Genomic DNA, 47,876 nt, shown 5'->3' with positions numbered 1-47,876 from the left:
TGCGCGCGCTCGGCGGCAATCCCGCCGCGGCTCGGGCGAACGGCATCCGTGCCGCCTTCATGAACTCGACCCTCTACATCGTCAGCGCGGCCGTCGCGGGGTTGTGCGGTGTGCTGCTCGCCTCACGCGTCGCGACTGCGGATCCTGGCGCGGGCGGAACCGGCTTCACCTTCCAGGTGATCGCGGCGGTCATCATCGGCGGAACCAGTCTCTTCGGCGGCATCGGAACCATCGCGGGCACGGCGCTGGGAGCGCTTCTCTTCGCGGTCATCAACAACTTCTTGGCCCTCACCAACACGAATCCGCAGTGGGGCACGATCGTCACCGGAGCGGTGCTCGCGATCGCGGTGGCGTTCGACCAGCTCCGCCGCTCTCGGCGGTTCCGTGTGGCGGGGGGCTGAGCCGGGCACGGGATAATCGGGCGGTGCCCGCCATCTCCTCCGACACCCTCGTCAGCTATCCCGCGGGGTCGACCTCGTCCCGCGGCACCGTGTTGGCGACGGTCGCCCTCGAACAGGGTCTCGGCGTCGTGCTCGACCGCACCGCGTTCCACCCGGTCGACGCCGGCTGGCCCGACCAGCCCGCCGATCGCGGCACCCTCGCCGGGCACCCCGTGCTCGATGCCGTCGTCGGGGCCACGGACGGCGGTGAGATCTTCGTCGGCCGCGACATCCCGGTGCGCAAGGGCACCGAGGGCTGGTCGTTCGTGGTGGTCCATGTTCTCGCCGCCGATGCGCCGGTGAACGTCGGCGATGACGTGGACGTGACCGTCGACGAGGGTTACCGAAACGGGCTCTCCGCCGGGCACACCGCGTGCCACCTCGCGTCGCTCGCCCTCGACGCGGCTCTGGCGGATGCCTGGACGAAGGAGATCGGCGGCGACGCGCTCGGCAACCCCGACTTCGAATCGAACGCCTGCCAGTCGTCCCGTATCCACGAGCACGGCAGCGTCGACGTCTACCGGGTCGGCAAGTCGCTGCGCAAGAAGGGCTTCGACGTCGCCGCGCTCGACGACCTCGACGGGGTGGCGGCGCGCGCGAACGCGCATCTCGCCGAGTGGGTCGCGTCGGATGCCGGCATCCGCATCGATCGCGACGGGGAAGGTCTCGGCGATCGCCGGAACTGGGTGTGCGAGCTGCCCGGCGGCGACGCGGTCATCCCGTGCGGCGGCACGCACCTGACCTCGCTCGGCGACCTCGGACCCGTGACCGTCGCGTTCGAGCGCGCCGAGGTCGAGGGCGGCGTCGAGATCACCATGCACACGACAGCGGCGTGACGCAGACTGACGTCATGAGCACGAACGTGTACCAGCCCGGCGTCTGCAACATCGGACCCGCGGAGATCCGGCAGCGGCGGATGTCGGGCTACCTCGGCCTCGCGATCGCGGTCGTGTTCCTCGTGCTCGCGTTCGCCTTCGGGTGGCCGGCCTGGGTGCGGCTGTTCGTCGCGCTCCCGGTCGCGATCGCGGCGACCGGGTTCCTGCAGGCCGCGTTCCACTTCTGCGTGCGCTTCGGCGCTCAGGGCCTGTTCAACTTCGGCGAACTCGGCACCCAGGAGGCCGTGCACGAAGCCGAGTACCGGCGCAAGGATCAGCGCAAGGTGCTGCTCATCGTCGGGCTGACCGCGGTCATCTCGGCGGTCGTCGCGATCGCCGCCTTCCTCGTCCCGCTGCCTTAGGCCAGATACACCTTCCGCAGGGTCTCGTGCACGGTCCAGGTCGTGCGCATCCCGTCGGTGAGACGCACGACCGACCCGGGGCCGAGGTCGATTTCCGGGCCATCCTCGAACGACACCGTCGCCCGCCCGGCGAGCACGACGAACACCTCGTCGACCTCGGTGTCGGTGGCGGAGCCCGGGGTCATCTCCCAGACGCCGATCTCGTGCCCATCGCGCTCGTCGAGCACGAGCATCCCGGTCGTCGGTTCTCCCGCCCGCACCTGGTCGGCGGGGAGCGGCTCGTGCTCGAGCGCCACCGCGGCTGCCCGCACGAGCACGCCGGGCTCGAGGGCGGTCACGAGTCGAATCCCAGGCCGAGGGCATCCAGGGTCTTCAGCAGCACGTCGCGCTTCCCGTCGCGGTGGTCGGCGCGGTCGAGCGACCGGCGCGTCAGGTTGATGCCGATCGAGGCCGCCGGCTCGGGTGGGAACGGCAGCGGGCGCTCCCGCACCATCCGCAGCTCGGTGAGTTCGGTCGACGCGCCGTCGAGCTTGTCGAGCATGACGTCGGCGGCGAACCGGGTGGCGGCGACGCCGAGTCCGGTGAACCCGGCGGCGTAGGCGACGCGGCCGCGGCGGGCCGTGCCGAAGAACGCGCAGAACCGGGTGCTCGTGTCGATGACGCCGGCCCAACGGTGGCTGAAGCGGATGCCCTCGAGTTGCGGAAACGTCGTGAGGAAGTGACTCGCGAGGCGGTGGAAGCTCGCGGGACGCTCCTCGTACTCGGGCCGGATGCGGCCTCCCGAGTAGTACACCGCGTCGTAGCCGCCGTAGAGGATCCGGTTGTCCGCGGTCAGCCGGGAGTAGTGGAACTGGTTCGCGAGGTCGGCGAGGCCCTGTCGGTTGCGCCAGCCGATCGACGCGAGCTGCCCCTCGGTGAGCGGCTCGGTCATCAGCACGTAGTCGTAGACCGGGACGGTCATCAAGCGATTGCGCCTCAACAGCGACGGGAACGCGTTGGTCGCGAGCGCCACCCTCGCGGCCCGCACCGTGCCGCGCTCGGTGCGCACGGTCACGGCATCCGCCGAGGAGTCGAGCCGGCGCACGGGGGAGTGCTCGAAGATCTCGACTCCGAGCTCGGCGGCCACGCGGGCCGGCTCGAGGGCGAGCTTGCCCGGGTGAACCAGGGCGGTCGACCTGCGGTCCCAGCGCCCGGCGAGGAAGGTGGGCGAGGCGATCTCCCCGCGGACCGCGGCCTCGTCGAGGAACACGTCGTCGGGGGTGTCGGGGCCCTCGAGCCAGGGGATCTGGTGGGGTTCGACGGCGACGCTCAGGGTGCCCGTGCGCTCGAAGTCGGCGGCGATCCCGTAGCGGCCGACGGCCTCCTCGATCGCGTCGAGGTTGGCGGCGCCGAGGCGGTCGAGCTGCGCGAGTTCCTCGGGCCAGCGTCGCTCGCCGTTCGCCTCCCCGTGGGTCAGGCTCGCCTCGACGAACCCCCCGTTGCGGCCCGACGCCGCGCCGCCGATCCCGCCCGCCTCGAGCAGCACCACGCGGGCATCCGGATCGCGTTCCTTCGCTCGGACGGCGGTCCACAGCCCGGTGTAGCCGCCGCCCACGATCGCCAGGTCGGCGTCGACCGTCGCGTCTAGTGACGGATGCGCGGGACGGGTCACATCGTCGAGCCAGAAGACCGACGGACGGCTGCCGGCGAGCGCGGCGTCGACGAGGGATGCCGCGGGTGCCTGCCGTTCGAAGACCGTGGACCCCATCAGCGCCGAGCCAATCCGTCGACGAGTGCCGAGATCTCGGCGTGCGCGGCTTCGAGCCGAGACAGGGGGCAGCGGAAGGCGAGTCCGCTCACGCTGATCGCGCCGCTCGGGGTGCGGGAACCATCGAGGTGCACCGGCACGGCGAGGCAGTTGACGCCGAGCTCGTTCTCCTGGTCATCGACGCCGTAGCCGCGCTCGCGGGTGCGCCGCAGCTCCTCGACGAAGGCGTCGAGCGACGTGATCGAGTGCGGGGTGCGGGCCTCGATCGCCGTGCCGTCGAGCCAGGCCTCCACGTCGGCGCGCGTCGTCAGACTCCCGGCGAGCAGCACCTTGCCGACAGCCGTGGTGGCGGCGGGATTGCGTCCGCCGACCATCGAGGTGAGCCGCACGGCGCCTTCGGCCGGATCGGTCTTGGCCCGGTAGACCACGTCGCGGCCATCGAGCACCGCGTAGTGCGTGGTCTCTCCGAATCGAGCCGCCAGCTCGCGCAGCAGGGGTTCGATCCGTTCGAGCTCGGGCCGGGCGGCGTGGTGCCGGAAGGCGAGCCGCACGAACTCGTCGCCGAGAACGTATCGGCCCCGGCCGGACTGGTCGGCGAGCCCCGACCGCACGAGAGCGCCGAGGGCTCGGTGGATGGTCGACTTCGTGCCGCCCATCACCGCGGCGAGCTCCTCGAGGGTCGCGCCATGGGGATGCCCGGCGAGTTCGACCAGCAGCGCGAGCACGCGGTCGGCGCCGACCAGTCTCTCGTCGCTCTTCTCGTCGTCCACGAGGGTCACCGCCGCGGATCCACGTGCACTTTGGGCCCGGGCCCGGCATCGGCTCCGCGGGTCCCGTCGAGCCGCGACGGCACCTCGTCGAGCGAGATGACTTCGCTGACGATCGGGTCGGGCACGACGACGCCGCTCGCGAACCCCTCGATCGCGCCCGCGAGGCCGGGCGATGCGGAGAGGATGCCAACCGCGGTGACGTCCTTCAACGCGAGAGCGCGGGTGTCGACCTCGCTCGGGGTCGACGAGAGTCCGATGAAGATCACGCGGCCCGCCGGCTTCACGAGCCGCACGGCGAGCGCGGGGGACGACTCGACGCTCGTGCCATCGATGACGGCGTCGAAGCGGTCGCCCTCGCCGGCGGTCACCTCGTCGACGGTGGCGACGTGTCGCACGCCGAGCTCGCGGGCGAGATCGAGGGACCCCGGCCGCACCCCGGCGAGGTGCACCTCGGCGCCCTCGGCGAGGGCGAATTGCGCGGCGAGCAGACCGATCGTGCCCGACCCGAGGATGAGTACGGTCTTCCCGGGTTCGAGCGCCGCGGCCCGCACCGCCCGCAGCGAGTTGCCGCCGGGTTCGACGAGTGCGGCCGCCGTCACCGACACGTTTTCGGGGATCGGGTAGGCGAACCGGGTCGGCACGAGCACCTGCTCGGCGAGGGCGCCCGGCCAGCCGTCGCGGATGCCCACCTCGAACCGGTCGGGGCAGACGTGGTGCACACCGCGGCGGCAGTAGTCGCATTTCCCGCAGCCGAGCATCGTGTCGCCGGTGACGCGCTTGCCGATCCAGTCGGCGTCGTCGAGGGATCCCGTCGCGGTGACCCGCCCGGTCCACTCGTGGCCGAGCCGGATCGGGAAGTGCGTGTAGCCGTCCTCGATGTACGACATCTCCCCCGTGTAGAGCTCGATGTCGGTGCCGCAGATGCCGACGCGTTCGACCTCGACGAGCAGTTCGCCGGGTCCGGCCACCGGCGCCTCGACCTCGTGCACCGAGGCCTTGCCGGGCGCGGTGACGACGAGCGCGCGCATCCGTCACACCGCCGGGTTCGCGATGACCCGCTGCGTCTGGGTCCCCAACCGCGTACCGCCGAGCGTCAGCGTCTCGCCGCCGTGCAGGTAGCGATTCGGCGACATCCCGAGCCCCACCCCCGGCGGCGTGCCGGTGTTGATGAGGTCGCCGGGCTCCAACGTCATGAACTGGCTCACGTAGTGCACGACGAACGTCGGGCTGAAGACCATCGTCGAGGTCGACCCGTTCTGCACGCGCTGCCCGTCGATCTCGAGCCAGAGGTCGAGGTCGAGCACGTCGCCGATCTCGTCGGGAGTGACCAGGTAGGGCCCGGCCGGGTTGAAGGTGGGGGCGGACTTGCCTTTCACCCACTGTCCGCCGCGCTCGATCTGCCAGGCGCGTTCGCTCACGTCGTTGACCAGCACGTAGCCGGCGATCGCCGCGGCGGCCTCGGTCTCGTCGGCGAGGTAGGACGCCCGCGATCCGATGACGATGCCGAGTTCCACCTCCCAGTCGGTCTTCTGCGAGCCGCGCGGGATGACGAGGTCGTCGTCGGGTCCGACGAGCGTATTGGGGGCCTTGTTGAAGATGATCGGCTCGTGGGGAACGGGTTGCCCGGTCTCGGCGGCGTGGTCGCGGTAGTTGAGTCCGACGCAGAGGATCTGGTGCGGTCGCGCGATCGGCGCGCCGAACCGCCGACCCGCCAGCGGCTCGGCGCGGTCGGCGCGCTCCGCGACGAGGGCGGGCAGGGTCGCGAGCGCGCCGGATCCGAAGAACGCTTCGTCGAAGTCATCCACGACATCGCTGAGGTCGACGAACCGGTCGTCGTCGAGGACGACGCCGGGTGTCTCGGATCCGGCGGCGCCGAGGCGGGCGAGTCTCATGAGGTCTCCTTGGTCGGACGGGTGGAGCCGCTCCAGCGGTGCGGCGGGACGCCGGCGACGCCGACGTCAGCGAGGAACAGCGCGCCGTCGGCCGGCAGCCTCTCCTCGGGGGACAGGTGCTCGATCGCGGAGGTGATGACGAGCCGGTCGCCGACGAATCCGACGCAGGTCGGTTGCTGGGCATCGACGAGCACGCGGCCGATCTCCCGGCCGTCGGGCGCGTACCGTACGACGCAGGACCCGGAGAACTGGGCGACCCACAGCATCCCGTCGGCGTCGACCCGCAGGCCGTCGGGGAACGCGGGGAAGTCGGTGACGACGGGCACCCACGGCTCGTCGCGGTCGAATCCGCCGGGACCGTACGAGTGACTCGAGAGCGTCTTCGTCGGAGTGTCGACGTGGTAGATCGTGGCGCCGTCCGGCGACCAGCCGACCCCGTTGGAGAGCTGGATGCCCTCGCGCAGCGTCTCGACGGAGCCGTCGGCCGAGATGCGCATCAGCGTCTCGGTGCCGACGGGTCCGCTGAGCGAGAGGGTGCCGACGACGAAGCGGCCCTGCGGATCGACGCCGCCGTCGTTGAAGCGCATCGGCCGTTCGTCGGTGAGCAGGTCGGGCCCGAAGGAGAGGTCGCCGTCGGGGGAGATGGTGGCGAGCCGCCGCGCGGCTGCGACGAGGAGTCCGCCGTCGTCGGCGAGGGCGACCGCACCGACGGTCTCGCGGACGCGCACCTCGGACGTGTCGACGAGCCGGTCGCCGTCGAGCCGCGCGGAGAGCACGCGACCCTCACGGATGTCGACGAAGCGCACGAGTCCGGCTCGGTCGTCGAACAGAACGCCCTCGGCGAGGTCGTACCGCTCGGTCGTCGCCTCGATGCCGCGCAGCTCCTGTGCCATAATTCAGCATAGTAACCGCATATTCGAACTAACGGAAAAGCATTCGCCAACGAGGGCCAGGAGTCGACGTGGATGACCTGAGAAGCGCGGACTGGTACGTCGGTGACGACCGGAACGCCTACATCCACCGGGCCTGGATGCGACGGGGCAACCCGGTCGACGCGCTCGACGGCACGAAGCCGCAGATCGCGATCGCGAACACCGCGTCCGACCTCACCCCGTGCAACAAGCACCTGAACGAGGTCGCCGAGAGCGTCAAGAACGGCATCTGGGAGGCGGGCGGCGTGCCGTACAACCTCCCCGTCGTCTCGCTCGGCGAGACCCAGGTGAAGCCCACCGCGATGCTCTGGCGCAACCTGGCGGCGATGGCGATGGAGGAGATGTTCCGCGCCAACCCGATCGACGGCCTCGTGCTGCTCGGCGGCTGCGACAAGACCATCCCGGCGCTGTTGATGGCAGCGGCGTCGGTCGACATCCCGGCGATCGTCGTGCCCGGAGGCCCGATGCTCACCGGCCACTTCCGCGGCGAGGCGCTCGGCTGCGGCACCGACGTCTGGCGGCTGAGCGAAGAGGCCCGCGCGGGTCGCATCACCAATGGCGAGTTCGTCGAATCCGAGCGCTCGATGATCCGCGGCAAGGGCCACTGCAACACGATGGGCACCGCGTCGACGATGGCGGTCGTCGCCGAAGCGCTCGGGATGACGATCCCCGGCTTCGCGGGAACGCCCGCCGCCGACGCGCGGCTGCTCTCGCTTTCGCACGAGACCGGGCGGTTGATCGTCGACCTCGTGGCGGCCGACCGCACACCGAGCGACGTCATGACGAAGCAGTCGTTCCTCAACGCCATCATCGCCGTCGCCGCGGTCGGCGGGTCGACGAACTCGGTCGTGCATCTGCTCGCGATCGCCGGGCGGCTCGGGATCGACCTCACGTTGGAGGACTTCGACGCGGCGGGCGCGGGAGTGCCAGTGCTCGCGAACCTCCAGCCGAGCGGCATGTTCCTGATGGACGACCTGTTCCGCGCCGGCGGCCTGCTCGCGCTGCTGAGTCAGGTGAAGGACCTGTTCCACCCCGAGCCGATCACCGTGACCGGTCGCCCGCTCGTCGACTACCTCGGCACCGAGCGCGAAGTCTTCGACGACACCGTCATCCTGCCGCGCGACGCCCCCCTGATGGCCGACGCGGGCATCGCCGTGCTGCGCGGCAACCTCGCTCCGAACGGCGCGCTCATCAAGCCGTCGGCGGCGACGCCGGAGCTGCTGCAGCACGTCGGCCCGGCGCTCGTGTTCGACTCGATCGAGGACCTGCGCGCCCGCATCGACGACCCCGATCTCGACGTCACCGCCGACACCGTGCTCGTGCTGCGCGGCTGCGGCCCCAAGGGCTACCCGGGCATGCCCGAGGTCGGCAACATGCCCCTCCCACGGAAACTGCTCGAAGCGGGCGTGCGCGACATGGTGCGCATCAGCGACGCCCGGATGAGCGGCACCGCCTACGGCACCGTCATCCTGCACGCCGCGCCCGAGGCCGCCGCCGGCGGGCCGCTCGCGTTCGTGCGCACCGGCGACGTCATCCATGTCGACGTCGCGGGCCGCCGCCTGCACGTCGACGTGAGCGACGAGGAGTTCCAGTCGCGCAGCCAGACCCCCGCGAGCGAAGCCGCCTACGCCGCCCCGACCCGGGGCTGGGAGAAGCTGTACGTCGACCACGTCATGCAGGCCGACACCGGGGCCGACCTCGACTTCCTCGTCGGCGGCAGCGGGTCGAAGGTGTCGCGTGAGTCGCACTGACCACTCGTCGCGGGCCGGCGTCGGCGACCAGGCCGAGCTCGGCCGGGCCATCCGGGCTGCCCTGCCCCGCGACGGGGCGTCGAGCGTGAGCGCGTTCGACCGGGTCGTCGCGGCGGTCGACGCCTCGCACTACCTGCTGACGCCGCGCGCGGTGGTCACCCCCGCCGACGCGGCGGAGGTCGCCGCGCTGTTCGCCTACGCGACCGCCGCGGGTGAAGCCGTCACGTTCCGCTCGGGCGGCACGTCGCTGTCGGGGCAGGCGTCGACCTCCCACATCCTGGTCGACACCCGGGCGAACTTCCGAGGCATCGAGGTGCTCGACGACGGAGCCCGGGTGCGGGTGGGACCCGGCGCGACCGTGCGGCAGGTCAACGCGCGGCTCGTGCGGCACGGGCGGAAACTCGGTCCGGATCCGGCGAGTGAGATCGCCTGCACGATCGGCGGCGTCGTCGCCAACAACTCGAGCGGCATGGCCTGCGGGGTCACCCAGAACACCTACCAGACCCTCGAGTCGGCGATCATCGTGCTGCCGACCGGCACCGTGGTCGACTCGGCGGCGCCCGACGCCGACGCGCGGCTGCAGGTGGCGGAGCCGGCGCTGCACGCGACCCTGCTCCTGCTGCGTGCCCAGGTGCTCGCGGACGAGGCGGCCGCCGCCGAGGTCGCCCGTCAGTTCGCGATCAAGAACACGATGGGCTACTCGCTCAACGCCCTCCTCGACCACGAGACGCCCGTGCAGATGCTCGTGCACCTCCTCGTCGGCAGCGAGGGCACGCTCGGCTTCGTCGCCGAGGCGACCTTCCGCACCGTCCCCCTGCACCGGCACGCCGCGACGACGCTCCTCGTCTTCGCCACCCTCGCCGACGCGACGGCGGCCCTCGTGGGGATCGTCGCGACGGGGGCGGCGACGGTGGAGTTGATGGATGCCGCTTCCCTGCGGGCCGCGCGGCTCGACCCGCAGTCGGCGGGCGTGCTGCCGGCGGTCGAGATCGACGAGCAGTGCGCGCTGCTCGTCGAGTACCAGGCCACGACCGCCGACGCGCTCGCCGCCCTGGTCGCACCCGCCACCGAGCTGTTCGCGACCCTGCCGCTGGCCGCCGCAGCCGTCCTGTCGGGCGACCCCGGCATCCGCGCGTCGCTGTGGCACGTGCGCAAGGGCCTCTACGCGACGATCGCCGGCGCCCGCCCGTCCGGAACGACGGCGTTGCTCGAGGACATCGCGGTGCCGCTGCCCCGGCTCGCCGAGACCTGCGCGGCGCTGACCCGGTTGTTCGAGATCCACGGGTACGGCGATGCCGTCATCTTCGGGCACGCGAAGGACGGCAACATCCACTTCCTGCTCGTCGAAGACTTCGAGGTACCGACGAACGTCGCCCGGTATCGGGCCTTCACCGAGGACATGGTGGAACTCGTGCTCGGCGCCGGCGGCACGCTCAAGGCCGAGCACGGCACCGGCCGGATCATGGCGCCGTTCGTCGCTCGGCAGTACGGGCCGTTCCTCTACGGGCTCATGCGCGACATCAAGCGCGCCTTCGACCCGGCGGGCATCCTCAACCCCGACACGATCCTCACCGACGACGCCGACCTGCACCTGCGTCATCTGAAGTCGACCCCGACCGTCGAGGCGGAGGTCGACCGCTGCGTCGAGTGCGGCTACTGCGAACCGGTCTGCCCGTCGAAAGATCTGACGACGACGCCCCGGCAGCGGATCGTGGTGCGGCGCGCGCTCGCCGACGCCGACGCCCGCGGCGACACCGTCCTCGCGAAGGAGCTCCGGCGCGAACAGGAGTACGCGGTCGTCGACACCTGCGCGGTCGACGGGATGTGCCAGACCGCGTGCCCGGTGCTGATCAACACCGGCGACCTCGTGCGGCGGCTGCGCTCGGAGGCGGTCGGCGCCGTCGAGAGCGCGGCGTGGGGAGTGGCCGGCACGGCGTGGAAGCCCGTCACGAGGGTCGCGTCCGCTGTGCTCTCGGTCGCATCCGTGCTGCCGGCGCCGGTCGTCCAGCTGCCCAACCGCGCGGCCCGGGCGGTGCTCGGCACCGACACCGTCCCACTGTGGAGCCCCGACCTGCCTCGTGGCGGCGCTCCGCGGCGGCCGTCGGGCTCGGCCACCGCGCAGGCCGTGTACTTCCCGGCGTGCGTCGGCACGATGTTCGGTCCGGCCGAGGGCGGGGAGGGCGTCGCATCAGCACTCGTGTCCCTCGCCGCGAAGGCCGGGATCGAACTGCGACAACCCGACGAGATCGGGGGGCTCTGCTGCGGCACCCCGTGGAAGTCGAAGGGGATGTCGGGCGGCTACGCCGCCATGGTCGAGCGCACGATCGGGTCGCTCTGGCGCGCGAGCGACGCCGGGCGCCTGCCGATCGTGAGCGACAACTCGTCGTGCTCGGAAGGCCTCGTGCTCGCGCTCGAGACGGCGATCGAGCACCATCCGGACTACTCGTCGCTGCGCATCCTCGACGCCGTCGACTTCGCCGCGGAGCATCTGCTGCCCCGGGTGGAGGTCGGCGAGCGGCTCGCGAGCATCGTCGTGCACCCGACGTGCTCGAGCACTCGCGCCGGCTCGAACGCCCACCTCGCGCAGCTCGCCGCCGCCGTCGCGACCGAGGTCGTCATCCCCGACGACTGGGGCTGCTGCGCCTTCGCCGGGGACCGCGGGATGCTGCACCCCGAGCTGACCGCGAGCGCGACCGCCCGCGAATCGCACGAGGTCGAGACCCGTGAGTTCGACGCCTACGTGTCATGCAACCGCACGTGCGAGATCGGCATGACCCGGGCCACCGGGCATCCGTATCAGCACGTTCTCGAAGTCCTGGATCGATCGGCAAGGAGTCCCCAATGAAGCGAGCAGACCGTTGAGACGAGCACTGATCACCGGCGGGCAGAGCGGCCTCGGCGCCGCCTGCGCCACCCGCCTGCGGGCCGACGGTGTCGAGGTGCTCACGATCGACCTCGCGCCCGAGGCCGATCTGTCTCTGGACATCACGGATGCCGACGCGGTCGCCGCCGCGATCGAAGGGGTCGGGCCGGTCGACATCCTCATCAACAGCGCGGGCATCGTCGGACCCAACGTGCCGTTCTGGGAGGCGCCGCCCGACAAGTGGCGGCAGACCTTCGACGTCAACGTGCACGGCCTGTTCAACGTGACCCGCGCCGTCATCCCCGGGATGATCGCGTCGGGGTGGGGGCGCATCGTCAACATGGCGAGCATGGCCGGCAAGGACGGCAACCCGAACCTCGCCGCCTACTCCGCCTCGAAGGCCGCGGTGATCGGGTTGACCAAGTCGCTCGGCAAAGAGCTCGCCAAGACCGGTGTCATCGTCAACGCGATCGCCCCCGCCGTCATCGACACCCCGATGAACGCGAAGACCGACCCGGCCGTGCTCGCGCACATCACGTCGCTCATCCCGATGGGACGCGTGGGCCGGGCCGAGGAGGTCGCCGCGCTCGTGGCGTGGCTGGCGTCCGACGAGTGCAGCTTCTCGACGGGTGCGGTCTACGACATCAGCGGCGGCCGGGCCACCTACTAGGAAGGACACGTCCGATGAGCGAATTCGACGGAGCCGTCGCGATCGTCACCGGCGGCGCGAGCGGCCTCGGCGCCGCGACGGCTGCCCTCCTCGCCTCCCGTGGAGCCCGGGTCGCGGTGCTCGACCGGAACGTCGACGGGGTGCCGGCCGAGTACTTCAGCGCGCGGTGCGACGTCACCTCCGCCGAGCAGGTGGATGCGGCGGTCGCCGCCGTCGCCGAACACTTCGGGGGGATCGACATCGTGATCAACAACGCCGGCATCGGCGCCGCGGGCGACGTGTCGGCGAACGACGACGACGAGTGGCACCGGGTGTTCGACGTCAACGTCGTCGGCATCGCCCGGGTCACCCGAGCGGCCCTGCCCCACCTGCGGCAGTCGAAGGTCGCGGCCGTCGTCAACACGAGTTCGGTCGTCGCGCCCGTCGGGGTGCCGAACCGTGCGCTCTACTCGGCGTCGAAGGGCGCCGTGTCGTCGCTCACCAAGGCGATGGCCGCCGACCACGTGCGCGAGGGCATCCGGGTCAACGCGGTCGAGCCGGGCACCGCCGACACCCCGTGGGTCGAGCGGTTGCTCGGCACCGCCGACGATCCGGTCGCGGCGGAGGCATCGCTCAAGGCCCGCCAGCCGATGAAGCGGCTCGTGCGCCCCGACGAGGTCGCGCACGCGATCGCCTATCTCGCGTCGCCGCTCTCGTCGTCGACGACCGGGACGCTGCTGTCGGTCGACGGCGGGATGGCGGGGCTCCAGCTGCCGCACTGAGCCGATCGGCGTCAGCGGGTCTGGATCGCCACCCAGCACACGGGCGGCAGGGTCGCGGTCAGCATCCCGTCGGTCAGCGTCGCGGGTAGCTGCTGCAGGCCGACGCGCTCGCGGTCGTCGAGGGTGTTGCGCGCCATCGGGTCGGCGTCCCAGATCCCCACCGACTCCACGACGGTGCCGCGACCGCGCAGCTCGGCGGCGACGTCGATCGCGGTGTCGGGCGACCGGTTGACGAGGAAGACCGTCGTCGTCTCGTCGTCGACCACCGCGACGGCGTCGACCAGCGGCACCGAGCCGTGCGCCGTCGTGTCGTAGTGCGGCGCGTCCACCATGACCGGCACGGCCCGCGCGTCCGGACCGGTCAGTCGCGCGGTGACCGCGAACGGGAAGAAGCTGGTCTGCCGCCAGGCCGGGCCGCCGGGTTCGGTCATGATCGGCGCGATCACGTTGACCAACTGGGCGAGGCTCGCCGCGCGCACCCGGTCGGCGTGGCGCAGGAGCGACATCAGCAGCCCGCCGACCACGACGGCGTCGGCGACCGTGTACGAGTCCTCGAGCAGGCGCGGAGCGATGGGCCAGTCGTCGATGTCGTGGCGTTTGTCCTGCTGCTCGTAGCGTTCGACGTCCCAGACGTTCCACTCGTCGAACGAGATCCCGATCTTCTTGTCGCTGCGCTTGAGGGCGGCCACGTGGTCGATCGTCGCGGCGACCTCGTCGATGAAGCGGTCCATGTCGACCGGGGAGGCGAGGAACTCCGGGAGGTCGTGGCTCTTGTCGGAGTAGTAGGCGTGGCAGGAGATGTGGTCGATCGCATCCCAGGTGTGCTCGAGCACGGTGCGCTCCCACGCGCCGAAGGTCGGCATCGCACGGAACGAGCTGCCGCAGACGACGAGCTCGAGCCGCTCATCGATCTGGCGCATCGCGCGGGCGGTGCGGCCCGCCAGCACGCCGTAGTCCTCGGCGCTGCGATGCCCGGTCTGCCAGGTGCCGTCCATCTCGTTGCCGAGGCACCACATCCGCACGGCGTGGGGTTCCGGGGTGCCGTTCGCGACGCGGGCATCCGACAGGGTGCTGCCGCCGGGCACGTTCGCGTACTCGAGCAGGTCGAGCGCCTCCTCGATGCCGCGGGTGCCGAGGTTGACGGCGAGCATCAGCTCGACGTTCGCGCGGGTGCACCAGCGGGCGAACTCGTCGAGGCCGATCGTGTTCGGTTCGAGCGAGTGCCACGACGGGTCGAGCCGCCGCGGGCGGGACTCCACCGGGCCGACGCCGTCCTCCCAGCGGTACGACGAGACGAAGTTGCCGCCGGGGTAGCGCACCGTCGTGACTCCGAGCTCGCGCACGAGGTCGAGCACGTCCTGCCGGAATCCGAGGTCGTCGGCGGCCGGGTGGCCGGGTTCGTGGATCCCGGTGTAGATGCCGCGCCCGAGGTGTTCGACGAACGACCCGAACAGGCGACGGTCGATCGGGGCTGAACCGGCCGAGGGGTCGACGACGAATCGGGCTTCGGACACGCGCACTCCTGAGATCTCCGGCGACCGACGGCGATGTGATCGCTCACACCAGGGTACCGATCGACGGGCGGGCCTCCCGAAGCGGCTACTCCCGCAGCGGCTTCGGCCGGGCCCAGCGGGCGGGCAGGTCCGGCCCGTCCCACACCTGGATGACCCCCCAGACCGCCGCCGTGATAGGCACCGCGAGCACGGCTCCGACCACGCCGCCGATGCCGGCACCGACCGTCAACGCGACGAGGATGACGAACGCGTGCAACTTCATCGACCGGCCCATCAGCACCGGCTGCAGGAAGTTGCCCTCCAACTGGTTCACGAGCACCACCACCCCGACGACGATGAGCGCGCTCACCCAGCCGTTGGCGACGAGTGCGACGAGCGCGGCGAAGGTTCCGGCGAGCGTCGCCCCCACGATCGGGATGAAGGCCAGCAGGAAGACGAGCACCGCGAGCGGCACGGCGAGCGGCACCTGGAGGATGAGCAGCCCGATGAGGATGCCGACCGCGTCGACGAGCGCGACCGCGGCCGTGCCGCGCACATACGAGCCGAACACCGACACGGTCTTGTCGCCGATGCGCTGGGCCCGCGCGTAGTCCTCACCGCGGAAGGGACGCAGCAGGAACTCCCACATCCGCGGCCCGTCCTTGAGGAAGAAGAACAGGATCGTGATGAACAGGACGAGGCCGACGACGAAGCTCGCCACCGCGCCGATGCCGGCGATCGCGCCGGACCCGAACTGCGCGCTCGTGAGGAAGTCGGTCGCCTGCGCGATGAGGTCGTCGAGTTCCTCCGACGTCGGGAAGAACGGCAGTTGTTGCGCCCAGTCGGCGAAGGTCGTGAATCCGTCCCGGGCCTGCTCGTACAGCTCCTCCCACTGGTTGCGCACCGCCGTGAAGATCAGCCACCCGATGCCCCCGAGCACGGCCGTGATCGCCAGCAGCGACACGAGGGTCGCGACGACCGAGGGGATGCCGCGCCGCCGCATCCAGGTCATGACCGGCGCCAGCGCGCTCGCGATGATGAGCGCGAGCACGAGGGGGATCGTCACGAGCGTCAGTTCGCGGATCACGACGATGATGCCGGCGAGCACGATGACGACGACGATGATCTGCACGGCCCGGGTGGCGAGGCGTCCGAAGGCATCGGCCCACAGGCTCGCGATCGTGCGCGACGGGCGCGGCGGGTCGGCCTCGACGACGCGGACGGGCTTCGGCTCTCGGCTGCGGAAGATTCTCACGGTTCGACGGTATCCACCTCTTCCCGCCGGTGCGCGGTCTTCCGTCGACGTTCGCATGCGGCTAGGCGATCCGGTCCCGTCGAGCAAGCCCTACCCGATGCGGTGGTCACGGGTGAGAGTGGGCAGATGAACGATCGCGAGACGGGTCCGCAGAACGACGAGACGGCGACCGCGCCCGAGTCGCCTCCTGAGACGACCGACGAGAACGGCACCCCCGTCGACAACCCGTCCGGGTGACTCCGGAGGGTGAGCGCCTAGCCTGAGGCCATGGATCACGTGCAGCTCCGTCGTTTCGTCGCCGCTGCGCGGCACCTGCATTTCGCCCACGCGGCGCGTGAGCTGGGGATTCCGCGCCCCACCCTGATCGTCGCGATCAAGGAGATGGAGGCGCAGCTCGGGCACGAACTGTTCGACAGTTCGGCGCCGACCACGCGGCTCACGCCCGCCGGCGAGGAGTTGCTTGTCGATGCGGAACGGCAGCTCGAGCGTTCGCGGGAGGCCGCGGCAGCGTCGGCGCCCAAGCCTGGCGGCAAGGCGAGGGCAACGAAAGGGGTCGGGCGCGCGCCCGCCGTCAAGGGTGCGCGCACGCCGGGACGGCCGCGCCAAGGACGTTAATTTGCACTATTCGGACTGAAGTGCAATGCTGCACTTTATGTCGCAGAGTGCAACATTGCCGTCGGTCGGTGCCGGGCGCCGTTCGGAGCGCAAGGTTGCGACGGCATCGCGACTCACCGCGCTCGCCCGTCGGCTGACGGCAGAGCGCGGGCTGAACGGCTTCACGATCGAGGAACTGTGCGACGAGGTCGGCGTCTCACGTCGCACGTTCTTCAACTACTTCCCGTCGAAGGAAGAAGCCGTCATCGGCGTCGACGAGTCCGAGCAGGCCGAGCGCTTCGCGAAGACCTTCCTCGATCTCGGCTCGCGCGGATGGGATTCCGTTGTCGACGACCTCGTCGGCATCGCGGTCGCGCACGTCTGCGAGGCAGAGATCGGACCGGCCGACCACGCCGCCTTCATCACCGCTGTCTCGCGGGAGCCCAAACTGCTCGCCCGATTCATGAGCATCACGCGCGCCCGCGACCAGCAGATCACCGAGCTCGTCGCCGAGCGCGAAGGAGTGCCGATCGACGACGCCCGCGCCCGCGCGTCGGTGCAGGTCGTCGCCACCGTCATGCGCTCGGCGAGCGAGCGCATCGTGGGCCCGAACGCCGACACCGACTTCGCCCACGCGATCACCGAATCGTTCGCCGCCCTGCGCGCGGTTCTCATCCCCACCACCACGAAAGAGCCGACATGACCGCCGCCGCCTCCTCGAAGCCCGAGGCCCCCCTGCTGCTCACGAAGCGGCGCATCTGGATCATCTTCGCGGCGCTCATCGCCGGGATGCTGCTCTCCAGCCTCGACCAGACCATCGTGTCGACCGCGATGCCGACGATCGTCGGTCAGCTCGGCGGCGTCGAGCACCAGGTGTGGCTCACGACCGCCTACCTGCTCGCGACCACGATCGTGATGCCCGTGTACGGCAAGTTCGGCGACGTGCTGGGACGCCGCAACCTCTTCCTGATCGCGATCGCGCTGTTCACCGTCGCGAGCATCGGGTGCGCGGTCGCCGGCGACTTCACGCAGCTCATCGTCTGGCGCGCGGTGCAGGGCCTGGGCGGCGGCGGGCTGATGATCCTGTCGCAGGCGATCATCGCCGACATCGTGCCCGCCTCGGAACGCGGCAAGTACCTCGGGCCGCTCGGCGCCGTCTTCGGCCTCTCCGCCGTCGGCGGACCCCTGCTCGGCGGCTTCTTCGTCGATCACCTCACCTGGCAGTGGGCGTTCTACATCAACATCCCGGTCGGGATCGCGGCCTTCGCGATCGCCTGGTTCACGCTCAAGCTGCCGAGCAATAAGGCCACCCAGCCGATCGACATCCTCGGGGTGCTGCTGCTCTCGGCCTTCACGACCTGCCTCATCTTCTTCACCGACTTCGGCGGCGACTCCGCGTACGGCTGGGCGGCGCTCGAGACCTGGGCGTTCGGTGCCGGGATGCTGGCGGCCGCCGCGCTCTTCGTCTTCGTCGAGTCCAAGGCGAAAGACCCGATCATCCCGCTGGCGCTGTTCAAGAACCCGGTGTTCGTCAACGCGACGGCGATCGGTCTCACGCTCGGGCTCGGGATGTTCGCCGCCATCGGGTTCGTGCCGACGTTCCTCCAGATGTCGTCGGGCACCTCGGCGGCCGCCTCCGGATTGCTCATGCTGCCGATGATGGTCGGCCTGATCGGCACCTCGATCGCGTCGGGCATCCTGATCACGCGCACGGGTCGATACCGCCTGTTCCCGATCATCGGCACGCTCGTCACCGCGGCGGCGATGGTCGCGATGACGACCCTCACTTCAGGCACCCCGATCTGGCTGATCTGCGTGTTCCTCTTCGTCTTCGGCGCCGGGCTCGGCCTGATCATGCAGGTCGTCGTGCTCGTGGTGCAGAACGCCGTGCCCGCCGCCCAGGTCGGCACCGCGACCAGCACGAACAACTACTTCCGCGAGGTGGGAGCCTCCCTCGGCGTCGCGGTGTTCGGCACGATCTTCACGACGCGACTGACCGAGAACCTCCGCGACGTCTTCACGGAGGCGGGCTTGAGTTCGGGGGATGCCGGCGAGGCGACCGCGACGCTCGACCCGCAGACCCTCGGGCAGCTCCCGGATGCCGTGCGCGACGGTGTCGTGGCGGCCTACGCCGACGCGCTCGCCCCGGTGTTCTGGTACCTGCTGCCGTTCATCGCGATCTCGTTCGTGCTCTCGCTGTTCCTCAAGCAGATCCCGCTGTCCGATGTCGCGGGTCTCGTGGCCCGCGGCGAGGCGATCGGCGGAGCCGAGGCGGAAGAGCTCGAGGCCGCGCAGCGCGCGACACCGAGCATCGAATCCGACGTGGACGAGACGCCCGCGCGCACCTAGCTCGAGCGCGGCTCGCGGTGCTCGGCGCTGATCATCCACGACAGCTGCTCGAGCCGGTCGATGATCGCGTGCAGCAGGTCGGCGCTCGTCGGATCCTCGTCGTCGACGTCGTCGTGCACGCGGCGGAGCGTCCCCACGGTCGAGTCGATGCGGTCGGTGATGAGGTCGACGACCTCGGTCGTGCGACGCTCACCGGCGGGGAACTGCTCGAGGGTCGACGTGCCGCTGATCACGCCGCTGCGTCCGTCGGCGGTCGCGTGAAGCGCCCGCATGCGTTCGGCGACCGCGTCGCTGAACTCGCGGGCGGCATCCACGAGTTCGTCGAGCTGCAGGTGCAGGTCGCGGAAGTTCGGTCCGACCACGTTCCAGTGGGCCTGCTTGCCCTGCGAGGCGAGCTCGATCAGGTCGGTCAGTACCGCTTGGAGGGAGTCGCGCAGCTTCGCTGACGCCATGAAGCCCTTCTCGCCGTGCTCACGCTTGGTGCGCGCGACCTGCGGGGTGGTCTGGATGTCGGGGGTGGCCGTGGCCATGAGTGCTCCTTCGTCGTCGAGGCCCGAGGGCCCGTTGCTAGCTCACGCCTTCGCAGACGTCAGGTCACGGGGTTGACAGCGGCGATACGGGGGAGGTCCTCGCGCAGGTAGCGCGCGTAGCCCCCCGGGGTGCGGCCGACGTGACGCCCCGAGGTCTCGACCGACCCGCGCTCGGTGGCCGCGACGACGGCACCGCTTCGCCGGAGGCGGCTCACCAGGTCGGTGTCCTCGTGCTCGGGCAGGGAGAGGAAGCCCCCGACGCGACGGTAGGCAGCCGCGGTCATCCCGAGGTTGGCGCCGTGGATGTTGCCGAGCGCCTGGCCGTCGTCGTGCGTGCGGTGCCACCACTCGACTTCCTCGGCGGTAAGGTCGGCGAAACGCGGATGCACGGCGCCGATGACGACCTCCGCGCCGCCCCGCGCCAGGTCGAGCTGAGTGGTGATCCAGTTCGCGGGCACCACGGAGTCGGCGTCGGTGTGCGCGAGCCACGAGGCACCGCGTCTCAGTGCGAGGCGTGAGCCGGCCGCGCGGGCGCCTCCGACGTTCGACCCCGGCGTCTCGAGCACCGTCACGCCGGGATGTCGACGCGCCCGAGCAGCGGTGTCGTCGAGGCATCCGTCGGCGACGACCACGACCGTCACCGGCACCTCGGCCCAGCCCGCAGCGAGGGTGATCGCCGTCAGGCAGGCGTCGATGTGCTCCGATTCGTCGCGGGCCGGCACGACGACGCCGACGCGGATGCCCCCCACCGACGTCACGCGAGCCCTTCGCGCTGGGCGACGGAACGGGCGTCGGACGACCAGACCTCCAGCAGGAAGTCCGCCTCCTCGTGCCGCACGAGACGGGTGAGGCCCCACGCGTCGAGGCGCGCGTGCACGTCGTCGCCGCTCAGCGGGTAGTCCTCGACCGGGTGCCGCCAGTGACAGGCGACGAGGTCGCCGGAGGGAGCGAGCGCGTCGACCGTACGCGCGAGCACGTCGTCGAGGGCGTCGCCGAAGTAGTAGCCCACCTCGGACAACACGATGAGATCGAACGGTCCTTCCGGCAGGGATGCCGTCGCGTCGAGCTGTGCGATGCGTGCGCGGTCGCCGACCCGTTCGCGGGCGCGCTCGACGGCGCGCGCCGACACGTCCACGGCGACGAGCTCCGCGCAGCGCTCCGCCAGCTGCTCGGTCAGCACGCCGATCGAGCAGCCGATCTCGAGCGCGCATTCGTAGTGCTCGCTCGGCAGGGCGCCGAGGGTCGCCGCGCGCTTGCGCTGCTCGTACCAGCGGTCGACGTACCCCCACGGATCCTCGCGGCGCTCATAGATGCGCTCGAAGTAGTCGCGGCGCAGGCCCGAGCGGGCCGGCTCGCTGACGACGAACACCTCGCGGTCGCGCACGAAGTGCTCGACCACTCCCGCGTGGAGCATCGGCTCGGGTCCCTCGACCTGGCTCGGGTACCGGGAGATGGCGCGACGCTTGCGGTCGGCGTCGACCCGCACGCCGCGCAGCCGATCCACGGGAAGCGGCATCTCGGCGGGATCGCCCCAGTGCCAGGCCCAGATCGGATACTCCGCGACCGTGCGGCCGCCCGCATGCTCCAGCACCAGGTCGCCGGCGACCCGGTGGTCGCGGTGCCCGTCGCCGGTCCACGGGGCGGCGAGCAGCGTCGCGGCGTCGGCATTCCCGAGGATCTGCGCGAGAGCAGCGCCGACCGCGTCGCGATGCTCGAGCACGCCGCCGTCGGGGAACCCGAGCTCCGTCACCTCGATCCCGTCACCCAGCTCGTCGAGCGCCTCACGCAGTTCGGCCGAACGACGCTCCGCGGTGTCGTCCCCGCCGTCCGCGCCACCGTCGGTCACCACGACGACGTGCACCGGGATGCCGGCGTCGGTCGCGAGCGCGATCAGTCCGCCCGCGCCGAGCGTCTCGTCGTCGGGGTGGGCGCCGACGACGAGCAGCCCGGTGAACCCCGAGAGGTCGAACGGCGGCGCATTGCGGATGCCGGAGGCGTCCCAGTCGGCGGCGGGCGTGCCGGGGTCGCGCGAGTCGAAGTTCACCACGGCGTCGACTCCTCGGCGAGGGCCGAGCCGAGCGACTCGAGATCGCGCTCGGCGTGGTGCTGGCGGATATAGAGGGTGAGGTCGGCGACGCGCTTGGCGTGCTCGGCGTCGAGGGCGAGCGGGGCCGGACCGAGGGCGTGACCGGCGCGGGCGATGACGTCTTCGGCGACCGCCGCGACGGTCGCGCGCACCCGCTTGGCGAGGATGCGCTCGCCGCCGCGACGCGCATCGACGAGACTCGCCGCCTCGGCCAGGGCCCGGCGCGCGTCCGCGAGGCCGCGGTCGATCGCTCCGAGGTGCATGAGCAGGAACGGGTTCGGACGCGCCCGGGCGGCGGCATGCACGGCGCGGGCGATCCCGACCGCGCCGCCGAACCAGCAGGCCGCGACTCCGATGCCGCCCCACTCGAAGCCCGGTCGGGTGAGGTACCAGCCGGGCTCGCCGACCGGGGTCGCCGCGACATCGGCGAAGCGCACCGGCCCGCTGGGCAGCTCGCTCAACCCGCGCGCGTGCCAGGCCCCCGGGATGACCTCGACGCCGGGATCGCGGAGCGACACCGCGTAGAGGCCGCGCGTGCCGTCGGCAGATGCGGCGGTGACGAGGGCGCCGTCGAGGCGGTCGGCGAGCGAGCACCAGGGCTTCGTGCCCGTGAGCGTGACACCGGCAGCCTCCGCGGTGGCGATCAGGGGGGCGTCCCCGCCCTCCGCCGCGAACACGCCCCACGCGCCGACCGGCCGGGATTCCCCGGCCTGCCGCAGGATCGCGACGGCGTCGAGGTGGGGCTCGACGACGCGCGCCGCGCCCAGATCAGTGGCCGCGACCGTGGCGAGTGCCTCCCAGAGATCGGTGGTCGCGCCGTCGCCGGGGCCTTCCGAGCGCCCGCCGAGGTCACGCGCGAGCTCGAGTCCGGCGTCGATCGAGCGGGGGAGCTCGGCCGGCAGCGCGTGCACGAGGGATCCGGCGGGCACGGCGGAGGACAGACGGACGAGCACACTTCCACCCTGCGCGGTCGCCGTCGCGAGCGCAGGGGGTTGTCTCCCGCGCGCTTTCGTGGCAGCGCTCAGTCGGCGGCCGTGGCCCGCGACTCGGCGAGACTCAGGAGGTCGTCGGAGAGCGCCGCGAGTCCCGCGGCCCGCGCCTTCGGGTCCCGCGCCGCGCGGGGGCTCGGATCGTGCCGCGCGGTCGTGATCTCGTCGAGCGCCGCGGCGCGTGCCTCGGCGACGAGGGTGAGCAGGGCATCCTCGTCGGTCACGATCTCGCGCAGTTTCGCGGCGATCTTGCGGAGCACGCGGATGCGGCGCTTCAGCACCGGCGCATCGCGCGACCGGAAGTCGGCCGGATGCAGTGCGCGTCCCTGCTTCTTCTTCGCGCGCAGCCGTTCCGCCTCGAGCCGAGCGATGTCGGCATCGTTCTCGGCGGCGATCACCTCGAACTCCTTGGCCACGGCGTCGAGCCACCAGGACTGCTCGTAGTCCGCGTTGTCGCGCAGTGCCCGCACGATGAGCAGGTTCTTCACGGCGCTGCGCACCGCGGCGGTGGCGAGGAGGAGGGCATCCGACACGACATCGGACTTGCGCGAGCGCGCGGAGAAGTTGCCCTCGCCCGCTCTGATCGCCACGGACCCGAGCTTACGGATCGAGGTGTCGATCCCGCGCGGGACGCCTTACGAGGTTGCAGCGACCTCCGACGCGTGGCGAACCGCATCCGGAAGGTCCGGTTCGCTGATCCGAGCCGCCACCTTCTTCTCGCGCTCGCGTCGGTGCCGCTCGCCGAGGGTGATCTCCGGGTCGGGGACGAACTTCTCGGTCATGACGAGCCCGAACCTCATGAAGGAGTGCGCCAGCCACCTCGTGAGCGGTCCCGGTGTGGGCAGGCCGAAGTTCCGGATGATGTGCGGCGGGTAGATCCCGAGGACGAGCGCTCGGGCCACGGGGTGAAGAACCCGGGGAAAGTGTCGTTCGGCGAACGGGGTCAGCATCCGCTCGATGACCTGTTCGCTGTAGCGGTTCGCGGGCAGCTCGCGGTTCTCGTACCAGTCCATGTACGCGTTCACGCCCTCGAAGGTGTCCGGGAAGCCGGACACGGTCTCACCCGTACCCGCATTGCGGAAGAGCCTCGCCATGCGTGACCAGAACTCCACCGAGGCGATCTGCGCCGACTCCGGAAATCCGGGGAGCCCGATCCGGAGTCGGAGGCGGTGCATGAACGCCGCTTCGTAGCACATCGTGTAGACGTAGTCCTCCATGTGGGAGAACTGCTCGGGGTACGTCTTGGCCCAGTGCGCGTGAAGGCGGTTCAACGACTCCACCGATCTTTGCGTCGCCGGGCTGGACGGGCCGTTCTCCCACCAGATCAGCATGTGCCGACTGGTGTCGTCCATTCGCTTGTTCGGGTTGGTGTAGATCTTCCCGGTGCCCTCGCGCAGAACCGTCTCCGAGCCATGCTGTGGGGCGATGAAGTTCGGGAACGTCATGGCGTAGACGTAGTCGAGCAGGAAATCGCTCATGTGGTAACTCGTATTGAGCGCGATGATGCGCTCGTAGTCGCGATGCGGATCGAGAGTCGCGAGTTCGTCGCGAATCCACTTGCGGGGTCGGGTGCGCATCAGAGTCCTCCTCGGGCGACAGTGGCCGGGTCGAGGTAAGCCTGGACGAGCGGGGCACTCGATGCATCGTTCGGCGATACGAAAAAGTCGGGCGACCCTTGGTACCGCGATCCAAGTGCGGTTCTTCCACGGAAACCTCGAACCACGCGACGGACCCAGGTCCGTAAAGTCGGAGCAAGGGACGAAGGAGTTCTCCTATGACCGTGAAGCGGCCTGAGGCGAGCGCCGCGGCGCCGTTCGCCTGGTTGATTGACGCGGCTGTGTCCAGCTACGGCGACACGACGGTCGCCCATTTGCTCGATCCGGACGAGGAGGCCCGGGCGCGTCGCGTTCTTCCGGCATCGTTCTTCGGCTGGATGGCGACTGAAGCGGATGCGACGGTCGCGGTGGTGAGCCAGCTCAACGAGGGGGACTCCCGCGTCTCCTACGCGGAAGTGGCTCGGGCAGCCAGCCGGATTCTCACCGAGTTCGCGTTCCGTCTCATCCACGACGACCCCGAGCGTCGTCTTCTCGAGCTCACGAACCGTTTCGCCGGGGAGGCGGCACGTCTCGGCATCGATGCTGCGGTCGTCGTCCAGTCGATGCGGGTCATGGAGCGTCGGTGGGTGGATCACCTCCTGTCGTCGGCTGGAGAACGAGCGGCGGCCGTCGCGCCGCAGGTTCTCGCGGCGAGCGCCGCCGTGTACGACTCGGTCGTCGACGGGTTCGTCGCGGAGTACGTGGTCGAGCACTCGCGCATCGCCGGCGAAGCGGTGGCGAACAAGCGCGCTTTGGTGGAGGCTCTCCTCCGGCCAGGAGTGCGCGGCTCAGTCGGGTTCGAGGAGCTCGGGATCGATCTGGATGCCCACCACCTCGCACTCGTGCTCTGGTTCCCGGCGGCGGGTGTCGCATCGCAGCTCGAAGCACTCGCTCGCCAGATCGGCGTCCGAACTCTCGCCAACTCCGTTCTGACGGTGCCAGGGGGAGACCACGATCTGTGGGTGTGGCTGACGTTCGCAACAGAACCGAGCGATGTCGTCTTCGAGCGGATCCGTGGCGTTCCGAGGGACCCCGCGAAAGTCGGTCTCGCCGTGGGGCCCGTCGCGGCGGGCGTCACAGGCTTCCGCCGAAGCCATCTCCTCGCGAGTGAGTACGGCTCGGCCGCGAAACGCCTCCCCGTCGGCGCCGCGCCCGAGATCGCCGACTCGGGTACCGTGGCCTTCCTCAGTTTGCTCCTGCGCGATCGCGAGCGCGCGGAGTGGTTCGTCGCGACGGAGCTGGGTGAGATCGGTGTCGGGGTCTCGCCCTCCGACGTCGAAAGCCGTGACACGCTGCGGATCTACCTCGAGACCGGCCAGTCCCTCGCCGAGACGGCGGCACGACTCCGTATTCACCGGAACACCGTCGTCTACCGGCTCCGCCGGATCGAGCAGGCGATCGGGCGGCCGGTGGCGTCCCGCCGGCATGAGCTGTACGCCGCGGCGTTGATCGCCCATCTGCTCGCGCAGCCCGGGACCTGACGGTCGGACTCGTTCGCCGTACCGCAGTACCAACGTCCGGCGGATTCTCTGAACCTGCGGACGATGACCGGCTTCCGCGTTTGTGGCCGGATGGACTCGGCACCTTGCCCTGAATGATCCCGAAGGAGAGATCATGAGCCTCACCACGGCCACCAACGTCGATCGCGCTGAGTTGTTCATCGGCGGCGTCTGGCAGAAGCCCGCATCCGATCGCCGCATCACCGTCCGATCCGCCACGACCGAAGAGGTCATCGGCTCGGTTCCCGAGGCCACCGAGGCCGACGTCGATCGCGCCGTCGCCGCCGCGCGTCGTGCGTTCGACGACCCTCGAGGATGGTCCACCTGGGACCCCGCCGACCGCGCGGCCGTCATCGAGCGGCTCGCCGACGAGGTCGATGCGCGTTCCGAGGAGACCGTTCGCGCGATCTCGCAGCAGAACGGCATGCCCATCACGATCGCCCGCGCTCTCGAGGCGGCCTATCCGTCCGCGACCCTCCGCTTCTACGCCGACTTGATCCGCACGCAGCCGGTCGAAGAGCAGCGACCGGGTCTCTTCCTGAAGAGCACCACGATCCGTCGCACGCCCATCGGAGTGGTCGCCGGGATCATCCCGTGGAACGTCCCGCAGTCGCTCACGATGACGAAGCTGGCGCCTGCGCTCGCCGCCGGCAACTCGATCGTTCTCAAGCCCTCACCGGAGACCGTCCTCGACGCGTTCATCCTCGCCGACGCGATCTCCGCCGCGGGTGTCCCGGAGGGCGTGGTCAGCATCCTCCCCGGAGGTCGCGACCTCGGCGCCTACATCGTGTCTCACCCCGGCATCGACAAGGTCGCCTTCACCGGCTCCACCGTCGGCGGTCGCGCGGTCGCCAAGGCCTGCGCCGAGCTTCTCCGCCCGGTGAGCCTCGAGCTCGGCGGCAAGTCGGCGGCGATCATCCTCGACGACGCCGACCTCGATCTGCAGAAGATCGGCCAGAGCTTCTTCACGGCGACGCTCGCCAACAACGGGCAGGTCTGCTTCCTCGGCACTCGGGTGCTCGCGCCGCGCAAGCGGTACGACGAGGTCGTCGACGTGCTCGCGGCGCTGATGCAGTACTCGCCGCTCGGAGACCCGCTCGAGGATGCGACGCTCTTCGGGCCGATGGCGAGCAAGGCGCAGCAGGAACGCGTTGCGAACTACATCGAGATCGGCAAGAGCGAAGGCGGTCGCGTTGTCGTCGGCGGCAGCGGTCGCCCCGACGGCTGGGACCGCGGCCATTTCGTGCGGCCGACGCTCTTCGCGGACGTCGACAACACCGCGCGGATCGCCCAGGAGGAGATCTTCGGGCCCGTTCTGACCGTCATCGGCTACGACGACGACGCGGACGCGATCCGGATCGCCAGCGATTCCGAGTACGGCCTGGGTGGTTCGGTCTGGTCGGCCGACCCCGACCGCGCCATGGGGGTCGCGCGCGCGGTCGAGACCGGAACGATCGGCATCAACGGCTATATCCCCGAGCTGAGCGCGCCGTTCGGCGGTGTCAAGCAGAGCGGATACGGCAAGGAGTTCGGGGCCGAAGGTCTGGCGGCTTACCAGCAGGTCAAGTCGATCTACCACTTCGCCTGAACAATCTTTCCGGACGGGAAGGCGACTTCCCGTCCGGAAAGCCCAGGACGAGACGACACCACACCGATGCTGTTCACGCGCAAACGTCAGAAGCCAGGACTCGAATGGGGTGTCCGCGACAGCCTGACCGCCTACGTCGATGGTCTTCCGGACGGTGTCATCGCGGTCGACGGCATCGCCGACATCGTTCCCAAGACCCACCCTCCCCGGTTCTGGTTCCCCCTGATCGAGATGTCCGGAGACGAGGTGCGCTTCGCCGGGACCGCTCAGATCACCGGACACGGCGGACTGCTCCGTGTCACCGTCCGCGATCCGCGGCTCCACTTCGATCAGTCGCGGGTGGTTCTCAGCGTCGCCTCGGACCTCCGAGATGAGCGGCTCTTCGTGGCCGTCGTCGAACGCGGCCAGCTCGACCCTCATGGCTGGCACGACGAGGCGGCGCACCTCACGGCCGACGGCGCGGCCTGGCTCGGACCGAACTACTCCGCCGGAGATGCGGTCTCCCCGATCACCTACCGGCCGACATCGCCGTCGGCCCTCACCCCGAAGGGCGTATGAAGATGGCGCGCGCCAAGCCCAGGAAGTGGATCAACACCCCGGCTGCCGGCCTCGCCCCCGCGGTGATGGATGCGATCGCGCGCGGTGGCACCGGGACCTGCACGACCGACGCAAGCGCCCGCATCCACGACTCTGTCGGTCCGGCGACATCCTTGTGCCCCCACCTCGCGTCCCTCGCCGCACACGGCGAGAAGGTCGCCTGAGCGCCGATGATCGCCTCGCATTCTGAGACGCGGCTGCGGGTTGCCGACCGGGCAACGGTGGCCGAGGGAGTCGTCGAGTTGACCCTGGAGCGGCCCGAGGGAGGTCGCCTGCCCGATTGGACACCTGGAGCCCACATCGATCTCGTCCTCGCCGATGGCACCACCCGCCAGTATTCTTTGTGCGGTCATCCGTCGGTCAGCCATGAGTATCGGGTCTCGGTTCTGCGTGACGACGAGGGGCGAGGTGGATCGTCCTACATCCATGACTATCTGCAGATCGGCGACCTCGTCGGGTTCGGTGGGCCGCGGAACAACTTCGCACTCGTTCCCTCGCCCCGATACCGATTCATTGCGGGAGGGATCGGAATCACGCCGATCCTCCCGATGGTGAGCGCGGCCGTCGAACTCGGAAGTGACATCTCGCTGCTGTACCTGGGGCGGCGGCGCGCGACGATGGCTCACCTCGACGCTCTGGCAGGTCTGGGGGGTCGGCTCGAGGCACACCCGGCCGATGAGTTCGGCCGACTGGACCTCGAGGCGTGGCTCGGCGACTTCGACCCGGACGTCAAGGTCTACGTCTGCGGGCCGGAACGTCTTCTCGACGAAGTCGAACGGCTGACGGCCGCGTGGAGGCCGGGATGGGTGCGCATGGAGCGCTTCGCGGCCAAGGATGCTGGTCAGCCGGCGCGAGCCACGGCCTACCAGGTAGAAGCAGCCGCTTCGGGGGTCACGGTGACCCTGCAGCCCGATCAGAACGTGGCCGACGCCCTGCGTGCGGCGGGCGTGGAACTCCTCACGTCGTGCAGCCAGGGAGTGTGCGGCACGTGCGAGACCGACGTCCTGTCGGGGGTGCCGGACCACCGCGATTCGATCCTGGACACAGAGGAGCGTTCGTCGAACGCCTGCATGTTCCCGTGCGTGTCGCGCTCCCGCTCCGACCTCCTCGTCCTCGATCTCTGAAACGGACCCCCGGTGACCCTGCCCATCGCACCCCCATCACTTCCTCTGAGCGACGAGGATCCGTTCTCGGCCGAACTGCTCGACGAGCCCGCGCCCTTTCACGAACGCCTCCGCGACGCAGGCGAAGTCGTCTTTCTCGAGCGCTACGGTGTCTACGCGATGGGTCGGTATGCGACGGTGCACGCTGCCCTCACCGACTGGCAACAGTTCATCTCGAGCGCCGGCGTCGGAGTGAGCAACTTCCGGAAGGAACAGCCCTGGCGTCCGCCGAGTTTGCTCCTCGAGGCCGACCCGCCAGCCCACAACGCACCTCGGGCGTCCCTCGCGAAGATTCTCAGTCCCCGCTCGTTGCGCGCCTATGTCCCGATCTGGGAGGCGGCGGCCGAGCGGCACGTCGAGGAGCTTCTCGCCGATGCCGTCGATGGTGTCCTCGAGATCGACGCAGTCCCCACGATCACGGAGGCCTTCCCGTTGCGCGTCTTCCCGGACGCTGTCGGCCTCGAACGCGATGGCCGCGAGCATCTGCTGCCCTATGGCGACTTCGTCTTCAACGCGTTCGGTCCGCACAACTTCCTCGTGGAGGCGGGCAGCGTCGGAGTCTCTGAGCACGCCGCGTGGATCGCTCGTCAATGCGAGCGCGATCGACTCGATCCGACCGGGATCGGCGCCTCCGTGTGGGCCGCCGCCGATCGCGGCGACATCACGGAGCAGCAGGCGCCGCTGATCATCCGGTCGATTCTGACGGCAGGCGTCGACACCACGATTCATGCCTTGAGCGCAGTTCTCCACGCCGTCGCCAATGCTCCGAACCAGTGGGCGGCGTTGCGGGCGGAACCCTCGCTCGCTCGTCGTGCGTTCGACGAGGCGATACGACTCGAGTCGCCGGTGCAGACGTTCTTCCGCACCGCGAACGGTGACGTTCGGATCGGCGGAACGGTGGTCCCCGACGGCCAGAAGATTCTCATGTTCCTCGGGTCGGCGAACCGGGACCCGCGCCACTGGGATCACCCGGACGACTTCGACCTCGGCCGCGACCCCTCCGGCCATGTCGGATTCGGGATGGGGATCCACCAGTGCGTCGGTCAGCATGTTGCGCGCCTGGAGGCGACTGCACTGCTGAAGGCCCTCGCTGCCCGTGTGCGGGCGATCGAGCCGGCGGGGCCTATCCGTCGGCACCTCAACAACACGTTGCACGCGACCGCGTCCCTGCCGCTGCGACTTGCTCTCGCGTGAACATCGGCCTGGCCTGGCCCATCGTCAGTCGGTTCCGTCGCTACGTCGAGGGATTGCCCGACGGCGGAGTCCAGGCTGTGGGGACTACCGTGCGCGCGGACGGGTTCGACTTCCCGTTCTCCCACCAGGATGAGACGACCATCGCCTACCGCGGCCGTGTCGACTTCACTGGCCACTCGGGGCTCCTTCACGTGTTCATCGAAGACCCGGAGATCACGCTCCACGACGGCGAAGCGCTTATCAGCATCGCCGACGATTTCGAGGAGCCCCGAGGGCGGATGAGCTTCGCGCGTGGCGCCTTCGTGCGGGAGGTCGTCGACGGGGTCGTCATCCTGGTGATCGCGGAGCCACGTCTGACCGATGAGTCATGCGATCTGTTCAACGGAGCGTACGCGTCGGGTGCCCTGATCGATCCGATCGTCGCGAGCTTCCCCGACGGCCGCCAGCCGGTCGCTGCCCGCTGACGTCAGCGCCGGCGCCGGCGAGGTATCCCCTCAGGCGTCGCGCGGGTACTGCTGGCGCGCAAGCTCGACGAGGCCCTGTGCTCGGGGTGAGAGCTTCGCGCCATGGGGCCACGCCAGGATGACCGGGCAGATGGGAAGCGGCGGGTCGACCTCGCGCTCGAGGATCGGGAGGCCCTCGTAACTCGCCTTGTTCGGCGGGCGCTGCACCAACACCGCGTACCCGATCCCACGCGCGACGATCGAACGCGTCAGTTCATAGGTGTGGGTGCGGTGACGGATATTCGGTTCGAGCCCGTGCTGTTCGAACGCGCTGATCGCGTAGGACGCGCTCGGTGCCTGGTCGAAAAGGACGAGGGGTTCGCGCGCAAGGTCGCTGAGCTTCACGGTGTCCTGGTCGGCGAGCGGGTGCCCTTCCCCGAACAGCGCGTAGCCGCGGGGCTCGTAGAGAACGATTGAGTCGAGGGGGACGGTGCGGTTCATGTCGTACATGACCGCCATGTCGAGCTCCCCCGCTGAGAGTGCCTGCTGAAGGCGGTCCTGCGGCGCCTCGACGAAGTCGACTTGCACCTTCGGGTGAAGTCGGGCGAAATCCTCGAGTAGTCGGGGGAGCACGGTCGGCGCGAGCGTCACGAAGCATCCGATGACGAGCGGCCCGACGAGGTCGCCACCGCGTCCGCGCGCCATGTAGGCGAGCTCGGACGCGTCGGCGAGCAGACGGCGCGCGCTCGCGAGGACCTGGGTTCCGGTCGGGGTGACGGTGACCCCTTGCGCTCGCCGTCTCACCAGCAACTCCGATCCGAGCACCCTCTCGAGTTCCGAGATCGATGCCGCGACCGCGGACGGTGACATGAACAGACTCTCGGCGGCTCCGCTGATCGTCCCGTGTTCGGCGACGGCGACGAAGTGCGTCAGCTGCCGAAGCGAGAAATCGCCCCCGGCGACCACGTCATCGAAGGTGTTCGCGGGTCCTGAGATCGTCATCGGTGCTCCTCGGGCGTCGTCGCTCGAACCACTGCGGAATCGTGGATATAGGTCGGATTGTTCTGTTTGACGGTGCTACCGGTCGAATTGAAGACTAAGCCATGGGCGGCCAACGTGGGCCGCGAAGGGAGCACCATGAACAGCCCGACCGACACCGCGATCGACTCCAACGTCGGCACCCTGGCTCCGCCCGACCCCTCGACGTCGGCGGCGGATATTCACGCCCGCGCCGAAGCGCTGATTCCGATCCTGCGCGAGAGGGCGGTCGAGGTCGACCGCGAACGGGCGATCTCCCGGGAAACGTACCGGCTCCTGCAGGAGGCGGGCCTGTTCCACGTCCTCAAGCCGAAGAAGTACGGCGGCCTCGAACTCACCGAGCACGACCACGCGAAGATCGCGATGACTCTCGCTCGCGGCTGCGCGTCGACCGCGTGGGTGTTCTCGATCCTCAGCTCGGACAACATGGCGATCCTCGCCTACCCCGAGGAGGTCCAGGACGAGATCTGGGGCGTCGACACCTATGCCACCCTCGCCGGAAACACGAATCTCAACCCGAAGGCGACGACCGTCAAGGTGCCGGGCGGCTACCGTCTCACCGGCAAGTGGGGCTTCTGCAGCGGCTCGGACTTCTCCGAATGGCTCATCTTCAATGCGCCCGTCGGCGACGACGGCGAGGGGCACATGTTCCTCGTCCCGCGCGAGGAAACCCGCACGATCGACGACTGGACGCCGACCGGACTCCGGGGCACCGGCAGCCGCACGATGTCCGTCGAGGACGTGTTCGTTCCGGACCACCGCATCCAGGCGACCGCCGACACCGTGTCGAAGATCGCCGAGCGGCGCGAGCTCCACCCGACGTTCCACGCGATGTGGGCGAATTGGCCGTCGCATTCGCGGTTCCCGTTCGCATCGGTCGGACTCGGTGCCGCGCTCGGGGCGGCGGAGCACTTCGCCGAGACGGCGGCGACCACCACGCGCGTCGCCAACGCGCTGGGCGGCACGATCAGCCTCACCGACCAGGACTACGTCGCGAGCGAGTTCACCGAAGCCGAAGGCGACCTGCAGATGGCGCGGCTGCTGATCGAGCGGCGCAGCTACGACGCGGGCCTGCGCTCGGCTCGTCACGAACTGCCGTCGGCGGACACGATCGCCCTGGAACAGCGTGACAACGCCCTCGTCGCGCGCGTCGCCCTGAGGTCGGTGTCGAAGATCTACTCGCTCGTCGGGGCCAAAGCCGGATTCCCCGAGCACCCGGTCTCTCGCGCGAAGCGCGACGTCGAGATGGTGTCCCACCACGTCACGGTCAACTGGCGGCAGGCGGCGGTCAAGTTCCTGGCGTCGGCGACCGGCAAATAGTCCCGAGCCGGGATCGCGACTTCTCGGTGGGCGATCCCACGGGCTCCGCTCCTGACCCACAGGTGCCGGGAGCGGAGCCCTTTCCCTTCTTCCAACTCGATCCATTCGAAAGAGAGACCGATATGAGCGTCTCGTCGCCCGCCCGCGCCGAGCAGTGGGTTCACCGCCACGCCGAACACCGCTTCGGGCAGCTGAGCTCCGAGGACTTCAAGGCGGCCTTCCGCTACTACCCGCTCGGGGTGTCGCTGATCACCGCCGACGCCGGCCGAGGACCCGTCGCGCTCACCGCGAGCTCGGTGTCGGCCGTCAACGACGACCCCGCGCTTCTGATGTTCTCGGCGTCGTCGAGGTCCTCGAGCTCGCCCACCCTTCGGGAAGCGGACACGATCGTCGTGCACCTTCTCGACGCCGACAGTCTCGACCTCGCGAAACTCGGATCGGCGCGCGGCGTCGACAGGTTCGCCGACCGGTCCCAGTGGGCGCGTCTCGTGACCGGCGAGCCGTACTTCCCGCGGGCGCGGTCGTGGATCCGCGCTCGCATCCTCAACCGCATGGATGCCGGCGGCTCGACGGTGATCGTCGCGCAGGGGATCCAGTCGAGCGTCAGCGCCGATGCTGCGGACGACCTGCCGTCCCGCGACGGCCTGGTCTATCTCAACCGCACGTGGCATCGCATCGGGGATCACTCCCGAGCGGAGTGACCATACCACCCGGCGGGGTCGTGGATTCCTCCGGGGGCAACAGAAACAATCACGCACACGGAAAGAGGCTCAATGATGAACTTCCGACACCACACCCGCACCGGAGGTGCCGTCGCTCTGCTCGCGGTGACCGCCCTGCTGATCTCGGGATGCTCCCGGGGCGACGCCGACGAAGGCGTCGAGAGCGCGACCAGCCCGGGCATCACCGACGACTCGGTGAGCATCGGGATCAGCGGTCCGCTCAGCGGGCCCGCGGCCGGGGTGGGCTCGTGCAGCATCGCCGGACTCTATGCCTACCTCGAGGCGAAGAACGCCGACGGAGGATTCGAGTTCGGTGATGGTCTGACCCGCACCGTCGAGCTCTCCTACCTCGACGACGCCTACGACCCGGCGAAGACGGTGAGCAACTTCAACCAGCTCGTCGGCGACGGCATCTTCGCCTACGTCGGCGCCCTCGGCACTCCGACCAACGCCGCGATCGTGCCCATCGCGAACAGCGAGGAGGTTCCGCAGGTTCTCCTGCAGACCGGAGCGAGCGCGTTCTCGTCCGACCAGGAGGCGAACCCCTGGACCTTCGGTCTGCTGCCGACCTACTACGACGAGGCCTTCACGTTCGGCGAGTTCCTGGTGGCGACCGGCGAGCAGATCACCGTTGCCATCCTGTCGCAGAACGACGACTACGGGCAGGACTACGCCGACGGCTTCACCGATGCGGTCGAGGGGAGCGACGTCACGATCCTCGACGCCACCACCTACGAACCGACCGACACCACGCTCGACAGCCAGGTCACGCAGCTCGCGGCGACGGATGCCGACATCCTGATCAGCGCGGTCTCCGTGACGCCTCTCCAGGTCGGCGTGCTGACCAAGGCCCAGTCGCTCGGCTGGCTCCCGCGGATCTTCCTGCCCTCGAACAGCGCTACCCCGGCGACCGTCGTCGAGCCCGGCAACGGCTCCGCCTATCCGGCGATCTACACGACCGCGATCTCGAAGGTGCCGGCGTCACCGGTCTTCGCGGAGGACGAGGACGTCATCGCCTACAACGCCGCATTCGACGAGTACGGGACGACGATCACGACGACCTTCACGCCGCAGTGCGCGTGGGGATGGGTCGCCGGGGCCGTGCTCGATCAGGCCTTCCAGGCGATGGAGGAGCCGAACCGTGATTCCTTCATGGCGGCGCTGAAGTCGATCGAGGATTACCAGGCCCCGCTTCTGCTCGACGGCGTCACGATCAACACGACCCGCGGTGACAAGCCGGCGATCGACGGCCTCGGCCTCGTGAAGTACAACGGCACGGGCTACGGTCCCACCGGCGAGTACTGAATGGCGACCGGCCCCGGTGATCCGTCGATCGCCGGGGCCGGCTCCCGTGTGTGCGCGGTCAGGCGGACGCGGTGCGGATGCGCACCTCGCGCTCCATCCGCTTCTCGTGCCGCGCGCGCCCCTTGATCGCCTCCGCCTCGCGGGTCTTCGGCGGTGCGTGCGTCACGAGGCCGTCGAGCAACCGGCGGGTCGCCTCCGCGATCTCGTCGATGGCACGATCGAACGCCGCGGTGTTCGCCCGCGACGGATGCGTCGACCCGCTGACCTTCCGCACGAACTGCAGCGCGGCTTCGCGCACCTCGTCGTCGGTCGTCGGTGGCTGGAAGTTGTGGAGCACGCGGATGTTGCGGCACATGCGGCGAGGATAGCTCGCCGCCTCCGAGCGCTCTAGAGACCCTGCGCCAGCCGGTAGTACGCCGCGTTCCAGCGCAGCTCGCGATCGAACTCGAGGGATGTCGTATTCTCGTCGATCACCAACAGCTCCACGCCCGACATCTTGGCGAAGTCGCGGAACACCTCGACCCCGACCTGCGTCGTCATGACGGTGTGGTGCGCGGCGCCGGCGTGCAGCCACGCCGTTGCCGAGGTGCGGAAGTCAGGGCGCGGCTTCCACACCGCGTGACCCACCGGCAGCTTCGGCATCGGCGCGGGCAGCGGCACGTTGTCGACGACGTTCGCGACGAGGCGGAAGCGCTCCCGCATGTCGCTGAGCGCGACGACGAGGGCTGGGCCCGGGTCGGCCGTGAAGACCAGCCGCACCGGGTCGTCCTTGCCGCCGATGCCGAGCGGGTGGATCTCGAGGCGCGGCTTCGCGGTGGTGAGCGACGGCGACACCTCGAGCATGTGGGCGCCGAGGATGACCTCGTTCCCGGGCTCCAGGTGGTAGGTGTAGTCCTCCATGAGGGAGGCGCCGCCCGGCAGGCCCGCGCCCATGACCGCGGCCGTGCGCACGAGCACGGCGGTCTTCCAGTCGCCTTCGGCGCCGAAGCCGTAGCCGTCGGCCATCAGGCGCTGCACGGCGAGCCCGGGCAACTGGCGCAGCTCGCCGAGGTCTTCGAAGGAGTCGGTGAAGGCCGTGAAGCCTCCGTCTTCGAGGAACCGGCGCAGCGCGGCCTCGATCCGTGCCGCGTCCCGCAGAGACGAGTGGCGCGCACCGTCGACGAGCAACGCGGGCACGACGTCGTAGGAGGAGAGGTACTCGGCGACGAGAGCATCCACCTCGCTGTCGGAGACGGCGGCCACGGCATCCACGAGCTCGTTCACCGGCCAGGTGTTGATCTGCACGCCGAGCCGGATCTCCGCCTCGGTCTTGTCGCCTTCGGTCACCGCGACGTAGCGCATGTTGTCGCCGAAACGGGCCACGCGCATGCCGCGGGTGGCGGCGCGGCCGGCGGCGGCCCGGCTCCACGTGCCCACGCGCGCGGTGACCGAAGGATCTGAGACATGCCCCACCACGGTCGTGCGCGGGATGCCGAGACGGGTCTCGATGTACCCGAACTCGCGGTCGCCGTGCGCGGCCTGGTTGAGGTTCATGAAGTCGAAGTCGATCTCGCCCCAGGGCAGGTCGACGTTCGCCTGCGTATGCAGGTGCAGCAGCGGCTTCGCGAGCGCGTCGAGCCCGGCGATCCACATCTTCGCGGGGCTGAAGGTGTGCATCCAGGCGATCACCCCGATGACGTCGTCGTCGGCGTTCGCGTCGAGCATCACCCGACGGATCGCGTCGCTGTCGGTGAGCACGGGCTTCCAGACGACGGTGACCGGGATGTCGGCCGACTCGGCGAGGCCCGTCGCGACGGCCTGCGACTGGGTCGCGACCTGGCGCAGGGTCTCCTCGCCATAGAGGCCCTGGCTGCCGGTGAGGAACCAGACGACCTTCGTGGAGAGGTCGGGGACGATGCTGCGGGACATGGCTTCTGCTTTCGGAAAGGACGGGGTCAGAGGGCGGCGACGGCGGCGAGCTCGACGGCGAGGCCGGCGCGGTAGCGATCGAGGTAGGCGGTGAAACCGGCGACGTCGTCGACGCCGGGCAGCACGGTGCGCGACCCGGTCGTGGTGAACACGCGGTCGCGGAGGTAAGCGGCGAGATCGGTTCCCGACCCGGAGGCGGTGAACGCGGCGAGCACCGCGACGCCCCAGGCTCCGCCCTCCGAGGCGCTCTCGGCGACCTCGACCGGCGCGTCGAGCGCCGCGGCGAGGAAGCGCTGCGCGACCCCCGCCGTGCGGAACATGCCGCCGTGCGCCGACATCCGATCGAGCGCGACGTTCTCGTCGGCGAGCACCCTCATACCGAGGGCGAGGGTGCCGAAGACGCCGTAGAGGTGGGCCCGCATCGCGTTCGCGAGCGTGAGCCGACTGTCGGGGGTGCGCACGAAGAGCGGACGCCCCTCGGGCAGCCCGGCGATCGGCTCGCCCGCGAGGTGGTTGTAGGCGAGCAGCCCGCCGGCATCCGGGGCGCCGTCGAGCGCTTCGCGGAACAGCACGTCGTAGGTCGCGTCGACATCGAGCGGCACGCCCGCGGCCTCGGCGAAGCGCTGGAACATGCCGACCCAGGCAGCGAGTTCGCTCGCGCCGTTGTTGCAGTGCACCATCGCGACCGGGTCGCCCGACGGCGTCGTCACGACGTCGAGTTCGTGGTGCACGTGCTGTAGGGGCCGCTCGAGCACGACCATCGCGAAGATGCTCGTGCCGGCGCTCACGTTGCCCGTCCGCGGGGCGACCGCGTTCGTGGCGACCATCCCGGTGCCCGCGTCACCCTCCGGCGGGCAGAACACCGCACCCGGCTTCAGCGTGCCGGAGGGGTCGAGCAGCGCGGCTCCCGCGACGGTCAGTTCGCCGGCCGGTTCTCCCGCGACGAGCACCTCCGGCAGCAGCGTCTTCAGCGGAGCGTGCAGCACAGCGAGACGGTCGTAGCGGGCGAGGAAGTCGGCGTCGTAGTCGGTGCCGTCGATCGGGAACATGCCCGAGGCATCCCCGATGCCGAGCACCCGGCGTCCGGTCAACCGCTCGTGCACGTACCCGGCGAGGGTGGTCACCGACGCGATCGACGAGACGTGCTGCTCGGCGTCGCGCGTCGCCTGGTGCAGGTGGGCGATCGACCAGCGCAACGGGATGTTGACGCCGAACAACCCGGTCAGCTCGGCCGCCGCCTCGCCGGTGCTGGTGTTGCGCCAGGTGCGGAACGGCACGAGCAGCTCACCGGCCGCGTCGAACGCGAGGTAGCCGTGCATCATCGCCGAGACGCCGATCGCCGCGAGCTCGGTCGGGGCCGCGCCGAGCTGCCGCACGAGATCGGCGTAGGCGGCCTGCAGCCCGGTCCAGACGTCGGCCAGGTCGTAGGTCCAGACCCCGCCGAGCAGCTGGTTCTCCCACTCGTACGACCCGGTCGCGAGCACCGCCGACGGGTCGTCGGCATCCACGAGGCAGGCCTTGATGCGGGTCGAGCCGAGTTCGATCCCGAGCGCCGCATTCATCGGCGGTCGTCCGTGGCCTGGCCGTACACGTGCTGGTAGCGCTGGTAGAGCGAGTCGATTCTGTCCTGCGGGATCGGGATGAGCGGGCCGGCTTCCCGTGCGAGGTGCACCGTGCGGGCGGCGTCCTCGCACATCACCGCGGCCTTCACGGCATCCCTCGCCGTCGTGCCGATCGTGAACGGGCCGTGGTTCTGCATCAGCACGGCCCGTGAGCGGTGGCCGCGCAGGGTCTCGACGATGCCGCGGCCGATCGAGTCGTCGCCGATGATCGCGAACGGTCCGATCGGGATGGGCCCGCCGAACTCGTCGGCCATCCCGGTGATGACGCAGGGGATCTCCTCCCCGCGCGCGGCCCAGGCGACCGCATAGGTGGAGTGCGTGTGCACGACGCCGCCCACCTCGGGCATCTGCCGGTAGACGTAGGCGTGCGCCGCGGTGTCGCTCGACGGGCTGCGCTCGCTGCCGAGCGAGCCGGGAACGACGCGGCCGTCGAGGTCGCAGAGGATCATGTTCTCGGGCGTCAGATCGTCGTAGGCGACGCCCGACGGCTTGATCACGAAGTAGTCGGTTCCGGGGACGCGGCCGGAGACGTTGCCGCCGGTCCAGACCACCAGCCCGTAGCGCACCAGCTCGCCGTGCAGGGCGGCGACCTCGGCGCGGACCGTCGCGATCGCGGCTTCGCTCTCAGCGGGCGGGGTCAACTGGCCCTCCGTCGGGTCAGCGCGCGCTGCAACAGCACGAAGGCGAGAAGAACGGCACCGGTGATGATCGTCAGGTACTCGGGGCTGATCCGACCGTCTTTGGTGATGATGAGTCGCAGCGCCGCGATCACGAACACGCCGCTGATCGAGCCGAGCACGTAGCCGTAGCCGCCGGTGAGCAGCGTTCCGCCGATGACCACGGCGGCGATGGCATCCAGCTCCCAGCCGATGCCGGTCACGTTCTGCGCCTTGCCGCTGACCTCGGCGGTGTAGACGATCGCGGCCAGACCCGCCAGGGCGCCCGAGATCACGTAGATCCCGACGCGCGACCGGGCGACGGAGAGGCCCATCAGCTGGGCCGACGACTCGTTGCCGCCGATCGCATAGACCGTGCGGCCGGTGCGGGTGCGGTGCATGAAGAAGACGCCGCCGATCACCACCAGCGCGGCGATGAGCAGCCCCGGCGTGACCGTGAAGTCGTTGACCTTGGGCCCGTCGATCAGCTTCCAGTCGGTGGCGAGCAGCAGGATCGGCGCCTCGTCACTCGTCACGACCGGGGTCGTCGACAGGATGGAGGCGAGCCCCCGGGCGAGGAACATCATCGCCAGCGTCGCGATGAACGGCTGCACGTTGAAGTACTGGATCATGACGCCCGAGATCAGCCCGAAGGCGGCGCCGAACACGATCATGAGCAGCATCGAGAGCCAACCGTCGACCCCGATGTTCATGAGCATCACGCCGGCGACCGACGTGAAGGCGACCACGGCGCCGACGGAGAGGTCGATGCCCCCGGAGATGATCACGATCGTCATCCCGACCGCGAGGATCACCGTCGGCGCGAAGCTCACCAGCAGGCTGGAGATCGTGCCCGCATGGAAGACGCGGCCGTAGGCGATCTCGGCGTAGCCGAGCATCCCGATGAGCAGCACCACGGAGGCGAGGGTGGGAACCAGCGACTGGTTGCGGCTCCATGCGCCGGCGAGGCGCTGGCTCAACGGCTCCCGCGACGTCTCGGCCGACGAGGTGGAGGTATTCGTCTTCGACGCGTTCACGCGACGGTCTCCTTCGAAGCATCGGGCGCCGGTTCGGTCGGCGCGGTCGCGGGGCCCCGTCGGAAACTCAGGCCCTTCGCCCTGCCGAAGGTGAAGGAGCGGATGCGCTCCGACTGGAGCAGCACGAGCGCGATGATCACGAGCGCCTTGAACGCCGGCGTCGCGGACGACGGAATCCCCAGGAAGAGCACCGTCTTGTTGAGGGTCGCGATGAGAAGAGCGCCGACGGTGGACCCGAGGATCGAGAACTTGCCGCCGGCGAGAGAGGTCCCGCCGATCACCACCGCGAGGATGGCGTCGAGTTCCATCAGGTTGCCGGTTCCGGAGACGCTGACCGTCATCACCTCGGAGACGCTGAACAGACCGCCGATGGCCGCCAGCGCCGCCGCCAGGATGTAGACACCGAACAGCAGGGGGCGGGGCCGGATGCCGGCGAGCCGGCTCGCCGTGGGGTTCACTCCGACCGACTCGATCATCAGGGCGAGCGCGGTGCGTCGCATCAGGAGGGCGATGACGACGACGATCGCGATCGCCAGCACGAAACTCGTCGGGAGCCCCAGGATCTGGCCGTTCGCCAGCTGCCGGAACGGCTCGTTCGACGCGTTGGTGTTCTGCCCGTCCGTGATCACGCGGGCGATTCCGCGCGCGGCCAGCATCATGATGAGGGTGCCGATGAACGGCTGGAGTCCGACGACGGCGACCAGGAATCCATTGACCGCTCCGAGCACGATCGCCAGCAGCACGGCGAGGCCGATCGCCGCGAACATCGCCCCGACGGAATCGGGCGCGTCGACGCCGGCGAGGGTCTGCATGGCTACGGCGCCGCCGACGGCCATCATCGAGCCGACCGACAGGTCGATCCCTTCGGTGGCGATGACGAAGGTCATCCCCAGCGCGATCATGATGATGGGCGCCGACACCCGGAGGATGTCGAGCACGTTGCCGGTGAGCAGCCCCGTCGTCGGGTTCACGCTGATCTCGAGGTAGGCGGGATTCTTGAGGGTGTTGATCAGCAGCAGCACCGCGATCCCGATGAGTGCCCAGAACCACGGGGTTCGGAGTGTGCGCGTGACGCGGCTCATGACGCGTTCCCTTCGTCTCGTGCGGCTCCGTCGCCGGCGACGTGCGCCAGGGCATCCGCGTGGGCTCCCGCCTCGGCTCCCGAGTCCGCGGCGATGACCGACACGATGCTCTCGGCGGTCACCTCCGGGCCGTTGACGACCTCGCCCACCTTCCGGTGGTCCTTGAGGATGACGATCCGCTCCGAGAGACGCACGACCTCTTCGAGTTCGGACGAGATGAACACGACACCCATCCCGCCGGCGGCGAGCTCCGCGACGGTCTCCTGGATGTCGGCCTTCGCGCCGACATCGATGCCGCGCGTCGGTTCGTCGAGCAGGAGCAGTTCGGGGTTGGTGGCGAGCCAGCGGCCCAGGAGGACCTTCTGCTGGTTGCCGCCCGACAGCAGTCGGATGGGGCGGTTCGGGTCGTTCGGGCGCACGTTGAAGCGCTCCATGTAGGTCGCGACGATCTGGTCGACCTGGCGGGCGGGCACCCGGCGGAACCACCCGCGACGGGCTTGGACGGCGAGGATGATGTTCTCGCGCACGCTGAGGTCGCCGACGATCCCGTCTTCACGCCGATTCTCGGTCGAGTAGGCGATGCGGTGCGCCAGTGCGGCGACGGGCGAGTTCAGCGACACCTTCTCGCCGTGCATCGTGACGACACCGGAGTCGGCCTTGTCGGCGCCGGCGATGAGCCGCGCGAGCTCCGTGCGGCCGGCGCCGAGGAGCCCGGCGAAGCCGACGACCTCGCCGCGATGGATCTCGACATCGGTGGGGTGGAGGGCACCCGCTCGCCCCAGGCCTTCGGCGGCGAGAAGAGGGGTCTCGGTGCGGTCGCGCACCTCGGTCTGACGGTTGGAGCCGAGAGCGCGAAGCGTCTCGAAGTCTTTGCCGATCATCAGCGAGATCAGCTGGGTGCGGTCGAGGTCGCGCTTGAGGTACTCGCCGACGAACCGGCCGTTGCGCAGCACCGTGATGCGGTCGCTGATCGCGTACACCTGATCGAGGAAGTGCGAGACGAAGAGGATGGCGACGCCCTGGTCGCGGAGTTTCCGGATGACGCCGAACAGCACCTCGACCTCGTTCGCGTCGAGGCTCGACGTCGGCTCGTCGAGGATGAGCACCTTCGACTGCGTGACCATGGCGCGGCTGATGGCCACCAGTTGCTGCACGGCGATCGAGAGGGAGGAGAGGGGCGCGCGCGGGTCGAGGTGACCGAGACCCAGGCCGACGAGCGACTCATGAGCGAGCGCATGGGTCTTGCGCCAATTGACGCCGAGGGGGCCGCGGGCCTCGTGGCCGAGCATCACGTTCTCACCGATCGTGAGGTTGGTGCACAGGTTCACCTCCTGGTACACGGTGGAGATGCCGGCGGCCTGCGCGGAGGCGGTGCCGGCGAAGCGCCGCGCCTGTCCGGCGACGATGATCTCGCCGGAGTCGATCTGGTACACGCCGGTCAGCGCTTTGATCAGCGTGGACTTGCCGGCGCCGTTCTCGCCCATGAGGCTGTGGACTTCGCCCGGGATGAGGCGGAAGCTCACCTCGTCGAGGGCTTTCACGCCGGGGAAGCTGATGGATGCCTCGCGAACTTCGACGATTGCGAGCGATTCCGTCATCGTTGATCGATCCCTTGCTGCCTAGATGACTCTGCTGGGTGGACATCCGAACGGGGGCCGCCGAAAGTGAGCGGCCCCCGCGCGGATGTCTCGTGGCGGTTCCGAGTCGGTTAGAAGCCCTTGCCGGCGTCCAGCGCGGCCTGGCCGGCCTCGGCCGAGTCGAAGTTCTCGCCCGGGACGATGATCGTCTTGTCGACGCTCTCGCCCGCGAGGGCCTTCTTCACGGCATCGACGGCGAGGTCGCCGAAGAACGGGTTGTACTGAGCGACGAAGCTCAGCTGACCGGCGGCGAGCGCCTCGAGGGCCGGCGTGGTGCCGTCGATCGTGGCGATCTTGACGTCGGTGCCCGGCGTCAGACCGGCAGCCGTCACGGCCGCAGCCGCGCCGATGCCCATCTCATCGTTCTGCGCGAAGATGAACTGCAGGCCCGGGTTCTCCTTCAGAACGGTCTCGATGACCGACTTGCCCTCGTCAGCGGTCCAGTTGGCGGTCTGGGCGCCGATCTTGTCCCAGCCGTCCTTGCCGGCGATGGCGGCGTCGAAGCCCTCGTTGCGCTCGTTCACGACGGAGAGGCCGGGGACGCCCTCGAGCACGTAGTAGCTCGCGCCGTCGGGGTACACGCTCGTCGCCCAGTTGCCGACCTCTTCGGCGACCTTGACGTTGTCGGGCGCGATGCGCGTCACGTAGAGGTCGTCGCTGGCGTCGACGCCGCGGTCGAGAAGGATGACCGGGATCTCGGCCTCCTGCGCGAGCTCGAGCGAGTCCTCCCAGCCGGACGCCTCGGTGGCCGTCAGCAGGATGACGTCGACCTCGTCGTTGACGAACGTCGCGAAGGCGTCGATCTGCGACTTCTGGTCGGTCGGGTTGGCCGCGGGGGCGTACTTGAGGTCGAAGCCGGCCTCCTCGCTGAAGGCGTCCTGGATCGCCTGCTCGTTGGCGTCGCGCCATCCGCCTTCAGGCCCGACGGCGACGAAGCCGACAGTGATCAGGTCGCCTTCACCGGATTCGGTGCCCGTGCTGCATCCGGCCAGTCCGAGCGCGATCGCTCCCGCTCCGATGAAACCGAGAATGCGCAGCGTCCGCTTGTTGTGTGTCATGTGATCTCCTCGTTGAGACTCGTCGACGCGATTGTCGAAGAGGGTTCGGTGCTTTGTGCGACACCCTGGGGTGTGGACACATTGTGCGCGCTAACAATGCGATTGCGCAACTCGATCTTCGGCGTTCGTTACCGCTTTGTTACCGCCAACATCCCCGTTCCCGCCTGAACCGCCGTCGGTCATCCCCGCGGGACTGCGGTGGAGGAGCGCACGACCAGCGACGGGGCGATCACGTCGTGGGTCGCGCCCTCATCCCCTTCGATGGCGGCGACGAGCAACTGCAGGGCGAGCGATCCGAGAGCCGCGAAGTCTTGCCGCACCGTCGTGAGCGGCGGGAGGAAGTGACGGGCGTCGGGGAGGTCGTCGAACCCGACGACGCTGATGTCGTCGGGAACCGAGATGCCTCGCGTCGCCAGGCCGTGGATCAGCCCGAGTGCCATCTGGTCGTTCGCGGCGAAGACGGCCGTCAGATCGCCCACCTCGAGGGTGCGCCCCATCTCGTATCCGAAGTCGGAGGTCCAGTCGCCGACATGGAGGGCTGCCACCTGCAGACCCTCGGCCGTCAGAGCGTCGCGCCAGCCCTGCTCGCGCGCGCGGGCGTCGTACCAGTCGGAGGGTCCGGCGAGATGCGCGATGGAGCGATGACCGAGGTCGATGAGATGCCGGGTCGCGAGGCTCGCCCCTCCATGCTGATCGACGGCCGCGGTGTGCCAGGTCGCATCCGGGTCCGACTTGATGACGATCGTGGGAAGGCCCGTGCTCTGCTGGCGTAGCGCGTGCAACGACGACGCGCGAGGCGCGATGACGCACAGCGCGTCGACCCCCTGAGTCACCAGGTCGACGACGCCGGAGTCCACCTGCGACGCGCTGTCGTCATCCGAGATCGAGAACGCGCTGATCGCGTAGCCGAAGCCGCGTGCCGCGCTCTCGAGGGCGCGCAGCGTGCTGTTCGGCCCGAACTGCGGCGCGCTGTCCACCAGGACCCCGATGCGCATCGCGCGGCGGGTCGCCAGGGCGCGAGCGATCGAGCTGCGCGTGTAGTTCATCTCGTCGATCGCGCGGAGCACGCGTTCGCGCGTCGTGTCGCGGATGTTGGGGTGGTCGTTGAGCACCCGCGAAACCGTCATGTGCGACACGCCGGCTTCGCGCGCGACGTCGTAGATGCTGGGGCGCTGCCACCCCCGTGCTGCGTGATCGGACATCGTGGTGCACCTCGTGGAGTCGCGTACGTCGCTTCGAGTGTGATCGTATCGAGCCGCGCGGTCGAGAGTCGGCGGGGATCGTCAGACGGGGCGTCTGTCGCGTGCCGCCGTAGGATCGGCCCATGAGCGCACAGGGCACGCCCTCGATCCCCGCCGGCTGGTACCCGGACCCGCAGAACCCGGCGCAGCAGCGCTACTGGGACGGCGTGGCCTGGACCGAGCTACTCCACCAGCCCGGTCAGCCGTACCCGGCCGCTCCCGAGCTGAAGGCCCCCGCCGGCACCGACTGGAACACGCCGTGGATCTGGCTCATCGTCGTGCTCCCGCTGCTGCCGACGCTCCTGCTGCTCTTCGTGCCGTGGGGCTCGTTGTTCGACATCGACGTGTCGGCGGCCGACCCGTACTCGGGGATGTCGGGAACCATGAGTCTCTTGCTCTCCCCGTTCTACTGGGGCGCGATCGTTCTGAGCTACGTCGTCTACGGGCTCGGCGTGTTCTTCGCCTACCGCGACGCCAAGGAGCTCGCCTCCCGCGGAGTGCCGAGGCCGTTCCACTGGGCCTTCGCGTTCATCAGCGGGCTCGTGTACACGATCGGCCGCTCGGTCGTCGTGCACCGCCGAACCGGCAACGGGCACCAGCCGATCTGGGCCGAAGTCGCGGTGTTCGTCATCTCGATCGGCATCTCGATCTGGATCGTCGTCGTGATCTTCGCGGGGATGAACGACTTCCTCGTCACCAACATCCCGCGGTAGTCGGCCGTGGCGGCGACCTCATCGCCCGGGGTGACCGAGCACCTGGTCCGGCGCGGCGCGTGACGCCGTCCTCCTAGGAGCCGGCCGAGGCCCGCAGCCGCGTCCGCGCCCCGTGCTCGACGAGCCGCGGGACGTAGTCGCGGATGGGGTTGCCGTCGAGCAGGGCGACCTGCTCGGCGACGATGACCTCGATCTCCTGCGTGGAGAACGCGGGGAACCTCTGCTCCAGCTGCTCGACCACCTGCGCGATCTGCTGCTGCTCGTCGGGACCGTTCATGGGGCGAGAGTGCTCCCGCCGCCTGAAAGCGGGCTGGATGCCGGATCGAAGCGCACAATGAGCGCATGACCTCTCTCGACGTCGGCTCGCGGGCGCACCGTCTGCGCTGGCTCGGCCTGCTCACGATCAGCCTCGCGGTGTCGCTGATCATCGTCGACTCGACCATCGTGAACGTCGCGATCCCGTCGATCGTCGACGATCTCGCGATCACCTCCACCCAGGTGCAATGGGTGCAGGAGAGCTACACGCTGGTGTTCGCGGCGCTCCTGCTGACCTTCGGCACCCTCGCCGACCGGGTCGGCCGCAAGCGACTGCTCATCATCGGGGTCGCGATCTTCGTGATCGCGAGCGTCGTCGCCGCCCTCGCCGGGTCGGGAGAGGCGCTCATCGCGTCCCGGGTCGTGCAGGGCGTCGGCGGGGCGATCATCCTCCCGACTACCCTCTCGGTGCTCAACGCCACCTTCACCGGGAAGGAGCGCGGGATCGCGTTCGCGGTGTGGGGGTCGACGATCGGCGGGATGGCGGCGGTCGGTCCGTTGCTCGGCGGCTGGCTGACCGAGTACTTCTCCTGGCGCTGGGCGTTCGGGATCAACCTGCCGCTCGGCCTCCTGATCCTCGTCGGCATCGCGCTCGTCGTGCTCGAGTCCCGCGCGGAGCAGCCGGATCCGCTCGACCCGGTCGGCGCCCTGCTGTCCATCGTCGTGTTCGGCTCCCTCGTCTTCGGGCTGATCGAGGGCCGCACGTTCGGCTGGTGGCTGAGCGACAGCCCGCCGGACTTCTGGACCTTCGAGGTGTCGCCGATCCCGTTCGTGTTCGCGATCACCGTCGTCGCGTTGGTGGGGTTCATCGCCTGGGGCGCAGCTCGCCGCCGCCGCGGGCTGCCCAGCATGGTGGCGCCCGACCTGTTCGCGATCCCGTCGTTCCGCGGCGGCAACATCGTCGCGCTCATCGTCGCGCTCGGCGAGTTCGGCATCATCCTGTCGCTCCCGCTGTGGCTGCAGAACGCGCTCGGCTACGGGGCCCTCGGCACCGGTCAGGTGCTGCTGGCCCTCGCGGTCGGCGCCTTCCTCGCCTCCGGGCTCGTCGGGGGGTTCGGGTCGCGGGTCCCCGCCGTCTGGGTGGTGCGTCTCGGCATCGCCCTGGAGATCGTCGGACTCGTCATCGTCGGCTCCGTCATCGCCGTCGACACCCCGTGGTGGGCGGTCTGCGGCGGGCTCCTCGTCTACGGGCTCGGAGTGGGGTTCGCCACCGCCCAGCTGACGGGTCTCATCCTCGTCGACGTGCCGGTGGCGCGCAGCGGGGCGGCGTCGGGGACGCAGAGCACCGCCCGGCAGGTGGGCTCGGCCCTCGGCATCGCGATCCTCGGCACCGTGCTGTTCACCGCGCTCGGCAGCCACCTCGCCGACAAGCTGCCCGACAGCATCCCGGAGGCGACCCGCGAGCAGATCGTGGATGCCGTGGTCGGCAGCGCGGGCTCGGCGATCCCCGGCCTGGAGGAGCAGTCGCCCGAGGCGGCGCACGCGGCGCGGGAGGCGTTCAGCGACGCGACGAGGCTCTCCGCGTTCACGGCGGCCGGCTTCCTCGCGGTCGGGCTCGCGGCGACCGTCCCGCTCGGACGCCGCTCCCGCCGCCCGGAATGAACGTCGGTGGCGGCGCCTATCGTGAAAACACGCGCGACACGCCGAAATCACTACATGTGGGGGAATGACATCCGTGTCATTCCGGTTATATAGTGATGACTCACGCGCCGGTCACCGACCGCGCGGGGGACACAATGACTTCGAGGAGGATCCCATGAACGACGTCGACACCGTGGGCGGCT

General features: G+C 69.8%; 46 protein-coding genes and 2 pseudogenes. 23 read left to right on the top strand and 25 right to left on the bottom strand.

From position 1 onward, the window contains the following. The 3 genes from ACILQS_RS03375 to ACILQS_RS03365 form a co-directional block, all read left to right on the top strand. Positions 1-401, top strand: a 401-nt coding sequence (locus ACILQS_RS03375) for an ABC transporter permease (RefSeq protein WP_395638688.1), incomplete at its 5' end; no start/stop codon positions are given. Positions 402-433: 32 nt separating this feature from the next. Further along, a complete protein-coding gene (locus ACILQS_RS03370) occupies positions 434-1,276 on the top strand; it encodes a metal-dependent hydrolase (protein WP_395638689.1) in 843 nt (280 codons plus the stop codon). 14 nt (positions 1,277-1,290) lie between these two features. Next, the gene (locus ACILQS_RS03365; RefSeq protein ID WP_395638687.1) at positions 1,291-1,677 is read left to right on the top strand and encodes a hypothetical protein; all 387 of its coding nucleotides are present in this window, start codon (positions 1,291-1,293) and stop codon (positions 1,675-1,677) included. Here the strand turns inward: ACILQS_RS03365 and ACILQS_RS03360 are convergent. Genes ACILQS_RS03360 through ACILQS_RS03335 form a run of 6 tightly spaced genes read right to left on the bottom strand, consistent with a single transcriptional unit; the run spans position 1,674 to position 6,979 of the window. Further along, positions 1,674-2,015 (bottom strand): cupin domain-containing protein, encoded by a 342-nt coding sequence (locus tag ACILQS_RS03360; RefSeq protein ID WP_395638686.1) that lies wholly within the window; start codon positions 2,013-2,015, stop codon positions 1,674-1,676. The two genes, ACILQS_RS03365 and ACILQS_RS03360, sit on opposite strands and share 4 nt — an antisense overlap. Further along, complete coding sequence (locus ACILQS_RS03355) at positions 2,012-3,424, bottom strand: NAD(P)/FAD-dependent oxidoreductase (protein WP_395638685.1); 1,413 nt, start codon at positions 3,422-3,424, stop codon at positions 2,012-2,014. Before ACILQS_RS03355 ends, ACILQS_RS03360 begins: the two co-directional genes overlap by 4 nt. Beyond that, complete coding sequence (locus ACILQS_RS03350; protein ID WP_395638684.1) at positions 3,424-4,203, bottom strand: IclR family transcriptional regulator; 780 nt, start codon at positions 4,201-4,203, stop codon at positions 3,424-3,426. The genes ACILQS_RS03355 and ACILQS_RS03350 overlap by 1 nt, the downstream gene beginning before the upstream one ends. Next, positions 4,200-5,222 carry a zinc-binding dehydrogenase gene (locus tag ACILQS_RS03345; protein WP_395638683.1) on the bottom strand — a complete coding sequence of 341 codons (1,023 nt, stop codon included), beginning with the start codon at positions 5,220-5,222 and terminating at the stop codon, positions 4,200-4,202. The genes ACILQS_RS03350 and ACILQS_RS03345 overlap by 4 nt, the downstream gene beginning before the upstream one ends. 3 nt (positions 5,223-5,225) lie before the next feature. Then, positions 5,226-6,086, bottom strand: coding sequence for a fumarylacetoacetate hydrolase family protein (locus ACILQS_RS03340; RefSeq protein WP_395638682.1), 861 nt, complete (start codon positions 6,084-6,086; stop codon positions 5,226-5,228). After that, a complete protein-coding gene (locus ACILQS_RS03335; RefSeq protein WP_395638681.1) occupies positions 6,083-6,979 on the bottom strand; it encodes an SMP-30/gluconolactonase/LRE family protein in 897 nt (298 codons plus the stop codon). Before ACILQS_RS03335 ends, ACILQS_RS03340 begins: the two co-directional genes overlap by 4 nt. Positions 6,980-7,047: 68 nt before the next feature. Here ACILQS_RS03335 and ACILQS_RS03330 point away from each other — a divergent pair, with 68 nt between their 5' ends. The 4 genes from ACILQS_RS03330 to ACILQS_RS03315 are packed head-to-tail and all read left to right on the top strand — an operon-like array spanning position 7,048 to position 13,063. Beyond that, on the top strand, positions 7,048-8,769 hold the full coding sequence (locus ACILQS_RS03330; RefSeq protein WP_395638680.1) for an IlvD/Edd family dehydratase: 1,722 nt from the start codon (positions 7,048-7,050) through the stop codon (positions 8,767-8,769). After that, positions 8,756-11,614: an FAD-binding and (Fe-S)-binding domain-containing protein gene (locus ACILQS_RS03325; protein ID WP_395638679.1), complete on the top strand. Its 2,859-nt coding sequence runs from the start codon at positions 8,756-8,758 to the stop codon at positions 11,612-11,614. Before ACILQS_RS03330 ends, ACILQS_RS03325 begins: the two co-directional genes overlap by 14 nt. A 13-nt stretch (positions 11,615-11,627) precedes the next feature. Next, complete coding sequence (locus ACILQS_RS03320) at positions 11,628-12,302, top strand: SDR family NAD(P)-dependent oxidoreductase (RefSeq protein ID WP_395638678.1); 675 nt, start codon at positions 11,628-11,630, stop codon at positions 12,300-12,302. Between the two features lie 14 nt (positions 12,303-12,316). Then, positions 12,317-13,063: an SDR family NAD(P)-dependent oxidoreductase gene (locus tag ACILQS_RS03315; protein WP_395638677.1), complete on the top strand. Its 747-nt coding sequence runs from the start codon at positions 12,317-12,319 to the stop codon at positions 13,061-13,063. An 11-nt stretch (positions 13,064-13,074) separates the two neighbouring features. Here the strand turns inward: ACILQS_RS03315 and ACILQS_RS03310 are convergent, their stop codons facing one another. Continuing rightward, complete coding sequence (locus ACILQS_RS03310; RefSeq protein WP_395638676.1) at positions 13,075-14,577, bottom strand: alpha-N-arabinofuranosidase; 1,503 nt, start codon at positions 14,575-14,577, stop codon at positions 13,075-13,077. An 85-nt stretch (positions 14,578-14,662) separates the two neighbouring features. Continuing rightward, positions 14,663-15,811: an AI-2E family transporter gene (locus ACILQS_RS03305; protein WP_395638675.1), complete on the bottom strand. Its 1,149-nt coding sequence runs from the start codon at positions 15,809-15,811 to the stop codon at positions 14,663-14,665. Between the two features lie 267 nt (positions 15,812-16,078). Between ACILQS_RS03305 and ACILQS_RS03300 the strand changes: the two genes are divergently transcribed. From ACILQS_RS03300 to ACILQS_RS03290, 3 genes are read left to right on the top strand one after another with little or no spacing between them, the layout of a single operon-like run. Beyond that, complete coding sequence (locus ACILQS_RS03300) at positions 16,079-16,426, top strand: LysR family transcriptional regulator (protein WP_395638674.1); 348 nt, start codon at positions 16,079-16,081, stop codon at positions 16,424-16,426. Between the two features lie 55 nt (positions 16,427-16,481). Continuing rightward, positions 16,482-17,108 carry a TetR family transcriptional regulator gene (locus ACILQS_RS03295; RefSeq protein ID WP_395638673.1) on the top strand — a complete coding sequence of 209 codons (627 nt, stop codon included), beginning with the start codon at positions 16,482-16,484 and terminating at the stop codon, positions 17,106-17,108. After that, positions 17,105-18,754, top strand: coding sequence for an MDR family MFS transporter (locus ACILQS_RS03290; protein ID WP_395638672.1), 1,650 nt, complete (start codon positions 17,105-17,107; stop codon positions 18,752-18,754). The genes ACILQS_RS03295 and ACILQS_RS03290 overlap by 4 nt, the downstream gene beginning before the upstream one ends. On the opposite strand, the gene ACILQS_RS03285 is transcribed toward ACILQS_RS03290, so the two are convergent. The 6 genes from ACILQS_RS03285 to ACILQS_RS03260 form a co-directional block, all read right to left on the bottom strand. Further along, positions 18,751-19,284, bottom strand: a complete 534-nt coding sequence (locus ACILQS_RS03285; protein ID WP_395638671.1) for a Dps family protein — start codon at positions 19,282-19,284, stop codon at positions 18,751-18,753. The genes ACILQS_RS03290 and ACILQS_RS03285 overlap by 4 nt on opposite strands. 59 nt (positions 19,285-19,343) lie before the next feature. Next, the gene (locus tag ACILQS_RS03280; protein ID WP_395638670.1) at positions 19,344-20,042 is read right to left on the bottom strand and encodes a glycosyltransferase; all 699 of its coding nucleotides are present in this window, start codon (positions 20,040-20,042) and stop codon (positions 19,344-19,346) included. Next, on the bottom strand, positions 20,039-21,331 hold the full coding sequence (locus tag ACILQS_RS03275; protein ID WP_395638669.1) for a PIG-L family deacetylase: 1,293 nt from the start codon (positions 21,329-21,331) through the stop codon (positions 20,039-20,041). Before ACILQS_RS03275 ends, ACILQS_RS03280 begins: the two co-directional genes overlap by 4 nt. After that, positions 21,325-22,323 carry an acyl-CoA dehydrogenase gene (locus ACILQS_RS03270; RefSeq protein ID WP_395638668.1) on the bottom strand — a complete coding sequence of 333 codons (999 nt, stop codon included), beginning with the start codon at positions 22,321-22,323 and terminating at the stop codon, positions 21,325-21,327. The genes ACILQS_RS03275 and ACILQS_RS03270 overlap by 7 nt, the downstream gene beginning before the upstream one ends. Before the next feature lie 68 nt (positions 22,324-22,391). Next, positions 22,392-22,949 carry a hypothetical protein gene (locus ACILQS_RS03265; protein WP_395638667.1) on the bottom strand — a complete coding sequence of 186 codons (558 nt, stop codon included), beginning with the start codon at positions 22,947-22,949 and terminating at the stop codon, positions 22,392-22,394. A gap of 45 nt (positions 22,950-22,994) precedes the next feature. Beyond that, a complete protein-coding gene (locus tag ACILQS_RS03260; RefSeq protein WP_395638666.1) occupies positions 22,995-23,936 on the bottom strand; it encodes an oxygenase MpaB family protein in 942 nt (313 codons plus the stop codon). A gap of 197 nt (positions 23,937-24,133) precedes the next feature. On the opposite strand from ACILQS_RS03260, the gene ACILQS_RS03255 reads away from it, so the two are divergent. From ACILQS_RS03255 to ACILQS_RS03225, 7 genes are all read left to right on the top strand, one after another. Then, positions 24,134-25,435, top strand: coding sequence for a PucR family transcriptional regulator (locus ACILQS_RS03255; protein ID WP_395638665.1), 1,302 nt, complete (start codon positions 24,134-24,136; stop codon positions 25,433-25,435). Between the two features lie 133 nt (positions 25,436-25,568). Continuing rightward, positions 25,569-27,041, top strand: a complete 1,473-nt coding sequence (locus tag ACILQS_RS03250; RefSeq protein WP_395638664.1) for an aldehyde dehydrogenase — start codon at positions 25,569-25,571, stop codon at positions 27,039-27,041. A gap of 66 nt (positions 27,042-27,107) precedes the next feature. After that, entirely contained in the window at positions 27,108-27,599 is a 492-nt protein-coding gene (locus ACILQS_RS03245) for an HtaA domain-containing protein (RefSeq protein ID WP_395638663.1), read from the top strand. A gap of 2 nt (positions 27,600-27,601) precedes the next feature. Beyond that, positions 27,602-27,802, top strand: coding sequence for a hypothetical protein (locus ACILQS_RS03240; RefSeq protein WP_395638662.1), 201 nt, complete (start codon positions 27,602-27,604; stop codon positions 27,800-27,802). Between the two features lie 6 nt (positions 27,803-27,808). Next, positions 27,809-28,762, top strand: a complete 954-nt coding sequence (locus ACILQS_RS03235) for a PDR/VanB family oxidoreductase (RefSeq protein WP_395638661.1) — start codon at positions 27,809-27,811, stop codon at positions 28,760-28,762. Between the two features lie 12 nt (positions 28,763-28,774). Next, positions 28,775-29,995 (top strand): cytochrome P450, encoded by a 1,221-nt coding sequence (locus ACILQS_RS03230; protein WP_395638660.1) that lies wholly within the window; start codon positions 28,775-28,777, stop codon positions 29,993-29,995. Continuing rightward, entirely contained in the window at positions 29,992-30,459 is a 468-nt protein-coding gene (locus ACILQS_RS03225) for an HtaA domain-containing protein (RefSeq protein ID WP_395638659.1), read from the top strand. Before ACILQS_RS03230 ends, ACILQS_RS03225 begins: the two co-directional genes overlap by 4 nt. Before the next feature lie 30 nt (positions 30,460-30,489). Here the strand turns inward: ACILQS_RS03225 and ACILQS_RS03220 are convergent, their stop codons facing one another. Continuing rightward, a complete protein-coding gene (locus ACILQS_RS03220; RefSeq protein WP_395638658.1) occupies positions 30,490-31,440 on the bottom strand; it encodes a LysR family transcriptional regulator in 951 nt (316 codons plus the stop codon). Between the two features lie 135 nt (positions 31,441-31,575). On the opposite strand from ACILQS_RS03220, the pseudogene ACILQS_RS03215 reads away from it, so the two are divergent. The 4 genes and pseudogenes from ACILQS_RS03215 to ACILQS_RS03200 form a co-directional block, all read left to right on the top strand. After that, a pseudogene (locus ACILQS_RS03215) lies at positions 31,576-31,932 on the top strand (acyl-CoA dehydrogenase family protein); the annotation flags it as partial. 471 nt (positions 31,933-32,403) lie between these two features. Continuing rightward, positions 32,404-32,796 (top strand): annotated as a pseudogene (locus tag ACILQS_RS03210) (hypothetical protein); the annotation flags it as partial. 122 nt (positions 32,797-32,918) lie between these two features. Next, positions 32,919-33,497: a flavin reductase family protein gene (locus tag ACILQS_RS03205; protein WP_395638657.1), complete on the top strand. Its 579-nt coding sequence runs from the start codon at positions 32,919-32,921 to the stop codon at positions 33,495-33,497. Positions 33,498-33,572: 75 nt separating this feature from the next. Further along, positions 33,573-34,823, top strand: coding sequence for an ABC transporter substrate-binding protein (locus ACILQS_RS03200; RefSeq protein WP_395638656.1), 1,251 nt, complete (start codon positions 33,573-33,575; stop codon positions 34,821-34,823). A gap of 58 nt (positions 34,824-34,881) precedes the next feature. Here ACILQS_RS03200 and ACILQS_RS03195 read toward each other — a convergent pair whose 3' ends face one another. The 9 genes from ACILQS_RS03195 to ACILQS_RS03155 all read right to left on the bottom strand — a co-directional run bounded on the left by ACILQS_RS03195 (position 34,882) and on the right by ACILQS_RS03155 (position 45,025). Further along, positions 34,882-35,178: a DUF2277 domain-containing protein gene (locus ACILQS_RS03195; protein ID WP_395638655.1), complete on the bottom strand. Its 297-nt coding sequence runs from the start codon at positions 35,176-35,178 to the stop codon at positions 34,882-34,884. Between the two features lie 32 nt (positions 35,179-35,210). Then, positions 35,211-36,731, bottom strand: a complete 1,521-nt coding sequence (gene araA / locus ACILQS_RS03190) for an L-arabinose isomerase (RefSeq protein WP_395638654.1) — start codon at positions 36,729-36,731, stop codon at positions 35,211-35,213. A gap of 26 nt (positions 36,732-36,757) precedes the next feature. Beyond that, positions 36,758-38,293, bottom strand: coding sequence for a xylulokinase (locus ACILQS_RS03185; protein ID WP_395638653.1), 1,536 nt, complete (start codon positions 38,291-38,293; stop codon positions 36,758-36,760). Next, a complete protein-coding gene (locus ACILQS_RS03180) occupies positions 38,290-38,994 on the bottom strand; it encodes an L-ribulose-5-phosphate 4-epimerase (RefSeq protein ID WP_395638652.1) in 705 nt (234 codons plus the stop codon). Before ACILQS_RS03180 ends, ACILQS_RS03185 begins: the two co-directional genes overlap by 4 nt. Continuing rightward, a complete protein-coding gene (locus ACILQS_RS03175) occupies positions 38,991-40,046 on the bottom strand; it encodes an ABC transporter permease (protein WP_395638651.1) in 1,056 nt (351 codons plus the stop codon). The genes ACILQS_RS03180 and ACILQS_RS03175 overlap by 4 nt, the downstream gene beginning before the upstream one ends. Further along, complete coding sequence (locus ACILQS_RS03170; protein ID WP_395638650.1) at positions 40,043-41,128, bottom strand: ABC transporter permease; 1,086 nt, start codon at positions 41,126-41,128, stop codon at positions 40,043-40,045. Before ACILQS_RS03170 ends, ACILQS_RS03175 begins: the two co-directional genes overlap by 4 nt. Then, positions 41,125-42,726: a sugar ABC transporter ATP-binding protein gene (locus ACILQS_RS03165; protein ID WP_395638649.1), complete on the bottom strand. Its 1,602-nt coding sequence runs from the start codon at positions 42,724-42,726 to the stop codon at positions 41,125-41,127. The genes ACILQS_RS03170 and ACILQS_RS03165 overlap by 4 nt, the downstream gene beginning before the upstream one ends. A gap of 110 nt (positions 42,727-42,836) precedes the next feature. Then, positions 42,837-43,823, bottom strand: coding sequence for a substrate-binding domain-containing protein (locus ACILQS_RS03160; protein WP_395638648.1), 987 nt, complete (start codon positions 43,821-43,823; stop codon positions 42,837-42,839). Positions 43,824-44,002: 179 nt separating this feature from the next. Next, complete coding sequence (locus tag ACILQS_RS03155) at positions 44,003-45,025, bottom strand: LacI family DNA-binding transcriptional regulator (protein WP_395638647.1); 1,023 nt, start codon at positions 45,023-45,025, stop codon at positions 44,003-44,005. A 122-nt stretch (positions 45,026-45,147) separates the two neighbouring features. Between ACILQS_RS03155 and ACILQS_RS03150 the strand changes: the two genes are divergently transcribed. Next, a complete protein-coding gene (locus tag ACILQS_RS03150) occupies positions 45,148-45,777 on the top strand; it encodes a DUF2510 domain-containing protein (RefSeq protein ID WP_395638646.1) in 630 nt (209 codons plus the stop codon). A gap of 73 nt (positions 45,778-45,850) precedes the next feature. Here ACILQS_RS03150 and ACILQS_RS03145 read toward each other — a convergent pair whose 3' ends face one another. Continuing rightward, complete coding sequence (locus ACILQS_RS03145) at positions 45,851-46,054, bottom strand: three-helix bundle dimerization domain-containing protein (RefSeq protein WP_395638645.1); 204 nt, start codon at positions 46,052-46,054, stop codon at positions 45,851-45,853. Positions 46,055-46,119: 65 nt separating this feature from the next. Between ACILQS_RS03145 and ACILQS_RS03140 the strand changes: the two genes are divergently transcribed. Beyond that, complete coding sequence (locus ACILQS_RS03140) at positions 46,120-47,694, top strand: MFS transporter (protein WP_395638644.1); 1,575 nt, start codon at positions 46,120-46,122, stop codon at positions 47,692-47,694. Positions 47,695-47,876: the final 182 nt, after the last annotated feature.

This window comes from Pseudolysinimonas sp. (genome assembly GCF_044239695.1).
Lineage (GTDB): Bacteria > Actinomycetota > Actinomycetes > Actinomycetales > Microbacteriaceae > Pseudolysinimonas_A.
The sequence above is the reverse complement of the archived record's forward strand: the minus strand, read 5'-3'. Positions and strand labels throughout refer to the sequence as shown.

Coding starts and splice junctions, on each gene's coding strand:
- ACILQS_RS03220 (WP_395638658.1), bottom strand. CDS start 31,440: ATGACGATCTCAGGACCCGCGAACACCTTCGATGACGTGGTCGCCGGG.
- ACILQS_RS03240 (WP_395638662.1), top strand. CDS start 27,602: ATGGCGCGCGCCAAGCCCAGGAAGTGGATCAACACCCCGGCTGCCGGC.
- ACILQS_RS03155 (WP_395638647.1), bottom strand. CDS start 45,025: ATGTCCGATCACGCAGCACGGGGGTGGCAGCGCCCCAGCATCTACGAC.
- ACILQS_RS03300 (WP_395638674.1), top strand. CDS start 16,079: ATGGATCACGTGCAGCTCCGTCGTTTCGTCGCCGCTGCGCGGCACCTG.
- ACILQS_RS03160 (WP_395638648.1), bottom strand. CDS start 43,823: ATGACACACAACAAGCGGACGCTGCGCATTCTCGGTTTCATCGGAGCG.
- ACILQS_RS03205 (WP_395638657.1), top strand. CDS start 32,919: ATGAGCGTCTCGTCGCCCGCCCGCGCCGAGCAGTGGGTTCACCGCCAC.
- ACILQS_RS03195 (WP_395638655.1), bottom strand. CDS start 35,178: ATGTGCCGCAACATCCGCGTGCTCCACAACTTCCAGCCACCGACGACC.
- ACILQS_RS03170 (WP_395638650.1), bottom strand. CDS start 41,128: ATGAGCCGCGTCACGCGCACACTCCGAACCCCGTGGTTCTGGGCACTC.
- ACILQS_RS03200 (WP_395638656.1), top strand. CDS start 33,573: ATGAACTTCCGACACCACACCCGCACCGGAGGTGCCGTCGCTCTGCTC.
- ACILQS_RS03290 (WP_395638672.1), top strand. CDS start 17,105: ATGACCGCCGCCGCCTCCTCGAAGCCCGAGGCCCCCCTGCTGCTCACG.
- ACILQS_RS03150 (WP_395638646.1), top strand. CDS start 45,148: ATGAGCGCACAGGGCACGCCCTCGATCCCCGCCGGCTGGTACCCGGAC.
- ACILQS_RS03255 (WP_395638665.1), top strand. CDS start 24,134: ATGACCGTGAAGCGGCCTGAGGCGAGCGCCGCGGCGCCGTTCGCCTGG.
- ACILQS_RS03140 (WP_395638644.1), top strand. CDS start 46,120: ATGACCTCTCTCGACGTCGGCTCGCGGGCGCACCGTCTGCGCTGGCTC.
- ACILQS_RS03145 (WP_395638645.1), bottom strand. CDS start 46,054: ATGAACGGTCCCGACGAGCAGCAGCAGATCGCGCAGGTGGTCGAGCAG.
- ACILQS_RS03285 (WP_395638671.1), bottom strand. CDS start 19,284: ATGGCCACGGCCACCCCCGACATCCAGACCACCCCGCAGGTCGCGCGC.
- ACILQS_RS03345 (WP_395638683.1), bottom strand. CDS start 5,222: ATGCGCGCGCTCGTCGTCACCGCGCCCGGCAAGGCCTCGGTGCACGAG.
- ACILQS_RS03260 (WP_395638666.1), bottom strand. CDS start 23,936: ATGCGCACCCGACCCCGCAAGTGGATTCGCGACGAACTCGCGACTCTC.
- ACILQS_RS03315 (WP_395638677.1), top strand. CDS start 12,317: ATGAGCGAATTCGACGGAGCCGTCGCGATCGTCACCGGCGGCGCGAGC.
- araA (WP_395638654.1), bottom strand. CDS start 36,731: ATGTCCCGCAGCATCGTCCCCGACCTCTCCACGAAGGTCGTCTGGTTC.
- ACILQS_RS03335 (WP_395638681.1), bottom strand. CDS start 6,979: ATGGCACAGGAGCTGCGCGGCATCGAGGCGACGACCGAGCGGTACGAC.
- ACILQS_RS03355 (WP_395638685.1), bottom strand. CDS start 3,424: ATGGGGTCCACGGTCTTCGAACGGCAGGCACCCGCGGCATCCCTCGTC.
- ACILQS_RS03365 (WP_395638687.1), top strand. CDS start 1,291: ATGAGCACGAACGTGTACCAGCCCGGCGTCTGCAACATCGGACCCGCG.
- ACILQS_RS03245 (WP_395638663.1), top strand. CDS start 27,108: ATGCTGTTCACGCGCAAACGTCAGAAGCCAGGACTCGAATGGGGTGTC.
- ACILQS_RS03250 (WP_395638664.1), top strand. CDS start 25,569: ATGAGCCTCACCACGGCCACCAACGTCGATCGCGCTGAGTTGTTCATC.
- ACILQS_RS03235 (WP_395638661.1), top strand. CDS start 27,809: ATGATCGCCTCGCATTCTGAGACGCGGCTGCGGGTTGCCGACCGGGCA.
- ACILQS_RS03340 (WP_395638682.1), bottom strand. CDS start 6,086: ATGAGACTCGCCCGCCTCGGCGCCGCCGGATCCGAGACACCCGGCGTC.
- ACILQS_RS03165 (WP_395638649.1), bottom strand. CDS start 42,726: ATGACGGAATCGCTCGCAATCGTCGAAGTTCGCGAGGCATCCATCAGC.
- ACILQS_RS03185 (WP_395638653.1), bottom strand. CDS start 38,293: ATGAATGCGGCGCTCGGGATCGAACTCGGCTCGACCCGCATCAAGGCC.